The following is a 55,454-nucleotide window of genomic DNA, read 5'->3' as shown; positions in this document are numbered from 1 at the left end:
ACCTGCTCCTGCGCCCGCTGGAGCGCAGCCATCTGCATTTCGTCCACAGCCTCAACAACGACGCCAAAATCATGCGTTACTGGTTCGAGGAGCCGTACGAGACCTTCACCGAGCTGTCGCAGCTATATGACCGCCACGTGCACGACCAGCGCGAGCGCCGCTTTATCTGCGAGAACCTGGAAGGCGAGGCCGTCGGCTTGGTCGAGCTGATGGAGTTGAACCATATCCACCGGCGCGGCGAGTTCCAGATCATCGTGGCACCCGCCAGCCAGGGCCGCGGCTATGCCAGCACGGCCACGCGGCTTGCCATGGACTACGCCTTCATGGTGCTGAACCTCCACAAGCTGTTCCTGATCGTGGACGTGCAGAACGAAAAGGCGATCCACATCTACGAGAAATGCGGCTTCCAGCGTGAGGGCGAGCTGCGGGAAGAATTCTTCAGCTATGGCGCGTATCACAACGCACTGCGCATGTGCGCCTTCCAGCGCGACTACCTCGCGTCGCGACCACGGCAGCGCTGAACAACCGCTGCCGCCTCCACATCAGCCAGCCAACTCGCCCACCGCCCTCCACGCCTGATCAATGGCGGACGTCAACGACGGGCTGCCCGCGCTATCGCTATTGGCGATCACCACATTGCCAGCGCGGGCGCGCGAGCGATCCAGCACGGCCTGCGCCGCCGCTTCTTCCTCGAACAAGCTGTTGGGCATATAGCTGTAACCGTGTGCCCAACGGTTGACGGTGATGCCCCGGATGACGTCCTTGCCGGCAAAGCCGCCTGGCGCCAGCATGCGATCGAGCTGGCTGCGCACGCCCTTCTCCAGTTCGCTGAACGGCGTACCCAGCAAGAAGGCGCGCCCCGCGCGAAAGCGCTCGCGCGCCTGCATGCCGCTGTCCGGCACGGTGGGCACATAGAGCATATGCAGCACCACCGGATCTGCCGGACGCGCGCCGGCTGGCTTCTCCAGCCACAGGTCGGTGTAGGCCATGGCCGGCGCGTGGATGCGGCTGGTCTTGAGCGCCTCGAAGGCACGCCAGTTGTCCAGCGCCACCTTGGTGTAGACCACGGGCGCCTTCACGTCGGCGCGCAAAGCTTGCTTTTGCGCGTCCGGCAGGCCGGGCATGATGAACGGGATCATCATGTTGTAGCCTGCCAGCACTACATGCGCGGCTTCGACCCGGTGCAGGTTCCCATTCCAGCCGTAGGTCACGCGCGTGATGCGCTGGTCGGGCTCGATGGCGATGGCTGTGCTGTTCAGCCGCACCCTCACCCTTGCATCTTCGGCATCGAGCCGGCTGTAGTCGAAGCTGGCCGCGCCGATGGCATCGGGGCTGGCGATGCTTGCCACGCCCGGGACCAGGTTCTGCACCAGCAGCCGCGCCAGCGTGGCGTTGCCGTCGGCAAACCAGAGCTTTGACGCGGGCGACTTGCCAAGGCGCGGATTCAGGCTGGGCGGTGGCATGTTCTTGCCCGCCGGCAGGCCAATGGCCAGCGCGTCGAACACGGATACGCCGTCGGCGTCGAGCGCATAGGCATCGTTGCTGCGGCCGCGGAAAAAGCGCTGTCCATCCAGCCCCAGGCCGGCCTTCTCGCGCAGGAACGCCGCGTAGCTGGTGCGCTTCAGGTAGGCCAGCCGCTCGCTTTCGCTCATGCCGGCCAGGTAATCCGTGCCGCCGTCGGCCAGCCGCGCCAGCGCAGCGCGGTCTTGCTGGGGCAACGGCGCCTTGTCGAGGAAGGCTTTGAAGGCGGCGGCATCCACAGGCTGCGTGCCTATCCCCTGTGCGGCTATCCCCTGCGCAGCTATCCCATTACGGCCATCGATCAGCCCCGCAAACGGATCGCCGGCAAGCAACTGGTCCCGGCCGAAATGCTCCTGGTCGAAGAACACCGAGCGGCCCATGCCCAGTTCGCGGTAAGGGTCGCGTTCGGCGGCTTGATGGCGCTTTGCGTCTACACCGAGGCCGGCCAGCAGCGTGGCCACCGCGCGGCTGTCCAGCGCGGTCGATGGCATCTCGGCGCTGCCGCCGTACGTCACCAGTTTCTGCCCGCGCACGGTGAACTCGTTGCGCTTGGCGTGCCCGCCGAAATCGTCGTGGTTGTCCAGGATCAGGATGCGCTTGCCGGCGCCAAAGCGGCGCTGGTAGAACCACGCTGCTGCCAGCCCGCTGAGTCCGCCACCCACCACCACCAGGTCGTAGACTTCGCGCGCCATGACGGCGGGATACTTGGCGCCCTCACGCGCCAGGCTGTGCGCGAGCGTATAGGTGCCCGCATGGTTGCCGCGCAGCCCGGTCAGCGCGGGCGGGTAGCCGGCACCGCGTTCGGCGGCCTGCAAAAGCTGGGACGGCGCCAGCCCCGCGGCAATGGTGAGCGCGGCGCCGTTAAGGAAATCTCTGCGCGTGATGGTCATGGCAATAGGATTCGCTTGAAGTAGGTGGCGCGCGGGCTCAACGGGATTCGGCGGTGTCGCGCTGGCGCCCGAGCGCGGCGCGGCGGGCGGCGACAGCCGCTTCCTTGACCGGGCTGGCCTGGTTGCCCCAGCCTGTGCGGATAAAGGTCAGCACATTCGCCAGTTCCTGGTTGTCCAGCGTCCAGCCATAGCCGGGCATGTGGTAATCGGTGGCCGCGGTGCCCACGTGCGCTGTCACGGCGCCATCGAGCAGCAGGTTGGCCAGCGAGGACGGATCGGGATCCACCACGGTGGGATTGCCCGCCAGCGGTGGGAAAACGCGGGCAAAGCCCTTGCCGTTGGCACCGTGGCAAGGCATGCAGAACTCGGCGTACTGGCGCGCGCCGGTAGCATCGAAACGGCCCTGCGCAAGCGTGTCGGTGGTATTGGCGTCATAGGCATACGGCGTTTCATCGCTGCGCGCGCCGGGCACGGACTTGAGGTACACCGCAACGGCGTCCAGGTCCGGGCGCGTCATGAACTGCGTGGACGACGCAATCACCTCGGACATCGGCCCGAAGGAAGTCGCATGCGCATTGCGGCCGGTATGCAGGTATTCGGCAATGTCCTCGCGCGACCAGCTGCCCAGCCCGGTGCGCGGATCGCCGCGCAGGTTGGTGGAGGCCCAGCCTTCCACACTGGCGCCGGCCAGGAAGTGCCGGCTGCGCTCGTCCAGTCCCTTCTCGGCCATCAGCATGCCGCGCGGCGTGTGGCATGCGCCGCAGTGGGCCACCGCCTGGACCAGATAAGCCCCGCGATTCCACGCGACGCTCTGACCCGCATTGGCAGGAACCGGGCCAGACTCCAGGAACAGCCAGTTCCAGACGCGCAGCAGCCAGCGCATGCCAAACGGCCAGCGCATCTCGGGCTCGGCGGTTTGTTGCCGCACGGCTTTCACTTCGGTGCGCAGATAAGCGTATAGCGCCTGCACATCCGGCTCGGCGAGCTTGGCGTAGGACGGGTAAGGCATGGCTGGATACAGCCGCTTGCCATGCCTGGCCACGCCCTCGCGCAGCGCGCGGTCGAATTCCTCGAACGAGTAAGCGCCAATGCCACTGTCCACGTCCGGCGTGATGTTGGTCGAGTAGACGGTGCCAACGCCGGTCTTCAACGGCAAGCCGCCGGCAAACGGCGCGCCACCGGCGCTGGTGTGGCAGGCCGCGCAATTGGCAACCTTGGCCAGGTAGCGGCCGCGCTCGATCTGCGCGGCACCGGGGGCGTCAGCTGCCGCCGCGAAGCATGGCGCCAGCAATAGGACAGCAAAGGCAACGGTAGCGGAAAACCGCCTTGTGGCAAGGCTCATGGGGCTGATTATCGTTTTAAGCGCCGCGATGGCATTCAGTACGGCGAGCGTGCACAGCCCGCACGCGGCGGGCTGTACTTCGTGGTTGCGGGCCTGGATGGCCCCTTGGGCATGGGAGGAATTGGCGGGCTCGCGGCTCAGGCGTGGGTCACCGCCCAGTGCGCCAGCGACACGAGCAGCAGCACCAGCCCCGCCGCCAGCGCCACCCCCGTCAGGATCAACGGCACTGGCCGCACGGCCTGCAGGTCGCGCATATGTTCCTGGCCCTTGCGCAGGCCAAAGAATCCCCACAACACCGTCAGCACCAATCTCAAGGGGTTCATTTCGCTCTTCCTTACATGCTTGCCAACCGCCGCGTGACCTTGCGGCGCTTTGGCTTTTGGTAGTTACGGGGGATTATGGCGTCGGCTGGCAAGGAATAACAGAATCAGATCTGCGATAATTTTGCGTATCAGTTTGAGCGCCTGAGACTGCGCTCATCGCTACGCCACGGCAACGCCCCCTGCCCCCATGAAGCGCTATGAAGAACTGGCGGAAACGCTGGCCAAGGACATCCGCAACGGTAACCTGCCGCCCGGCACCAAGATGCCGTCGATCCGCAAGACCGTGACCCAGTTCGGCGTGAGCCCCGCCACCGCGTTCCAGGCTTACTACCGGCTGGAGGAGCGTGGCTTGGTGCGGGCACGCGAGCGCTCCGGCTACTACGTGACCGGCCAGGTCGGCCGGCCGCTGCCGCAACCGGCTGTGCGGCCCTCGCACCAGGTCTCGACCGACGTTGATATTTCCAAGCTGGTTTTCTCTGTGCTGGACGCGGCGCGCGATCCCCAGCTCATCCAGCTTGGTTCGGCCTTCCCTTCGCCCGAGCTGTACCCCTGGGAGCGGCTGGGCAAATCGCTGGCCCGGGCTGGGCGCGAGCTCGATCCCTGGTATTCCGTCAACGACATGCCCGCCGGGCACCTCGCCCTGCGCCAGCAGATCGGCCTGCGCTACCTCGGCGCGGGCGCGCCGCAGCCCACCGACGAGATCATCGTCACCAACGGTGCGCTGGAAGCGCTGAATCTGTGCCTGATGGCGGTGACCCAGCCCGGCGACGTGGTGGCGATCGAGTCCCCCGGCTTCTATGCCGCGCTGCAGGCGCTGGAGCGGCTGCGCCTGCGGGCAGTGGAGATCCCGGTGGATCCGCGCGAAGGCATCGACCTGGACGCACTGGATGCCGCGCTCCAGCGCCATCCGATCAAGGCCTGCTGGTTCATGACGCAGTTCCAGAATCCAATGGGCGCGAGCATGTCCGAAGCCAGGAAGCAGGCGCTGGTAGCCTTGCTGGCGCGCCACCACGTACCGCTGATCGAGGATGACGTCTATGGCGAGCTGTATTTCGGCAATCGCTGCCCTCTGCCCGCCAAGGCCTTCGACCAGGAAGGGCTGGTCATGCACTGCAGCTCGTTTTCCAAGACGCTGGCGCCCGGATTCCGGGTGGGCTGGGTGGCCCCCGGGCGGTATGGCGAGGCAATCAAGCGGCTGCGGCTGATGACCACGCTGTCGGCGGGCGTGCCCACGCAGGTGGCGCTGGCCGAGTACCTGCAGAACGGCGGCTACGACAAGCACCTGCGGCGCCTGCGCCATCTGCTGGAGATGCAGCAGGGCCAGCTGATCGCGGCCATCGGCCGGCACTTCCCGGAGAACGTGCGGGTCTCGCAGCCCGCCGGCGGGTACTTCCTGTGGGTGGAGTTTGCGGCCGGATTCGATGCGCTGGCGCTGCATCGCGCGGCGCTGGAACATGGCATCGGCATTGCGCCTGGCCCGATCTTTTCAGCGCGCCAAGGCTATCGCAACTGCATCCGGCTGAACTATGGCCACCTGTGGAGCGATGCCGTGGAAGCCGCCGTGGCCAAGCTGGGCGAGCTGGCGAAGGCGCAATTGCAATAGGGCGCGTCAGGCTACCGTCCCGCCCCGGGCATGCCTGCCCAGATACCATTCGCCCAGCTCGAAGCCGGCCTGCACCAGCAGCGCAAGCACCGCGGCCGGGATGGCGCCAGCCATCAGCAGCACATGGTCGTTCAGCGCCAGCCCGGTGGCGATGCGCTCGCCATAGCCGCCGGCACCGACAAAGGCGGCAATGGTGGCGGTGCCCACGCTGATGATGGCGGCGGTCTTGATGCCGGCCAGCAGCACCGGCATCGACAGCGGCAGCTCCACATAGCGCAGCACCTGGCCGGGCGTGAAGCCCAGGGCGCGCGCTGCCTCGCGCATGCCGGCTGGCACCTGCTGCAAGCCGGTCAGCGTGTTGCGCACGATGGGCAGCAGTGCATAGAGGAACAGCGCCACCATCGCCGGCCAGACGCCGATGCGCCCCAGCAGCGGGATCAGCATCGCCAGCAGGGCCAGCGACGGCACGGTCTGCAGCACGCTCACCGTGGCCATCAGCACTTGCCCCAGCCGCTGCCGGCGCGCGGCGACGATGCCAAGCGGCACGCCCAGCAAGCTGGCCGCGCCAACCGCGCCCAGCACCAGGGCCAGGTGGCGGCAGGTCAGCCGCAAGGTATCGCGCCCGAACAAGGTGCCAGCAAGGCCCGCCCGCGCGCTTGCCGTTGCATCCGCCACGCTGGCGTTGCCATGCGCCAGGAAGGCCCGCGCCACGGCGGCAAAGGATTGCCCATCCAGTTCCGCTGCGGCATTCATGGCGATCATGTCCGCCGCGCTCACCTTGCCGGCCAGCCCCGTCAATGCCCGCCACGCGGCCGGGAAGCGCTGTGGCAGGTCCAGGCGGTACAGCACCACGGCGTCATAGCGGGGAAAGTAGTGGCGGTCGTCCGTCAGCACGCGCAGGCCGTATTTGCGGATCTTCGCATCGGTGGAGTAGATATCGATGGCGTCGACCTGCCCGTTGGCCAGGGCTTCGTAGGCCACGCCGTGGTCCAGCCCCAGGGGCCGCTGGGGCAAGCCGTAGCGCTGCGCCAGCCCGGGCCAGCCGTCCGCCCGGCCCAGGAATTCATGCGACAGCCCGAGGCGCAGTTGCGGTTGCGCGGCCAGGTCGCCGAGCGCCGCCAGCCCGAGTTGCCGGGCCTTGTGCTCCTCCATGGCAAGCGCATAGGTGTTCTCGAAGCCAAGCGGAATCCCTGCCGCCAGGCCCAGCGGCGCCAGCGCCTGGTTGATCTGCGCCAGGCTGGCGCCGGCGGGCAACTTGAGGATTTCACTGGAAACGGTGCCGGTGTAATCGGGATAGAGGTCGATGCTGCCGGCCTTGAGTGCCTCGAACACGATCGCCGTATTACCAAGGCCGGGCGTGTGCTGCGCACTGGCTTGGGCCGCGGCGGTCTGGGTGAGCACCTCCCCGAGGATGTAGGACTCGGTAAAGCGCTTGGAGCCGACCCGCAGGGTATCGGCGCAGGCCGTGCCGGCTGTGGCCAGCAGCGACAAACCGGCCAACGCCCAGCACAGGAGCAAGGCCAGCCAAGGCTCGGTACGGCGGGGGATTCCGGGTTGCAAGGTCAAATGAAGCGTTCTCCTGAGCATGGTGCGTGGCACGCGGACTGCTGGGCCGGTTCATCACATGATACGTGCATGGCCGCGACGGCGACGCCGGCGCGCACCCACTTTGTGCCGCATGAGCACATACGAAAATAGTATTTGCAATCCGAATGCTAGCGGGGCGAGAATCCACAAAACACATACATAGCATCAGCAACTCGGGCCCCCATGGAAATCCGGCAACTGGAAGCCTTCGCGGCAGTCATGACCAGCGGCAGCGTGACCGCCGCCGGGCGCCTGCTGGGGCGCTCCCAGCCGGCCATCACGCGCCTGATCCAGGAGCTGGAAAGCGAGATCGGCTTTGCCCTGTTCGCCCGCAGCGGGCCGCGCGTCAGCCCGACCGAGCGCGGCTTCCTGCTGTACGAGGACGTGGAGCACGCGCTGGTTGGCCTGCAGCAGATCCGCGCCCGCGCCGCCGAAATCGCCCGCGAGGAAAACCGCTCGCTGCAGATCGCGGCCACGCCGGCCCTGGCGGCTGGGTTATTGCCCCTGGCCCTGGCCGGCCACCAGCCGGACCATGCGACGGCCGGGGCGGCCCACGCCAGCCACATCCATATCAATAGCGCCTCCCCCGAAAAAGTCGTGCATTCGGTGCTGACCAGCGCGGCCGAGATCGGCCTGACCAGCCTGCCGCTGGAGCATCGCGGCGTCACCGTGCACTGGATCGGACAAGCTGCCTGCGTGGCTGCGGTGCGTGCCGACGATCCCCTGGCGGCGCTGGCTACGATTCCGCTGTCCGCCTGCAGCGGCCGGCGCATCGTCACCATGCAGAATCCCTACCGGCTGCGCCGCCGCCTGGACGAGGCGTTTGCCCGCGCCGGGGTGGAGCCGGCCGCGCTGATCGACACCAACTCCTCGCTCAATGCGCTCACCGCCGTGCGCGCCGGGCTGGGCATTGCCGTGCTGGAGCCAGTGACCGCGCGCGGCGTGCCGCTGGCCGATATCGTGGTGCGCCCCATCGATGCCGACATTCCCTTTTACTTTGGCGTGATCACCCCGCAGGCCAGGCCGGCCAGCGCGGCGGTGCTGGCGCTGATCGACACGCTGGCCGACGCGGCCCGCGCACTGCTGCCAGATTTCGCCCAACGCGGCCCGGAACAGCACGGCGCGCTGCTGCAAGCGCTGTATGGCGACGCCACCGCCACCGAGCCGGCCGCCGGCACGCCCTACGACACGGAACACACCGACCTATGAACTCGCCCGCTGACACCTTCCCGGCCGCCGCCGCCAACGCCGCCGGCCTTGCCGCCCTGGAAGCGCGCCTGCGCCAGGACCTGTCCTGGCTGGAACTCCCGGCCAAAAGCTGGACCGTGGCGCGCACGCATGACGGCGAGCCAGTGCTGGACGTTGCCGTGATCGGCGGCGGCATGGCCGGCATGGCCGCGGCGGCTACGCTCAAGCACCTGGGCATCAACGCGCGCATCTTCGATCGTTCGCCGGAAGGCTTCGAAGGCCCTTGGGCCACCACCGCGCGCATGGAAACGCTGCGCTCGCCCAAGCAACTCACCGGCCCCGCGCTCGGCCTGCCCGCCCTGACGTTCCGCGCCTGGTTCGAGGCGCAGTTCGGCACCAACGCCTGGGAAGCGCTGGACAAGATCCCGCGCCTGCAATGGATGGATTACCTGTGCTGGTACCGCCGGGTGCTGGACCTGGATGTGCGCAACGAACATGTGGTCGAGCGTGTGGTGCCCCGCCCCGATGGCCTGGTGGCACTGGAAATCCGCTCGCCCGCCGGCGCGCTCAGCGTGCTGGCACGCCGCGTGGTGCTGGCCACCGGCCGCGACGGCCTGGGCGGCGCGCATGTGCCGCCCTTCGCGCAAGACCTGCCGCGCTCGCGCTGGGCGCACTCGAGCGATGTGTTCGACTACAACACCTTGCGTGGCAAGCGCGTGGGCGTGATCGGCGCCGGCGCGTCGGCCATGGACAGTGCCGCCACCGCGCTGGAAGCGGGCGCGGCCAGCGTGGACCTGCTGATCCGGCGCGCCGACATCCCGCGCGTCAACAAGGGCAAGGGCGCGGGCAACCCCGGCCTCACGCACGGCCACCCGAGCCTGCCGGACGACTGGAAATGGCGCATCCGCCACTACATCAACGCGCAGCAGGTGCCACCGCCGCGCGGCAGCACGCTGCGCGTCTCCCGGCACGAGAACGCGCGCTTCAACCTCGCCTGCCCCATCGAGCGCATCGAACAGGCCGGCGACGCGCTGCTGGTGCATACGCCCAAGGGCGCGTTCGAGCTGGATTTCCTGATCTTCTCCACGGGCTTTCGCATCGCGCTGGAAACGCGCGAGGAGTTCGGTGCCTTCGCCCGCCATATCCGCTATTGGCGTGACCGCTACACGCCGGCCGCGGGCCAGGAAGACCAGGAGCTGACGGACTCGCCGGACCTTGGCCCGGCCTTCGAATTCCTGGAGAAGACGACGCACGCATGCCCCGGCCTGTCGCGCATCCACTGCTTCTGCTATCCGGCGGCGCTGACGCACGGCACGGTATCGGGCGACATCCCCGCCATCAGCGACGGCGCCAGGCGCCTCGGCCAAGGCATCGCCGCGCTGCTCTACCAGGAAGACGTGGCGCTGCACTACGCCAATATGGAAGCGTTCGACGAGCCCGAGGTGTTCGGCGATGAGTGGGTCCCCGCCGGGCCACCCCCGGCGCTGCCCAGCGACGCGGCGAACGCATCATGAGCCGCTGGCCGATCCGATGGCTGGCCAGGCGGCTGGCGCAATCGCTGCTGGTAGTGCTGGCGATGACGGTGATCGTGTTCGCCGGCCTGCACGCGATCGGCAACCCGGTCGATATCCTGATCGGCCAGGACGTGGACCAGGTCGAGCGCGCGCGCATCATTGCCAGGCTAGGGCTGGACCAGCCACTCTGGCGCCAGTATCTCGCCTTCCTGCAAGGTGCCCTGCACGGCAACCTGGGCAACAGCTTTGTCTATAACGTGCCCGCCATCGAGCTGATCCTGCAGCGGCTGCCCGCCACGCTGGAGCTTGCCGTGGCGGCGCTGCTGCTGGCGGTGCTGGTGGGCGTGCCCTGCGGCCTCTTTGCCGGGCTGTATCCGGAGCATCCGGTGTCGCGCTTGCTGATGACCGGCAGCATCGTCGGCTTCTCGCTGCCGACCTTCTGGGTCGGGCTGATGCTGATCATGGCCTTCAGCGTGCGGCTGGGCTGGCTGCCCTCGGGCGGGCGCGGCGCCACCGCCGAGTGGCTGGGCGTGCCGTGGTCGTGGCTGACCACCGACGGCCTGCGCCACCTGATCCTGCCGGCCATCAACCTGTCGCTGTTCAAGGTGTCGCTGGTGCTGCGGCTGACCCGCGCCGGCGTGCGCGAGGTGCTGCCGCAGGACTGGGTCAAGTTCGCGCGCGCCAAGGGCTTGTCGCCGATCCGCGTGGTGCTGGGCCATGTGCTGCGCAACACGATGATTCCGCTGGTCACCGTGCTGGGGCTGGAGTTCGGCTCGACCATCGCATTTGCCGTGGTGACCGAGAGCATCTTCGCCTGGCCCGGCGCCGGCAAACTGATCCTCGACAGCATCAACGCGCTCGACCGCCCGGTGATCGTTTCCTACCTGATCGTGGTGGTGTGCCTGTTTGTCACGCTGAACCTGATCGTGGACATTCTCTACAAGCTGCTCGACCCGCGCGTGCGGCTGGAGGCCGCCACATGAGCGCCATCGACAACCCCGCCACAGCCGCTCCGGCGGCGCCCCAGGCGCTGCGCCGCGAATCGCCGTGGCGCCGCATGGCGGCGGATTTCTTCGCCTCGCGCACCGCCGTGTTTGGCCTGGTGCTGTTGGGGACCCTGGTGCTGGCCGCGGTCTTCGCCCCGCTGGTCACCCCGCAGAATCCGTATGACCTGCTCCAGCTCGACGTCATGGACGCGCGCCTCGCGCCCGGCACGCCGAGCGGCACCGGCACCTACAGCTACTGGCTCGGCACCGACGGCCAGGGGCGCGACATCTTCTCGGGCATCCTCTACGGCCTGCGCATCAGCCTGAGCGTGGGCGTGGGGTCAGCGCTGATCGCCGGCGTCATTGGCACCCTGCTCGGCCTGCTGGCCGCCTATGCCGGCGGCCGCGTGGACAGCATGATCATGCGCACCGTGGACCTGCTGCTGTCGTTCCCGTCGATCCTGGTCGCGATGATGATCCTGGCCTTCCTCGGCAAGGGCGTGACCAATGTGGTGCTCACGCTCGTGATCCTGGAGTGGGCCTACTACGCCCGCGCCGCGCGCGGCCAGGCGCTGGTGGAAAGCCGGCGCGAGTACGTGGAGGCGGCGCGCGGCCAGGGCATTTCCAACTGGCGCATCGTGGTGGGCCATATCTTGCCGAACTGCCTGCCGCCGCTGATCGTGATTGCCTCGCTGCAGGTGGCACGTGCCATCACGCTGGAGGCCACGCTGTCGTTCCTTGGCCTGGGCGTGCCGGTGACCGAGCCCTCGCTGGGCCTGCTGATTGCCAACGGCTACCAGTTCATGCTGTCCGACGAGTACTGGATCAGCTTCTTCCCCGGCATCGCGCTGCTGGTCACGGTGGTGGCCATCAACCTGGTGGGCGACCGCCTGCGCGACGTGCTCAACCCGAGGTTGCAGAAATGACGGCGCCGGACATCAACAACGCCGTGCCGACGCTGGAGGTCCGCCACCTGCGCACGTACTTCGAAACCCGCGCCGGCGTGCTGCCGGCAGTCGACGACGTCTCCTTCACGGTGCCGCGCGGGCGCATTCTCGGGCTGGTGGGCGAATCCGGCTCCGGCAAATCGGTCACGGGGTTTTCCATCATGGGCCTGGTGGATCCGCCGGGACGCGTTATCGGCGGCGAGATCCTGTTCCAGGGACGCGAGCTGACCGGCATGCGGCCTGCGGAACTGCGCCAGTTGCAGGGCAACCGCATCGCGATGATCTTCCAGGATCCGATGATGACACTCAACCCGGTGATGCGGGTGGACGCCCAGATGATCGAGGCGGTGCGCGCGCATAGCCCGGCGAGCCACAAGCAGGCGCGCGAACTGGCGCGCGACACGCTGGGCATGATGGGCATCCCCAGCCCGGAGGAGCGCCTGCGCGCCTATCCGCACCAGCTCTCCGGCGGCATGCGCCAGCGCGTGGCGATTGCCATCGCCATGCTGCACCGGCCCGACCTGATCATTGCCGACGAGCCCACCACCGCGCTGGACGTCACCATCCAGGCGCAGATCCTGTCCGAGGTGCAGAAGCTGGCGCGCCAGCATGGCACCGCGCTGATCTGGATCACGCACGACCTGTCCGTGGTGGCCGGGCTGGCCGATGAGGTCGCCGTGATGTACGCCGGGCGCATCGTCGAGCAAGGGCCGGTCGATGCCGTGCTGGACCATCCACTGCACCCCTACACCGCCGGCCTGATCGGCAGCTTGCCCAGCCTGAACAAGCGCGGCCAGCGGCTGCGCCAGATTCCCGGCATGACGCCCAACCTGCTGACGATGCCGCCCGGCTGCGCCTTCGCGGCGCGCTGCCCGCGCGTCTCCGAGGCGTGCGCGCAGGCGCCCGCCATCACCTCGCCGCGGGCCCTGCGCCAGGTGCGCTGCTTCCATCCGGGCCAACCGGCCATTGCCGCGGAGTTCGCATGAAGCCGACTGAACACGCTGCCGGCGAGCAGCCGCAATCGCCCGCCCTGATCGATGCCCGCGATCTCGCCAAGCGCTTTGGCGAGCAGCATCCCGGCCGCATTGGCCGCGCGCTGCAGCGCATGGGCTGGTCGGTGCCCGCGCCGGTCACGCACGCCGTGGACGGTGTGGACCTGCAGATCCGCCGTGGCGAAGTGGTCGGCCTGGTCGGCGAATCCGGCTGCGGCAAGTCCACGCTTGGCCGCATGGTGGCCGGCCTGCTGCAACCCTCGGCGGGGGAAATCCGGGTGGACGGCCAGAGCATCGAGGGCCTGGACGCCAGCGCCCGCCGCGCACTGCGGCTTAAGATCCAGATGGTGTTCCAGGATCCGTACGCCAGCCTCAACCCGCGCCTGCGCGTGGACCGCATCGTCGGAGAAGGCGCGCGCCTGCACGGCCTGGTGGATGCGGCCGGCTTCGACGACTATGTCAGTGCCCAACTGGAGCGCGCCGGGCTGGACCCGGCCCTGCGCCAGCGCTACCCGCATCAGTTCAGCGGCGGGCAGCGCCAGCGCATCGGCATTGCACGCGCGCTGGCGGTGCAGCCGGAACTGCTGGTGTGCGACGAAGCGGTGGCCGCGCTGGACGTGTCGATCCAGGCGCAGGTGCTCAACCTGTTCATGGACCTGCGCGAACAGCTTGGCCTGACCTATCTCTTTATCAGCCATGACCTTGGCGTGGTCGAGCATGTATCGGACCGCGTGGTCATCATGTACCTGGGCCGCGTGGTGGAAAGCGCGCCGACGGAAGAAATCTTCCGGCAGCCCAACCACCCGTACACACAGGCGCTGCTGGCGGAAATCCCGCGCCTGGACTCGCGCCACAAGACCTTCACCGCCATCAAAGGCGAGATCCCCAGCCCGCTGGCGCCGCCACCGGGCTGCCACTTCCATCCGCGCTGCCCGCATGCCATGGCGCGCTGCCGGACCGAGGTGCCGCGCCTGCGCGGCATCGCCGTGAACCATCTCAGCGCCTGCCACCTGAACGAGGCTGGCTAACGGTTGGCCATCCGTTGGCTAACTGTTGGCCAATGTGCGCCACACCTATCAACCCTTCTCACGCCCCGAGGAAACCTGCTCATGAAACGCCTGCTGTCCCTCTCGATCAGCGCCGCCGTTGCCGCCATGCTCTGCGCCGGCGCGGCCTCCGCGCAGTCCCTGTCGATCGCTTTTGCCGATCCGCTTTCGTCGCTGGACCCGCAGCTCAACAACCATGCCGGCGACCGCTCCGTCGACCTGCATTTCTGGGACCTGCTGATCGAGAACAAGGACAACAAGCTGCAGCCGGGGCTGGCCCTGTCGTGGAAAGCGCTGGACGACAAGACCTGGGAGTTCAAGCTGCGCCGCGATGTGAAGTGGCAGGACGGCAAGCCCTTCGGCGCGGAGGACGTGATCTTCTCCTACCAGCGCGCGCGCAATGTGCCGGGCAGCGTGGCGTCGTACGCGGGCTACCTGCGCACCATCGAGTCGATGAATGCCAAGGATCCGTACACCCTGGTCATCAAGACCAATATCCCGAACCCGGATCTGCCCCTGAACCTGGCCTCGATCCACATCGTCAGCAAGCACGTCGGCGAAAAGTCCAGCACCGAGGACTACAACAGCGGCCGCGCCGTGGTCGGCACCGGCCCGTACAAGTTCATCTCCTATACGCCGGGCGATCGCGTGATGATGGCGCGCAATGATGGCTACTGGGGCGGCAAGCCGGCCTGGCAGCAGGTCAGCTACCGCTACATCAACAACGGGCCGGCGCGCACCGCCGCGCTGTTGTCCGGCGACGTCGATGTGATCGACAAAGTCTCGGTGTCGGACCTGGCCAAGCTCAAGCAATCGCCCAACATCAGCGTGTTTCCCTATGCCGGCCTGCGCGTGATGCTGCTGCAGCCGAGCTTCAAGCCCGGCCCCAATCCGTACATCACTGACAACGCCGGCAAGCCGCTGGACAAGAACCCGCTGCTGGATGTACGTGTGCGCCGCGCCCTATCGCTCGCCATCAACCGGCAGGCGGTGGTGGGCCGCATCCTGCAGAACACCGCCAGCGTGGCCAACCAGTGGATGCCGAAAAACACCTTCGGCTACAACCCGGAGGTCAAGGACATCCCCTTTGATCCGGAGCAGGCCAAGAAGCTGCTGGCCGAGGCCGGGTTCAAGGATGGTTTCAAGCTGACCATCCACGCGCCCAACGACCGCTACCCGCAAGGCCCGGAGACCGCGCAGGCGGTTGCCCAGTTCTGGACTCGCATCGGCGTCAAGACCCAGGTGGAAGTGGTGCCCTGGTCGGTCTACTCCGGCCGCGCCAACAAGAACGAGTACGCGCTCAGCATGCTGGCCTGGGGCAACGGCACCGGCGAGGCCAGCTATGCGCTGGTCAACGTGCTGGCCACCGTGGATGCCAAGAAGGGCCTGGGCGCCTCCAACTGGGGCCACTACAGCAACCCGGCCGTGGACAAGGCCCTGGATGAATCCACCGCCGAGTTCGATGTGCCCAAGCGCGAGGCCATCCTGCGCCGCTCGGTCAAGTTGGTGTCGGACGATGTGGGCGTGCTGCCGCTCTACCACTACCAGAACATCTGGGCCGCCAGGAAGGGCCTGAAGGTGGCGCCGATGACCAGCGACCGCACCGCGGCGATGATGGTCACGCGCGACGGCAAGTAAGGCGGGCGAACATGGCACAGCTTCATATCACCCCAGCCGACGACCTGATCGACGTCGCGCGGCGGATTTCCGTGTCGGGACTACGTCCCGGTGAAACCATTGCCATCGCCACGCGCACGCTGCGCGGCCGGGAGCTTGCCTGGGCCAGCGAAGCCACGTTCGCGGCGGACGCCGCCGGCACCGTGGACCTGGAGCGCGACGCGCCGCTGTCGGGCAGCTACACGGGCGTGAGCCCCATGGGCTTGCTGTGGTCCCAGCGCCCGGTCGATAGCGACAGCCGCGAGCAGTTCCATGCTGACGCCACCCGGCCGCTCGTGACCGAGATCACGGTTCGGGCCGATGGCGCGCAAGCACACGGCGAACTGGTGCAGCGCCTGGCGGCTGCCGGCGTGACCCGCCGGGAAGTGCGCGAGGACGGGCTGGTCGGCACGCTTTACCTGCCCGCGGGCCCCGGCCCGCATCCGGCGGTGATGGTGCTCAACGGCTCTGGCGGCGGCATCAACGAACCGCGCGCCGCGCTCTACGCCTCGCGCGGGTATGCCGCGCTGGCATTGGCATACTTCAAGGCGCCGGGGCTATCGGACTACATCTCCAACACGCCGCTGGAATACTTCGAGCGCGGCCTGCACTGGATCCGCGAGCACGTCCGGCCTGCGCGCGACTTCATCGCGCTGTCGGGCCAGTCGCGCGGCGGTGAGCTTGTGCTGCTGCTGGGCGCAACCTTCCCCGAGCTGGTCTCGGCTGTGATCGGCTACGTGCCCGGCGCGGTGGTGCACAGCGCGCAGAACGCCGCCGATCCCGCCATCGGCCGCGAAGGCCCCGCCTGGCTGCACCACGGCAAGCCGCTGCCGCATGTGTGGGAGAACAACCGCACGGCAAGCTGGGCGCCCTTTGACGAAGGCCCGGCGCCTCATCGGCATGAACGCGCCATCCTGACCGCGCTGCAAGACCCCGAAGCGGTGGCGCGCGCCCGCATCCGCGTGGAGGCGATCCGCGGGCCGGTGATGCTGCTGTCGGGCACCGACGATGGCTCCTGGCCTTCCAGCCTGTATGCGCGCATGGTGGCGGACAAGCTGGCCGAGGTGGGGCATGCGCACGACGTCAAGCACCTTGATTTCGAGCAAGCCGGCCACGCCATCCTCTTCCCGTATGTGCCGACCACGCAGATGGTCTATGCACATCCGATATCCAGACGCATCAGCACCACGGGCGGCACAGCGGCGGCCAATGCCGTGGCGGACGAGCAATCGTGGATCGGCGTGCGCGATTTCCTGGCGCGCGCCGTGGCGCGCCACGCTGGCCAAGCCTGATTTGCCGAACAACAAAATCACTGAGTCAAGACCGAGAACCCCATCATGACCCAAGCCAATCCAGCCACCGCCGACGTGGTGGACAACGTTGCCGGCCTCGCCGCCGGCTCGGCCACCCACGCATTGCGCCATCAGCGTGAGAAGGTCGCAGCCGCCACGCAAGGCAGCTATGACGCACTGTTCGATCCCGCCCTTCCCGGCCTGCCGCTGTCCGAGCGTCTGCTGGTGGCGCTGTACGCCGCGCGCCTTACGCCCGCGCCGGAACTGGTTGCGCATTACAGCGCGCGCCTGGCGCAAGCCGGCGCCGATGCCGACCTGGTCACCGTGGCCGGGCAAGGCAATCCGGATTCGCTGGCCGATCCGCGCCTGCGTGCCATCCTCGCCTTCACCCGCACGCTGATCGAGAACCCGGTAGCGGGCGACGAAGCTGCCCTCAAGGCCCTGCCCGCCGCCGGCCTGGCCACGCCCGAGGTGGTGACGCTGGCGCAGCTGATCGCCTTCCTGTCCTACCAGGTGCGCCTGGTAGCCGGCCTGAAGGCCCTGAACACCCTGCAATCCCAGGAGGCTGCAGCATGAGCGCACCCATCAAGGCAAACGGCTTCACCAACGAGGTGCTCGACTGGAAAGCCTGGCTGGACGTGGTCCAGGTGGACCAGGCCACGCCAGAGCAGATCGCGGTGCTGGAAGAAAGCCATCCCAAGGCCAAGGTATCCGACTACTACCTGTTCCTGGTGCATCAGCCCGAAATCCTGCGCCAGCGCTCCACCGCCTTCAACGCCATCATGTACGCCCCCGGCGGCATGGCGCGCGCCGAGCGCGAGCTGGCCAGCACGGTGGTGTCGCGCATCAACGGCTGCGTGTACTGCGCGTCGGTGCATGCCCAGCGCTTCGAACAACTGGCCAAGCGCAACGATGTGATTACGCAGGTGTTCGAGGACCCGCATACGGCGGGCACCACCGCGCGCGAGCAGGCGATCTCGAAATTCTCGATCGCGCTGACCGAGCAGCCGGATGCGGTGAATGCCGACACCTTGCGCGCGCTGCGCGAGGTGGGCGTGAGCGATGCCGAGATCCTCGACCTGATTCACTCGATCGCCATCTTTGCGTGGGCGAACCGGTTGATGCTGAACCTTGGGGAGCCGGTGTTTCCGGTTGAAGGGGGCTGAGGTAGTGTTAAGCGCTGCCGGCTTCGGCTCGCTTGACGTTAGCCTTCAATCTGGCTTGGCGCACTGCAATGCACCGCCAGCCAGACCGTAGGCTGTTGCGCATCCGTCCACGCCACGCGATGCCGGCAATGCGCCGGCAGATGCAGGTAGTCGCCGGGCGCGAGCGTGCGCGGCTCGGCCTCGCCATCCAGGTGCAGGCCTGCGCTGCCGCTCACAAGCAGCACCCACTCGTCCTGCGCGCTGTCGTACCAGAAGCCCTTTGGGCTGGCCTGGCCGTTCGAGACGATGCGCTCGATCTTCAGGCCGGGCCGCTCCAGCAGGGCTTCGAAGCGCTCGGCAGTCCGGTCGACCGGCACCTGCGCCAGCAGGTTGCCCTGTGGCACGGGCGGCGGGTTGCCCTTGGCATCCATCATCGTCTCCGGTTGGGCGGCACGTCTGCCGCCAACGTCAATCGCCCGGGCCCGGGGCAAGCACGTCGCGCGCGCCGTTGCGGCCCATCGGCGAGACCAGTCCCGCCACTTCCATCTGCTCGATCAGGCGCGCCGCACGGTTGTAGCCAATGCGCAACTGGCGCTGCACGGCGGAAATCGAGGCCCGCCGGCTGGTGAGCACGAAGGAGGCCGCTTCGTCGTATAGCGGGTCGGCTTCCACATCGCCACCACCTTCACCGAACAGGTCCGACGCCGCGGCCTCGGCAGGATCGCCCGCGAGGATAGCCTCGTCGTAGTCGGGCTCGCCGAACTGCTTCCAGTGCTCCACCACGCGGTGGACTTCGTCATCGGCCACAAAGGCGCCGTGCACGCGTTGCGGATAGCCGGTGCCCGGTGGCAGGAACAGCATGTCGCCCTGTCCCAGCAGGCTCTCGGCGCCCATCTGGTCAAGGATGGTGCGCGAGTCGATCTTGGACGAGACCTGGAAAGCCACCCGGGTCGGGATGTTGGCCTTGATCAGGCCGGTGATCACATCCACCGACGGGCGCTGCGTGGCCAGGATCAGGTGGATGCCGGCGGCGCGGGCCTTCTGCGCCAGCCGCGCGATCAGTTCTTCGATCTTCTTGCCGGCCACCATCATCAGGTCGGCCAGCTCATCGATCACCACCACGATGAACGGCAGCGTGCGCAGCGGCTCGGGCGCATCGGGCGTCAGCGAGAACGGATTGGGCACGTGCTCGCCCGCGGCCTCGGCGGCGCGGATCTTCTGGTTGAAGCCGGCCAGGTTGCGCACGCCCAGCGCCGACATCAGGCGGTAGCGCTTTTCCATTTCGCCCACGCACCAGTTGAGCGCGTGCGCGGCCTGCTTCATGTCGGTCACCACCGGCGACAGCAGGTGCGGGATGCCTTCGTAGACCGACAGCTCCAGCATCTTGGGGTCGATCATGATCAGGCGCACATCGTCCGGCGTGGCCTTGTACAGCAAGGACAGGATCATGGCGTTGACCGCCACGGACTTGCCCGAGCCGGTGGTGCCGGCCACCAGCAGGTGCGGCGCGCGCGCGAGATCGGTAACCACCGGGTTGCCGGTGATGTCCTTGCCCATGGCCAGCACCAGATGCGAGTTATGCGCGAGGAACGATGAGGCCGCCACGATCTCGGACAGGCGGATCATCTGGCGCCGCGCGTTCGGCAGCTCCAGCCCCATGCAGGTCTTGCCGGGAATGGTCTCGACCACGCGGATCGAGGTCACGCCCAGCGCCCGCGCCAGGTCCTTCATCAGGCCGACCACCTGCGCACCGCGCACGCCCATGGCGGGATCCACCTCGAAGCGCGTGATGACCGGGCCGGCCGAGGCGCCAACCACCGACACCGGCACCTTGAACTCCGCCAGGCGCTGCGCGATCAGGTTGCCGGTTTCCTGCAACTGCTCTTCGGTCACCTGCTGGATGTCCGCCGTGGCGGTTTCCAGCAGGCCCAGGTCCGGCAAACGGTAGTCCGAAATACGGGACGGCGGCGGCGTGACGGCAATGACTTGCGACGCCGGCACGGCGCTGGCTGCGGGTGCCGCGGATACGGTGGGTGCGGCGGGTGCGGCGGCGGCTACCGGCGCATCGAGCGCTACCACCTTGCCGACCACGGCCGGAAGCACGATGCGCGGCTTGGGCGCCGGCGGCGTGGCCGGCAGCGCTTCGGGCAGCGGAGCCGGTGCTTCTTCTATCTCAGGCGCGCGGCTGGCAGCGCTAGCCTCGCTGCGGTGCTCGACCAGCAGGTTGGCATCGAGAACGCCTTCGGCGATCTCTTCCTTGGCGTCTTCAGGTTCGGCTTCAGGTTCGGGGCCGCCTGCGGGCCTCAGGTCAGCTTCGGCATCCTGAACGAACAGGATATTTGCGGCTTGTGCTTCTACTTCTGGCTCCGCTTCCGGCTCTGCCTGGGCCCGCGCAGCCGGCTCGGCGGCGCCTTCCGGCTCCTGAAGCATCGCCCGTTCGTCCACCTCAGGCGCCAGGACAACCTCTGGCAAGGCAACCGCCTCGGGCTCGGCCAGGACAGCCACTTCGGTATCCATGGCGGACGGTTCGGCAACGACTTCGTCGCTGGCTTCGGCTGCTGCTTCGGCCGCTGCTTCGGCTGTTGCTTCGGCCGGGCTTTCGATCGAGGCTTCAGCCACGACCGGCGCTGCTACCTCGCTTACGGCACCGGTGACAAGATCGGAGCCTGCCTCGGCGACAACAGCGGCGACCGCAGGAGCGGCTTCCGGCTCCGGCTGCGCGTCGGCCGCCGGAGCCGCAGGCCGCGTCGACTTCCAGGCGCTGGCCAGTGCGCTCAGCTCCGCCATCAGCGCCTCGGCTTCCAGGCGGAGCGCATCCAGCGTCACGGAGGGTGTCGCGCCTTCGCCGGCGGATTCCGCACGCGGCTGCGCAATCTGCGGGGCGTCAACGGATGCAGCGGCGGGAATGGCCATGTCCTCGGTGGACAGCACCGCCATAGGCCGCGGCTCGGCGGGCGCCACAGCGGGGACGGCCTCGGCCTCCAGCACTTCCGTTTCCTGCGCCTGGCCGGACAGCGCTTCAGGCTCTGCCGGCCCCGCTGGCACGGTGGCAACCTGTTCGCTTCGGTGCTTGCGCGCATCGTCGTCCTGCCCGACCGGCACGACAACCGGCCGCACCGCGGCAGCTGTCGTCCCACTCTTTGCAGCAGCGGGCTGGGCGGGTTGCGCATCGGGTCGCACATTGGCTTGCGGCAGTGTCGTGATGGCCGAGCGTGCGCTCATCTGCGGCTGGCGCACTGGGCTGCTGGGCACGGTCGCGCGTGCAGCCGCAGCCGGGGCAGGGCTGGCTGCGCGGGCCTGCACTGCCGCCGCGGCACTAGCAGCAGCCGCCGCCGCCGCGACAGATGCCGCGCGCGCGGTTGCCGGGCTAGTGGCTTGCGGCTGGCTGGGGGTGCGCAGCGGCGCCGGCCTGGCGGGCGCCTTGGCTACAGGCGGTGGCGATGCGGGTGCAGGGGCCTCCGGCTTGGCGGCGCCCGGCGGCCCGGCCTGCTGCAGCCAGATCTCGCCCGGCTGCGGCGGCGAGTTGCGGGTGCGCGCCGGCGGCTGCCAGACTGGCTGGCGCCGCGCCGATACGGCTTCGATGCCCTTGTGGCGCGGCACATAGTCGGTCGAGCCCGGCACCGCGGTGTGCGTGGCGCCGAGGTGAGTGGTCTCCCAACTGTCCGGCTCGCGCGCGGCGCGGGCGGGCGGGCGCTGGGGCGCCAGTTCGGCCTCGTCCGGCTCCGGCAAGCTGGGCTTGCGCAGGAACAGGCTGCGCCAGGTTTCGCCGAACACCATCGGCGCGGCCAGGGCCAGCACGCCCAGCATCAGCAGCAGGCTGACGCTCCAGCCGAGCATGCCGGAAACCAGGGTGCCCAGCGCGCGCCCGGCGCTGCCACCCGACGTGCTGCCTGCCATGCCGCCCTCGCCCGCCGCGCCTGTCAGCGCTTCGAGCGAAGCGCTTGCGCACAGCACGATCAACGTGCCAAGCCATACGCGCAGCGTGCCGCGCCCACTGAAAAACCGGCGCTCGCCGGCGAGCAGGCGCGCCACCTGGCGCCACACCAGCGGCACAAGCCACAAGGTCGAAAATCCGAACCAGCCAAAACCCATTATCGAAACGCCATCATCAAATACCTCGGGCGACGATTGTAGCGGGTCTGGGCGCGGCGTTTCCGCCCAAGATGGCACTCGCAACGGAATATCGCCTGCTTTCCGGCGTCTGGCCCCCTCCCCCGCCGCGCGAACCCTGTACGCCGACGTCGGCATCCACCGGCGCAAAGGCGCGCCCACCGTGCGGCATGTGCGCTACTATGGACGAAGCCTGCCTCGAATCCACTGCCCGTTCTCACCGGCCGATTTCCATCGACCTAATCCCGAGCCAACCATGCAGACGCGCTACGCCGGACTGTCCGCCCTGGTGGTCGATGACCACCCGTTCCAGTTGCTGGCGGCGGAACAGCTGCTGACCCAGCTGGGTGTCAGCGACGTGCATTGCGCCGCGGACGGCCGCATTGCACTGGACCTGCTTGCCGCGCGCAAGGTCGACCTCGTGCTCTGCGATATCGAGATGCCAGGACTCAACGGGCCCGGCATGATGGACGAGCTGACCCGGCGCAAGGACCACGCCTTCGCCGGCGCCCAGCCCCTGTGGGTATGGGTGTCCGCGCTGCAGGACGACATCATTGATTCCCATGTGAGCTTGGCCGATTCGGTTGGGCTCGCCCACGTGCGCGCGGTGCGCAAACCGATCTCGGCGGTGGTGCTGGAAGAAATCCTGCAGGATGCGCTGGAGCGCGACCTCACCGCCGAAGCCCCGGCGGCGACCCCAAGCCAGCCGGATGACCGCGAGCTGCTGGCCGCGGTGCGCACGCCCGGCGCCATCTTCATCATGCTGCAACCGCAGTTCAGGATCAGCACCGGCGCGCTGGCCGGCGCGGAAGCGCTTTGCCGCTGGCGCCATCCGGCCATGGGCCTGATCCGGCCCGACCTCTTCATCCCAAGGCTCGAGGCGCTGGGCGAGGCCGATGCCATCTTCCAGCTGGCGGGACAGCAATGCCTGTCGGTGCAGCGCCAGTTGCTGGCGCGCGGCGTGCGCATCCCGCTGAGCATCAATGCATCCGCGCAGACGCTGTGCCGGCCCGGCGTGCTCGACGCCTTCGACGCCATGGTGGAAGCCAGCGGCATGCCGCGCCAGTTGCTGAACATCGAATTGACCGAGGGCTACCCGGTCTGCGACACCCGTGCCCTGTCGATCGCGCTGAACCGCCTGCGCTTGCTAGGCTACGGCGTGGCCATCGACGATTTCGGGATCGGCATTGCCACCCTCAAGCTGCTGGCGGACCTGCCCTTCACCCAGATCAAGCTCGACCGCTCGTTCGTGGTGGCGGTGCCCGGCAACAGCCAGCGCGCGGCGATCTGCCGCAACGTCATCAACCTCGCGCGCGACCTCAAGCTGGAATGCGTGGCCGAGGGCATCGAGACCCCCGCGCAGCGCGACGCGCTGCAAGCCCTGGGCTGCGACCTTGGCCAGGGCTACCTGTGGTCCCCCGCGCTGCCGCCCGACATGTTCGTGGCCGAAACGCTGGGCCGCTGGACACCCTGAGGACGCCCTCAGGACGCCCCCGAGCGGCAGCTACGCTAGTTCCACTTGCCGTTGACGCCGCCCACGCTCAGGCGCCCCGCGCCCAGCAGCGCGACCGCGATGGCGCTACCCAGGAACATCGCCTGCAATTCCAGCGCCCAGCCACCGGTGTCGGCCAGCATGCCTAGCTGCTTTATATGGACGAGGCTCACTGCCACCAGCATGTTGACGACGACGATCAGCGCGGCGACCCGGGCCCACAATCCAAGGATCAGCAGCACCGGCGCCACCACTTCCCCGATATAGACACCGTAGGCCAGCACCACGGGCAGGCCGGCCTGCGTCACCACCTGCGTCACGAACCCCGGCCCGGCAATAAGCTTGGAGATCCCGTGCAGCAGGACCAGCACGCCGAGCACAATGCGCAGTACCGCCTTGCCCAGGTCCTGCGATGGCTGAGAACCACTCATGGTCGTCACTCCTTGTCCGGATCAGAAAATGAAAGCACGAATGCGCCGCCCGCAGCCGAAGCGCCTTTGGCTCCACGCGCGGCACGCATATTCACCTTAGTGCGCCGCGCGGTGAAGGTAAAGGCACAAGTTGCGCGGACGCGTCTCAGATCTGGCCGACGGGCCGGTGCATGCCAGGCTGGCGCGGCGGCTGCATGCCCGCCTTGCAGGCCGTCTCGGGCAGGATGTCGGCAAGGAAATCCAGGAAGCGCCGCAGCGCCGGCGGCATGCCCTTGCGCGAGGGGAAGACCGCGTGCAACGTCCCGACCGGCATGATCCACTGCGGCAGCAGCACCTCCAGTTCCCCGCTCTCGATGGCATCGCGGCAGAACATGCGCGGCAGCATCGCCACGCCGATGCCCGCGATGGCGGCCGCGCGCAGCAGGGCGAATTCGTCGGTGACAAGGCGCGGATCGTACGGCACGTGGATCGACTGCCCGGTATTGCAGGTCAGCGTCCAGACATGCTTGCCGTCGTGCGGCTTCTGGTTGACGCCCGGCATGCCGTCCAGCGCCTCGGGCGTGCGCGGGCGGCCAATGCTGTCCAGCAGCGCCGGGCTGGCTACCAGCATGAGCGGGCTCTCGCCATAGGTGCGCACCACCAGCGACGAGTCGTCCATCACCTCGCGCACCCGCAGCGCCAGGTCGAAGCCTTCGGCAATCACGTCCACGCGGCGATTGGTGGCTTCCAGTTCGATGCGCACGCCGGGATTGGCCTGCATGAAATGCCCGATGGCGGGCGCCAGCAGGCTCTGGGCAATTGCCACGGGGCAGCTCACGCGCAAGGTGCCGCCGGGCTGGTCGCGAGCCTGCTCGATCACTTCGCGCGCCGCTTCGGCCTCGGCCAGCATGGCGCGGCAGCGCTCGTAGTAGGCCTCGCCGATGGGCGTCACGCGCACCTGCCGGGTGGTCCGGCGCAACAATTGCACCCCCAGGTCGCGCTCCAGCTGGGCAATGCGCCGGCTGAGCCGGGACTTCGGCACGCCGCTGGCACGGCTCGCGGCCGAAAAACTGCCGTGCTGGACTACCTGGGCAAACAGGGAAAGATCATTCAGGTCTTGCATGGATCATCCTTGGCGGTAGGAGCGTGCCAGGGTAGCAGCCCGCCTGCGTTCTGCGCCTGGAACAATAAGTTCTATTTTGCCCCACTACCGGCATCAATAGCAGACCGCTATCTTTCATTCATCCAACCCGAACCCCAGTGGAGATGAACATGAAGATCTTGCAAATCGACTCGAGCGTACTTGGCGGCCATTCCGCTTCCCGCAGCCTGACCGCCAAGGTGGTCGCCGACCTGCGCGCCAAGCACCCCGAAGCCACCCTGACCGTGCGCGACCTGGACCAGGACGCGCCGGCGCACCTGTCCGGCGCGCTGCTGCCCGTGCTGGGCGGCCCGAAGGACGGCCTCAACGCCGTGCAGGAAAGCGAGCTGCAACGCACCGAAGCCTTCCTCAAGGAATTCCTCGAAGCCGACGTGCTGGTCGTCGGTGTGCCGCAATATAACTTCGGCATCCCCAGCCAGCTCAAGTCCTGGATCGACCGCATCGCCCAGGCTGGCCGCACCTTCAAGTACACCGAGACCGGCCCGGTCGGCCTGGCCGGCGGCAAGCGCGTGATCGTGGTGTCGTCGCGCGGCGGCGTGCGCCAGGACGCCAACGCCCTGGACCTGCATGAGCAGACCGTGGACGTGGTGTTCCGCTTCCTGGGCCTCACCGACATCACGTACGTGCGCGCCCACGGCCTGGCAATGGGCCCCGAAGCCCGCGAAGCCAGCCTGGTCGCCGCCAACGGCGCCGTGGCAGCCCTGGCAGCCTGATCCCGGCACGGCCGCCTCGCGCCGCCCAGTCCAGCGTCGAGCGCAAAACGCCCGCCCGCAGTCATGCCGGCGGGCGTTTTGCATTCCTGCGTTTCAGCCCGCGCACCTTGCAGCGCCGCGCCCAGCCACGGATTTTCGCAGGCGCGAGCCGGCTATGCCCATTGCGCGATCGGGTCTATGATGGTTCCGAACGCCTGAGCGGTTTCGGTGCATGTCCATCCAGGGGGAAGCCCGCGCGGCCTTGTTGTGCAGGCCTGGGTCGGAACCTGTCCGCAATCCACACGCCACGGCCAGCCGCCGCCCAAAGCGGCATCCGCGGCAGATGCATAGTCCGATCCGGGAGCCCGCATGTCCTCTGCCCTGCTGCCTGCCAGCGCCGTGCATCCTCCGCACGAGCCAGCCCTGCTGTCCCAGTACCGCCACGTGCGCGCGGCTACCGAAGCCATGGTCGCCGACCTGACCGACGCCGACGCCACGGTACAGTCCATGGACGACGCCAGCCCCGCCAAATGGCACCTGGCGCATACCACCTGGTTCTTCGAGGAATTCGTGCTGACGGCGCGTATCCCGGACTACGAGCCGGTCGATCCGCAGTATCGCTACCTGTTCAACTCCTATTACGAATCCGTCGGCGCCCGCCACCCGAGGCCACGCCGCGGCCTGCTGTCGCGGCCGTCGCTCGACGAGATCCTGGCTTACCGCGAGGCGGTCGACGAAACCATGCTCGGGCTGCTGACCAGCGCGCAAACCGATGCCGAGGCGGCGCTGATCGAGCTTGGCCTGAACCACGAGCAACAGCACCAGGAACTGCTGCTGACCGACATCCTGCATCTGTTCGCGCAAAACCCACTGAAGCCGGCCTTCGCGCCGGAGCTGCTGGCGCCCGTGATCGCCGATCCGCGCCCGGCGGCGGAATGGATCCGCTTTGCCGGTGGCGTGGTCGCCATCGGCCATGACCGCGACGGCTTTGCCTTCGATTGCGAAGGCCCGCGGCACAACGTGCTCCTGCAGCCTTACCAGTTGTGCTCGCACCCGGTCAGCAACCACCAGTGGTTTGAATTTATCGAGGATGGCGCCTACCGGACTGCCGGACTGTGGCTGTCGGATGGATGGCGCTGGGTGTGCGAACACGGCATCGAGGCACCGCTGTACTGGGAGGAGCGCGAAGGCACCTGGTGGCAAATGAGCCTGCGCGGCATGCAGCCGGTGGATCCGGATAGCCCGGTCACGCATATCAGCTTCTACGAGGCAGATGCCTTTGCCCGCTGGGCCGAGCGCCGCCTGCCGACCGAGGCGGAATGGGAGCACGCCGTGCGCAACCTGCCGGCTACCGGGAATTTTGTCGAGGGACGCGTGCTGCGGCCGCTGCCCGATCGCCAGAATACCTCCGGCGTGCTGCGGCAGATGTTCGGCGACGTGTGGGAATGGACTGCCAGCCCCTTCCAGCCCTACCCGGGCTTCCGGCCTAGCGCCGGCGCGGTGGGGGAATACAACGGCAAATTCATGTGCAGCCAGATGGTGCTGCGCGGCGGTTCCTGCGTCACGCCGGAGTCGCATATCCGCGCCAGCTACCGCAACTTTTTCTACCCGCACCAGCGCTGGCAGTTCACCGGCGTGCGCCTGGCCGACGACGCCTGAACACCTGAACGCTCGATCGCCTGAGCAGGAACCAGGCAAAAACGCGCCGGGTTTTGGCCCGGCGCGTTTTCACTAAGGCAGTTCCAGCCCTTTTGCGGAGGCTGCGCGCTTAACGGCGTCTGCGGATACAGCTTCTGCCAGCGCGACTTCAGCCCCTGCGCGATCTCCTTCTGGTGATAGCGCTCGGCAAAATCGATCACGGTCATGCCCTGCTGGTTCTTCAGGCGCATGTCGGCACCTTCGTCCAGCAGCAACTTGACCGTCTCGATATGCCCGCCGCGCGCCGCCATCATCAGCGGCGTGCTGCCATTGGGGCTCTCCGCGTCGATATAGGCGGCGTGGTCGACCAGGAACTTGACGATCTCGTTGTTGCCGTTGGTCGCGGCGTAATGCAGCGGCGTCCAGCCGGTCTTGTTGATCTCGACCTCCATCTGGTCGACCATCAGCTTGACCAGGTCCAGTTCGTTCTGCAGGCTGGCCATCATCAGCGGTGTCTCACCGGCCGCATTGGTCTTGTCGAAATCGATGTCCTTGGCGCGGATCAGCGCCTCCGCCACCTTCAGCGACTTCTCGCGCAATGCCACCACCAGCATGGGATTGCCCTTGGCATCCACCAGGTTGGGGTCGACTCCGCGCGCCAGCATCTTCTGGGCGGCCTTGACGTCATCGAACTCCACCGCATGGCGCATATCGTCCACAGGCGCGGCCCAGGCCACGGCGCCCACCAGCATGGCCGCAACGGCGGCGAGGCGTCGGACAGTATTCATGTTAAGCATGAGATTTCCTATCTATATGCTTGAAAAGACGGAAGAAATTATCCGACGTATGTTCCGCGAGCGCCTCAACCGGCATGCCACGCAGGTTGGCGATGAACTCACCCACATGGCGCACCCATGCGGGCTGGTTGGTCTTGCCGCGGTACGGCACGGGTGCCAGGTACGGCGAATCGGTCTCGATCAGCATGCGGTCCAGCGGGATCTTGCGCGCCGTTTCCTGCAACTCCACCGCATTCTTGAAGGTGACGATGCCGGAGAACGAGATGTGGAAGCCCTCGTCCAGCGATTGCCGGGCGACCTCCCAGTTCTCGGTGAAGCAATGCATCACCCCGCCGGCTTCGCCCGCGCTTTCCTCGCGCATCACGCGCAAGGTGTCTTCGGCGGACGAACGGGTATGGATGATCAGGGGCTTGCCGGTTTGCCGCGCGGCGCGGATATGGGTGCGGAAACGCTCCCGCTGCCATTCCATGTCCGCGATGCTGCGGCCTTCCAGCCGGTAGTAATCGAGCCCGGTCTCGCCGGTACCGACCACCCGCGGATGCGCCGACAGCGTCAGCAGGCGCTCCAGCGTGGGCTCCTCGCCCTCCTCATAGTCGGGATGCACCCCGACGGTGGCGTACAGGTGCGGATGCTGCTCGGCGAGCGCCAGCACGCGCGGAAAATCTTCCAGCGTGACCGAAATGCACAGGGCATGCGATACCTGGTTGGCGCGCATGTTCTCCAGCAATTCGGGCAGGCGCGCGGCCAGGTCGGGGAAATCTAGATGACAGTGGGAATCGACAAACATTGGGGCGGTTTCCGGATAGAGACGCCGCCGCGGGCGGCGCCACCCGCCATTGTATCCGGTCGTGCCAGCGAGCCAGCGTGCCCGGTGCCTGGCGGCGCTTGGCTGGCGAGCTCCTACTCGGCCGGCTTGGTCAGATGCCGGCCGAGGATGATCAGGTCGCGCTCGACCCCATCGAGCACAGCCACGCGCGGCAGGTTGCCCCAGCGCTCGAAGCCCAGCGAGGCGAACAGGGCCAGGCTGGGCGCGTTATGGCCAAAGATGAAGCCCAGCAGCGTATTGACCCCGATCAGCGGCGCATGCGCGATAGCCTGCTGCAGCAGGTAGCGCCCCAGGCCCTGCCCGCGGCGGGTGGCATCCAGGTAGATCGAGACTTCGGCGGTGGCGCCGTAGGCCGGGCGTCCATAAAAGTCGGAAAAACTGAGCCACCCGGCCATGCGCCCTTCACCGTCCTCGGCCACCCACAGCGGACGCCGCTCCGGCTGATGCTCATCGAACCAGGCCTGGCGCGATTCCACCGCCACGGGCTCGGTGTCCGCAGTGACCATGCGTGAAGCGACGGTGCTGTTGTAGATGGCGACGATGCTGGCCAGGTCGCGCTGCAGCGCGGGCCGCACGGTAAAGGCGGAATCACTCATTGTTGAATTTCTTCTCGGACGGGCCAGAAAATTTGGCAAAAATCAACCATATCAAATACTTAAACCACAAATCTGAAGTCAGTTATAACGTCTGACTGGGCCGACCGGACTCAATGGTCTTGCCCAGGATCTCTTCCACCGCGCGGCGCAGGTTGCGGCCGTTGTCGTCATCCGGCAGGTGAATCCCGATGCCAGGCGTCTTGTTGGGCGTGCCGACCGGGGTAATCCATGCCACGTGGCCGGCAATCTGGTACTTCTGCGGCCGGTCCACCAGCGAAAGCACCAGGAAGACCTGCTCGCCCAGCCGGAAGGGCCGGTTGCTCGGGACAAAGATGCCGCCGCGGTGCAGGAACGGCATGTAGGCCGCATAGAGGCCCGCCTGGTCCTTGATCGACAGCGAAAGCACGTTGGGCCGGGAAGCGGCACCCGGGACCGTCGGCGCCCCGATACCGCCGGCGGCGGCCAAGCCTGCGGCTCCGGGAACGCTGGCGCCCCGTGCCCCTGTCACCTCTGTATTCATGACTGACCCCTTGTTACTGACTGTTGGCCTTCAGGCCATATTGGATTTGTTCAACGTCTTGGGCTTACTGAAACAACTGCCGGTATTCCAGAAACACGGCCTCCATCACCAGCCGAGCCGCCAGCGGATGGTTCTCGCTGCGGCGATGGCCCACCAGCCGCGTGGAGAACGCCTGCAACCGGTGCGCATCGGTTGCCTGTGCGCAACGCGCCAGGGCTGCCTGCTCGCGCGGAAAATAACGCGGCCCTGGCGTTGCGGCCAAGCGGGCCGACAGCAGATCGTACGTCCAGCGCTGCAGGATGCCAAGCACCGACGGCACCGGCAGCTTCTGCACCTGCTCGGCCGCCGCCAGCGCATCGAAGCCAGCGCCTGCGCCAAGCTGGCTCACCAGCCAGCGCTGCATCGGCTGCTCCTCAGCCTCGGCGGCATGCAGCGCGGTCAGCGGGGAGCCACCGGCCAGCGCCAGCTGCGCCTCGGCGTCTCCCACGCCCTGGCTGCTCAGCCAGCTCATGGCCGCATCGGCCGTGGGCCGTTGCACGGAAAACTGGCGGCAGCGCGACAGGATGGTGGGCAGCACACGATCCAGCCGGTCGGTCACCAGCAGGAACACGGTGGACGGCGGCGGCTCCTCCAGCGTCTTGAGCAAGGCGTTGGCGCCCTCATGCTGCAAGGCGTCGAGCGGATACACCACCACCAGGCGCAAGCCGGCGCGGTGCGTGCCGATGCCGACCGTTTCGATCAGGGCTCGCACCTGCTCCATGCGGATGACCTTGCTGGGCGCCTTCTTCTTGCCGCTTTCATCCGTCTGCGCGTCGTCCGTCGCCTCCATGGCCTCCGGGCGCACCACGCTGAAGTCCGGGTGGTTGCCCTGGCTGAACCAGTGGCAGGCCGAGCATGTGCCGCAAGGCTGCCCGTCGGGGCGCGGCGTCTCGCACAGCAGTCCCTGGGCAAAATGCAGCGCCAGGTCGCGCTTGCCGATGCCTTGCTGGCCGTGAATGAGCAAGGCATGCGGGAGCCGCTCGCGCAGCGCGTTCAGCCGTTGCCAGTCTTCTTTCTGCCAGGGATAAAGCATGCGGATCAGTGAGTTAGGGTTGAAACTTCGTGTAACTATGCACGTGGGGCGAGCAATAGGCGATGGCAGGCTCGGCCAACCCCATCACTATCAATATTCCCGAATCACGCTGCCAATTCAAAGCGTTGCGAGGATTTTCTCAAGCTCTACCTGAATCTCGGGAATGCTCCGGGTCGCGTCGATGACCCGGAAACGCTGCGCGGATTCCGCCGCGCGGCGCAGGTATTCCTGCCGCGTGCGCTCGAAGAAGGCACGCGACTCGGCCTCGAACTTGTCGGGCTCGCGTGCGCCGGCCAGGCGCGCGCTGGCGGTTTCCAGCGGCACATCGAACAACAGCGTCAGATCGGGCTGCAGGCCATCCTGCACCCAGGTCTCCAGCACTTCGAGCCGTGCGCGCGGCAGGCCCCGGCCACCGCCCTGGTAGGCAAAGGTGGCATCGGTGAAGCGGTCGGAAACCACCCAGTCACCGCGCGTCAGCGCGGGTTCGATGACTTCGGCAATATGTTCGCGGCGGGCGGCGAACATCAGCAAGGCCTCGGTTTCGAGATGCATCTTGCGGTGCAGCAGCAACTGCCGCAGATCCTCGCCAAGCGGAGTGCCGCCGGGCTCACGGGTGGTAACGACCGATGCATTACCTGCCAGGCGGGCGCGCAGGCGGTCCGCCACCCACTCCACGTGGGTGCTCTTGCCGGCACCGTCGATGCCTTCGAATGTGATGAATTTTCCGCGCATGGGGAGACTTATTTGCCGCGCTGGTATTTATCTACCGCGCGGTTGTGTTCGGGAAGCGAGTTGGAGAAATGGCTGCTGCCGTCGCCGCGCGCCACGAAATACAGTGCGTCGGACGGGGCCGGCGCGGTGGCGGCGGCCAGCGAGGCCAGCCCGGGCAACGCGATCGGGGTGGGCGGCAGGCCGTTGCGCGTGTAGGTATTGTAAGGGGTGTCGGACTGCAGGTCGCGCTTGCGGATATTGCCCTCGAACGCCTCGCCCATGCCGTAGATCACCGTGGGATCGGTCTGCAGCATCATGCCCTTCTTGAGGCGGTTGACGAACACGGCCGCAATCAGCGCTCGCTCGGCCTGCTGGCCGGTTTCCTTCTCCACGATCGAGGCCATGATCAGCGCATCATAGGGCGACTTGTACGGCAGGTCAGGCGCCCTGGCGTTCCAGGCGTCGGTCAGGCGCCGCTGCATGGCGCGATAGGCATGCTTGTACAGTTCGAGATCGCTGCTGCCGCGGGCAAACAGGTAGGTGTCGGGGAAAAACAGGCCCTCTGGCGCCGGCTCCGGCGCGCCGATGGCCTTCATCAGCTCCGCGTCCGACAAGCCGCGGCTATCGTGCTTGAGCGCCGGATGCGCATCCACGGCGGCGCGCATCTTGCGGAATTCCCAGCCTTCGATGACGGTCAGCACATAGTGGTTGACCTCGCCCCGGGCGATCTTGCCGATCACCGACAGCGGCGTGGCGCTGCTGTCGAACTCGTAGCCCCCGGCCTTGAGGTCGGCGCCATGGCCGGTCAGCCGCACCAGCAGCGCGAACAGGCGGGGGTCCATCTGCACCCCGCCACGCTGGATCTGGCGGCCAACACTGGCCACGCTGGAATTGGGCTTGATCACCACCTCAATGGGCGAGGCTGTCAGCGCGAGCGGGCGATTGGCCCACCAGGCAAAGGCGCCGGCGGCGGCAATCGTGAAAATCACGGCGACCAGCAGCAGCCGCAGGAAAAGACGTTTCATGTAAAAGAGAAAGTAGCGGCGCACAATGCACCGCGGCAAAGCCGGGCTCACCCAGTGTCGACCATGGGCATCCCGGCTGAAATGGCGACAGCCTCATATAATACCGGGAGCCTTGCACCTTTAGCCGCTTGTAGCTCCTTGCACCTTCCATCCGGCGCTCCCGTGCGCCCCTTGCTTGCGATACCTGCCATGAATGCCCCTGCCCCAGACCGTGCCACCCAGTTCGAAGCCGTGCGCCAAAGCGGAGTCGTCTGCCGACCTGCGCACCTGGGCCTGATCCGGGTTGCCGGCGAAGACGCCGGCAGTTTCCTGCATACCCAGCTGACCAATGCCGTGGATGACCTGGACGCCGGCACCGCCCGCCTGGCCGGCTACTGCTCGCCCAAGGGACGGCTGCTGGCCAGCTTCCTGATGTGGCGTGACGAGGAAGGCATCGTCCTCCAGTTGTCCGCCGACCTGCAGCCCGCTATCCAAAAGCGCCTGTCGATGTTCGTGCTGCGCGCCAAGGCCAAGCTGTCCGATCTCACGCCGGCCCGCGCCGTGCTGGGCGTCGCAGGTGCCAATGGCGCCACCGCCCTGCAGGCGGCCGGTCTGCCCGCCCCGGCCGAGCCCTGGGCCAGCGCCGCGGCCGCCAGCGCCACCGTGATCCGGTTGCCCGACGGCGCCGGCCTGCCACGCTGGCAGGTCGTGCTGCCGGCCGAGCAGGCCGACGAAGTCCAGGCTGCGCTGTCGGCGCAGCTGGTGCCGGTGGATGCCGTGGTGTGGGACTGGCTGGAGGTGCAGGCCGGCGTGCCGCGCATCGCCGCAGCCACGCAGGAGCAATTCGTGCCTCAGATGATCAACCTGGAACTGGTCGGCGGCGTGAGCTTTCGCAAAGGCTGCTATCCGGGCCAGGAAATCGTTGCGCGCAGTCAGTACCGCGGCACGCTCAAACGACGCATGTGGCTGATCCACGGCGAAGGCGAGGTGCCGGGCGCGGCCACGGAGATCTTCCGCCCCGAGGATCCTGAGCAGCCCTGCGGCATGGTGGTCAATGCGGCCGCCGCGCCACAAGGCGGCTGGGATGGCCTGGCCGAACTGAAGATCGATGCGGTGGGTGGCGCCCTGCACCTGGGCAGCGCTGCCGGCAGCCCGGTGCGCGTGGGCGAGCTGCCCTATGCGGTCCCCTTCGGCGACGCCGCCTGAACCCCTGGCAACACTGGGAATAGCCATGAGCGACCACCTGTACGTCTATTTCAGGGTACCGGAAGCCCGTGCCGATGAGGCCATCGCGCACTGGCACCGCTGGATGGAGACCGTTGCCGAAGCGAGCGGAATTGGTGGTACGCTCTTACGCAGGCCCGAGGCGCGCGACGGCATGCAGACCTGGATGGAAGCCTACGCCGATGTGCCGCCAGCCTTCGACCAGCTGCTCGACGGGCTGTGGCGGCAAAGCGGGCTGCAGCAGTGGATCAGCGGCGAGCGGCAGGTGGAGCGCTTTGTCGATATCGACCAGCTCTGAGCGTTGCCGTGGAACGGCCCCGCCGCGCTGGTCCCTGAATGACGAAGCCGATGATTGAATCGCAGTCAATGCAGTGAATGTGGCAACCGCAGTGAATGCAGCAAAGGAAGCGCTATGTGCTTGATTCTGGTGGCCTGGCAATCGCACCCGGACTATGCCCTGGTGGTGGCCGGCAACCGCGACGAGTTCTATGCCCGCCCGGCGGCGCCCGTGCATTGGTGGGAAGACGCCCCCCAGGTGCTGGCCGGACGCGACATGGCGGAAGTGATCGGCGAGCCAGGCACCTGGATGGGCCTGGCCGGCGACGGCCGCTTTGCCGCCCTGACCAACTACCGCGCCCCGTCCGAAAAACGCACCGATGCGCGCTCGCGCGGTGAGCTGGTTGCCGGATTCCTACGTGGCGACAGCGATCCGCAATCCTATCTGTCCGGGCTGGTGCCCCGCACCGGCGCCTACAACGGCTTCAATTTGCTGGCGTGCAACCTGCGCGAGCTATGGTGGTACAGCAACCGCGGCGCCTCGCCCTATCCGCAGCGCCTCAAGCCCGGCATCTATGGCCTGTCCAACGCCTTGCTGGATACGCCGTGGCCCAAGGTGCGCAGCCGCGTCGGCGCGCTCGCCGAAACACTCGCCGCCGACACCGGCCTGGCCGGCGCCAGCATCGAACCCTATCTCGACCTGCTGGCCAACGATCGCCAGGCCTTGGATTTCGAGCTTCCGCGCACGGGGGTGACCCCGGAGTGGGAAAAACTGCTGTCCTCCGCCTTCATCCGCTCGCCCAGCTATGGCACCCGCGCCAGCACCGTGCTGCGCGTGCGCCATGACGGCCGCTTCGAGCTTAGCGAACGCAGCTTCGACGCCAACGGCCGCACCGGCGAGGTGTCCTACCGCGGGCACCTGCGCGTTGCCCGCGACGCCGGCTCGGTGCAAGCGCCGCGCTAAGGCTAAGGCGGGCGCGCTCAGTACTGCTGGGCCGCCAAGCCGGTTGGGCGCAATGCCACGTTCAGCGCCCGGATCGCGGCGGGGTCATTGCGCACTGCCAGCAGCCATGCATCCTCGAAATGCCCGATCTCCAGCAATTGCATGCCGTGCGGCGCCAGTTCGCGGTTGACGTGCGCCAGGTAGAGCGCGGCGGGCTCCATATCGAAATCAAAGTCGTCGCCACCTAGCGGAATGCCGTCTTCGTCGTAGAGGTCGTCGACATCGATGGCCGAGACCCCCGCCGCGCGCAGCGTGGCGAGGCGCGCCACGGCCTGCACGCCCAGCGTGCTGAAATCCTGCCAGTCCACCTTGACCAGGCAATGCTCCGCCAGCCAGGGCTGCAACCATACCGAGAGCAGGCCTTCGCCGGCGGGCGGCTCGCCCGGCGGCGCACGGTCGAGGTCTAGGGCGGGCGTGGCATCGGCCAGGGCCTGGAGCAGGCGGGAACGGATTTCAGACATAGACAAGATCAACGCGAAAGCGACGGCAAAAACAAAGACCGCGATGGTACAGCGTAGGCGGCTGGCTGCAAGCCCCGCAAGTGATCGCTCCATTCAGGCCACAGCCGCCAGCCTGGCCGGCAATGCAGCCCGAACCGCCTCGCTCACGATGCCTGCCAGCCGGGTGGCGGGTGCCTCCAGTTCGGCATCCTTGCGGTAAAGCGCCAGTGCCAGCGAGGGCAATGCAGGCAGCCCGCCCTCGCCCGGCTCCCAGGCCCGCACGGACGGCGGCAAGCCCATGCCGGTGCGGATGGTCAGCCCCAGCCCAGCCCCCGCCCCTGCCCACAACCCGCCCAGGCTCGCGCTGCTGAAAGCCACCCGCCAGGCAATGCCGGCGCGGTCCAGGGCGGCCGTGCCCGCCGAGCGGAAACGGCATGGCGGCTCGAATGCCACCAAGGGCAGCGGTCCGTCGCCCTGCCACGGCGCACGCGCGGCGGCGGGCCCGATCCAGCGCATCGGCAACATCGCCACCTGCTCCACATGCGGCATGCGCACGCCATCGTCCCACGCCAGCGCCAGGTCCAGGCGGCCGGCGGCCACGCTGTCCAGCAGCTCGGTGTTGCGCGCCACGCGTGCCTCGATCTTCACCTTGGGGTGCGCGCGGGCGAACCGGCCGAGCACCTCGGGCAGCAGCACCTCGCCAAAGTCCTGCTGCAGGCCGAACCGCACCCAGCCCTCCAGTGCCACGCCGTGCACGGCGGCCGCGGCCTCGTCGTTGAGTTCCAGCAGCCTGCGGGCATAGGCCAGCATGGTCTCGCCCGCCTCCGTCAGCGCCAGTCCCCGCCCGGCCTTGCGAAAGATCGCCGTGCCCGACTGCTCCTCCAGCTTCTTGAGCTGGGCGCTAACCGCCGAGGTAGAGCGGCCCAGCCGGTCGGCGGCCCGGGCATAGCTGCCGAGCTCCATGCCCACGACGAAGCTGCGCAGTACATCAAGGTCGAAGTTCACCGCTGCCATGTCAAACCATCCTGTTATTTGGGATGTTTAATCAATAATTATCTGATATTCAGGATCATTCTGCGGCGGCAGAATCAGGGCGTCAAGGCTTGCCTATGCCGTTTTCCCAAGGATGATCCCGTGTCCCGCGCTCCCGCCCCGCTCCCGTTTGCCGCTGTGCCTGCCCCTGCCGGCGCAGCCCTCGCCCCACGCCATGGCCCGGGCCATCGCTGGAAAGTGCTGGCCCTCGGCTTCGCGGCCAATGCCAGTTTTGCCGCAGCGTTCTCGGGCATTCCCACCACCGCGGTGCTGATGCGCGCCGGCTACCGGATCAGCGATGGCGAGCTGGGTTTTTGCCTGGGCATGATGGGACTTGGCATTGCGGCGAGCGAAGTGCCGTGGGGCTTGCTGACCGACCGCTGGGGCGACCGCCGCGTGCTGCTGACCGGCTTGATGGCCACCGCGCTGTGGCTGGCACTGATGGCGGTGTTCGTGGCGCCGCTGCCCGGCCATATCCCGGGCAATGCCATGCTGGCGCTAGGCCTGTTGGGTCTGGGCCTGCTGGGTGGCAGCGTCAACGGCTCCAGCGGCCGCGCCGTGATGGCATGGTTCCGCGAAGGCGAACGGGGCCTTGCCATGAGCATCCGCCAGACCGCGGTGCCCGCCGGCGGCGGGATTGGCGCGCTGATGCTGCCGCTGCTGGCGCAGTCCTTTGGCTTTGCCGCCGTCTACGGCGCGCTGGCGGTGTTCTGCGGCGTCACCGCGGCCTTTGCCTGGCACTGGATGCACGAGCCGCCGGCCGAGCCGGCGCGCGCTACGTTGCCCGCAGGCAGCGTGGCCGGCAAGGCAGGGCCCGGCCCGCTGAGAAGCGCGCAGGTCTGGCGGCTGGTGAGCGGCATGGGCCTGATGTGCGTGCCACAAGTGGCTGTGCTGACGTTCGCAACGATCTTCCTGCACGATTTCAGCCACATCGGCATTGCCGCGGCGGGCATGGCCGTGGCGGCGGTTCAGGCAGGCGCTGCCGTCATGCGGGTGTGGAGCGGCCGCTGGACCGACCGCCATGGCAACCGCCGCGCCTATATGCGCGCCTGCAGCTTGCTGACCTTGCTTGTGTTCGCCACGCTGGCGGGACTGACCTGGCTGTGTGCCGCCACACCGGGCTGGCACGCCTTGCTGACGCCGGTGCTGATGGCATGCCTGGTGCTGGGCGGCATCTGCACTTCGGCCTGGCATGGTGTGGCCTTCACCGAGCTGGCGACGATCGCGGGCGCCAGCCGCGCAGGCACCGCGCTCGGGCTGGGCAATACCTTTGCATTTTCGGGCTTTTTCCTGGTGCCGCTGGCGATCCCGGCGATAGCCGCCGGCTATGGCTGGGCGGCCGTGTGGCTGGCGGCCAGCGCGAGCGCCCTATTGGCGCGGCCCTTGTTTGCTCGGCAGGCCCGCGCCTGACGACAAGCCGCCCGTCGCGTTCAGCGCAGCAATTTGCGCATTTCCACGTGAGCAATGCCGGCCTCTTCAAATTCCTCGCCGACCTGCTCGAAGCCCACACGCGCGTAAAACGGTGCCGCATAGCGCTGCGCATTGAGCACCAGCTCAGGGTAGCCAAGCTCCGCGGCCTTGGCCATCAGCGCATCCAGCACCCTGGCGCCGACGCCGCTGCCGCGCGCGGGCTTGAGCACCGCCATGCGGCCGATGTGGCCATCCGGCAGCAGGCGGCCTGTGGCCAGCGCACTGCCGTCCTCGGCCAGCGCCAGGGCGTGCCAGCTCGGCTCATCCCATTCGTCCCATTCCAGCTCCACCGGCACGCCCTGCTCTTCGACGAAGACGGCATAGCGGATGGCGCGCGCGGTATCGCGGGCTTCGGACCAGGGGGCGAGGCGGATGGTGATCGTCATAGTTGTTCGGTGCACAAAGCGCAAAGCGGTGAAAAAACTGCCAGAGGGGCGGACGCCATGATACTCCGGCCACGGCGGGGGCAAGCGACGCCGACCATTGCTGCAATGCCGCATGGAGAAAGGGATAGGGGTAATTCCCGATCCGCACTCTTCACCGAAAATTTGTATGATGACCATATTACCCAATCACCTGAGGCCTCCCGTGTTCCAGAAAGTCCCGGCCCGAGCCCTGACAGACACCGTTGCTGAACAACTGCTGGAGAAGATCGAAAGCGGTGCCTTCGGCCGTGGCGACAAGCTGCCCACGGAGGCGGTACTGTCCGAGGAATTCGGCGTCAGCCGCACCGTGATCCGCGAAGCCATCGCCCGGCTGCGCCACGAAGGCGTGGTGGAATCGCGCCAGGGCAGCGGCGTGTTCGTCACCGAGCAGGCCGGCATCCGGCCGCTACGGATCGACTACACCGATGTGGCCACGCTCGAATCGGTATTGCAGATCGTGGAACTGCGCCGGGCCATCGAGGCTGAGGTGGCCGCACAGGCGGCGCGCGACCGCACCGATGCCAGCATGACGGCCATCGACGCCGCACTGGCGCGCATCGATGCCGAGGAGGCCGCCGGCGGCGACGGCGTGGCGGCCGACGTGGCCTTTCACCGGACCATCGCCGAAGCCACCGGCAACCCGTTCTTTCTCAAGACGCTGGCGTTCCTGAGCCAGTACCTGGAAACCGCCACCCGCGTGACCCGTACCAACGAGGCACGCCGGGCGGATTTCTCGCGCCAGGTGCGCGAGGAACACCAGGCCATCGTGGCCGCCATCCGCGCCGGCGACGCGCTGGCCGCGCGCAACGCGGCCGAGACCCATATGTACAACGCGGCGCGGCGCCTGTCCCATGGCGGACAGCCCGAGACCGCTACCGACCTTGCCGACGCGCCCGCGCGCGGCCTTTCCCACTGATCGACTGATCCGCTGATCCGCTGATCACCGCCCCCTGGCAGGAGTCTTCATGAGCAAATCAATTGGCGTCATCGGCCTCGGCGCGATGGGCAACGGCGTTGCGCACAGCCTGCTGCGCGCCGGCTTCAAGGTACATGCCTGCGACCTGCGGCCCGACGTGCTGCAGCGCTTTGCCGATGCGGGGGGCATCCCCTGCGCCAGCCCGGCCGAGCTCGGCGGCAAATGCGATGTGGTGGTCACGCTGGTGGTCAACGCCGCGCAGACCGAGGCTGTGCTGTTTGGCGAACAAGGCGCGGCAAGCAGCCTGCGCCCCGGCACGCTGGTGATCGCCAGCGCGACCGTGCCGCCGGGCTTCGCCGAGGCACTGGGCAAGCGGCTGGGCGAGCGCGGCATCCTGCTGCTGGACGCACCGGTCTCCGGTGGCGCCGCCCGCGCCGCCAGCGGCGAAATGACCATGATGACTTCAGGCCCGGCCGAGGCCTATGCACTGGCCGAGGACGTGCTGGCTGCCATGGCCGGCAAGGTCTACCGGCTGGGCGACGCGCATGGCGCCGGCTCCAAGGTGAAGATCATCAACCAGTTGCTGGCGGGCGTGCATATCGCCGCGGCGGCAGAAGCCATGGCGCTGGGCCTGCGTGAAGGCGTGGATGCCGATGCCCTGTATGAGGTCATCACCCACAGCGCGGGCAATTCGTGGATGTTCGAGAACCGCGTGCCGCATATCCTGTCGGGCGACTACACGCCGCTGTCCGCGGTCGATATCTTCGTCAAGGACCTCGGCCTGGTGCTCGATACCGCGCGCACCAGCAAGTTCCCGCTGCCGCTGTCGGCCGCGGCGCACCAGATGTTCATGATGGCGTCCAGCGCGGGACACGGCGGCGAGGACGATTCCGCCGTGATCAAGATATTTCCCGGCATCGAGTTGCCGGCGAAGAAGGCTGAGTGAGGCAAGCCAGCATGACTGCACAGAACCCTTCCTCGCGCGCCGTGCTTGGCTGCATCGCCGACGACTTCACCGGTGCCACCGACCTGGCCAACACGCTGGTGCGCAACGGCATGCGCACCGTGCAGACCATCGGCGTGCCGGCGGGCGGCGCGGCGCTGCCCGGCGTGGAGCAGGCCGATGCGCTGGTGGTCGCGCTCAAGTCGCGCACCATCCCGGCGGCCGATGCCATCGAGCAATCGCTGGCCGCGCTGCGCTGGTTGCAAGCCCAGGGCTGCCGCCAGTTCTTTTTCAAGTACTGCTCCACCTTTGACTCCACCGACGCCGGCAATATCGGCCCGGTGACCGAGGCCCTGCTGGCGGCGCTTGGCAGCGACTTCACCATCGCCTGCCCGGCATTCCCGGAGAACGGCCGCACCATCTTCCGCGGCCACCTGTTCGTGGGCGATGTCCTGCTCAATGAGTCGGGCATGGAGAACCACCCGCTCACGCCGATGCATGACGCCAACCTGGTCCGCGTGCTGCAGCGCCAGAGCCAGGCCAAGGTGGGCCTGCTGCGCTACGACGCCGTGGCGCGCGGCAGCGACGCGGCCCGCCAGGCCATGGCCACCTTGCGCGGCGATGGCGTGAAACTGGCGATTGCCGACGCCGTAGGCGATGCCGACCTGCATACGCTAGGCGAGGCGTGCGCTGACCTGCCGTTGCTCACCGGCGGCTCGGGCCTGGCGCTCGGCCTGCCCGCCAACTTCCGCCGCGCCGGCTCGCTGCCGCAACGCGCGGATGCCGACAAAGTGGCGCCGGTGGCCGGGCCGGCCGTGGTGCTGGCCGGCAGCGCGTCCAAGGCGACCAATGCGCAGGTGGCGCAATGGCTTGTGGCCAAGCGCCCCGCCCTGCGCATCGACCCGCTCGCGCTGGCGCAAGGCGCACCCGTGGTTGAGGAGGCGCTGGCCCTGGCGGGCGCCCATGCGGAGCCGGTACTGTTCTACGCCACCACCACGCCGCAGGAGGTCAAATCGGTGCAGGCCGCCCTCGGCGTGGAGCGCGCCGGCCATCTGGTCGAGCAGGCACTGGCGGACATCGCCGCCGCGCTGAAAGCACGCGGCACGCGCCGCTTCGTGGTAGCCGGCGGCGAAACCTCGGGCGCGGTGGTGCAGGCACTGGGCGTGCAAGCCCTGCGCATCGGCACACAGATCGCGCCGGGCGTGCCCGCCACCGTCACGCTGGAAGCGCAGCCGCTGGCGCTGGCGCTCAAATCCGGCAATTTCGGCGGTGTGGACTTCTTTGACGAAGCGCTGCGCCAGCTTGGAGGGCAAGCATGAGCACCGAAGCCAGCCTGCGTGAAGAAATCTGCCGCATCGGCGCCAGCCTCTACCAGCGTGGCTACACCGTCGGCAGCGCCGGCAATATCAGCGCGCGCATGGAAGACGGCTGGCTGATCACGCCGACCGATGCCTGCCTGGGCATGCTGGACCCGGCCGCCATCGCGAAGGTGGACAGCGGCGGCAACTGGGTGGCCGGCGACAAGCCGTCCAAGACGCTGACCCTGCACCGCGCCATCTACGACAACAACCCCCAGGCCCATGGCGTGGTGCATACGCACTCCACCCACCTGGTGGCGCTGAGCCTGGCGGGCGCCTGGCAACCGGACGATGTGCTGCCGCCGATCACGCCTTACTACGTGATGAAGGTCGGGCATATCCCGCTGATTCCCTACCATCGCCCGGGCGACCCGGCGGTGGCGGCGCGCGTTGCCCAGCTTGCCGCCGAAGTGCGCGGCGTGCTGCTCGCGCGCCTCGGCCCGGTGGTGTGGGAGGCCACCGTCTCGCGCGCCGCCTTCGCGCTCGAGGAACTTGAAGAAACCGCCAAGCTCTGGCTGATGCTCAAGGACAAGCCTGACCCGCTCGACGAGCAAGCGCTGGCCGAACTGCGCGATACGTTCAAGGCGCGCTGGTAGGGACCACGCGCGCAGGTACGACAAAGCCCTAACAACAAAAACACAAGCAAAGCAGAACCGCCCGCCGCCCGCCCTCGCTAACGCCTGGGCCGCGGCAAGGGCAGCGTTCGCCCCCGGTTTGCCGCTAACAACGGAAATCAATCCGGAACCAAGCTGGAACCAAGCCGGGACCAAACCGATATACGGAGACAACCATGCATGCATCCACCCAGGCCGCGCTAACCGGCGCCGGCCAAGACATCGACCGCGACATCGAGAAACGCGCTTACAGCAAGGTGTTCTGGCGCATCATGCCGTTCCTGATGCTGTGCTACGTCATCGCTTACCTGGACCGCGTCAACGTGGGCTTCGCCAAGCTGCAGATGGCGCAGGACCTGGCGTTTTCCGAAACCGTGTTCGGCCTTGGCGCCGGGCTGTTCTTCATCGGCTACTTCCTGTTCGAAGTCCCCAGCAACCTGCTGATGCACAAGCTCGGCGCGCGCGTCTGGATCGCACGGATCATGATCACGTGGGGCATCATCTCGGCGCTGTTCGTCTTCGTGAAGACGCCCACCACCTTCTACATCATGCGCTTCCTGCTCGGCCTGGCCGAGGCGGGTTTCTATCCCGGTGTGATCCTCTACCTGACCTACTGGTATCCGGCCAACCGGCGCGCCAAGATGATCGCGCTGTTCATGTCGGGCATCCCGGTGGCTGGCATGCTCGGCAACCCGCTGTCGGGCTGGATCATGGATGCCTTCCATGACTACGGCGGCATGCGCGGCTGGCAGTGGATGTTCCTGATCGAGGCCCTGCCCGCGCTGCTGATCGGCATCGTCACCGTGTTCGTGCTCAAGAACGGCATCGACCAGGCGCCGTGGCTGGACGCCAACGAGAAGCGCGTGCTCAAGCGCAATATCGAGGAAGACGCGCGCCAGGCTGGCGCCTCGGGCACCGGCCACTCGCTCGGCGCCGTGTTCAAGGACAGCCGCGTCTGGTGGATGTGCATGATCTACTTCTGCTTTGTCACCGGGCAATATGCGCTGACGTTCTGGATGCCCACACTGGTCAAGACCAGCGGCGTTACCGGCAACCTCAATATCGGCCTGCTCAGCGCGATTCCGTTTATCTGCGCCATCGTGGTGATGAACTTCCTCGGCCACAGCGCCGACGCCCGGCGCGAACGCCGCTGGCACCTGATCGTGCCGGCGCTGATGGGCGCGGTGGGCTTTGCCATTGCCGCTTCGTATACCCACAATACCGTGGTGGCCATTGCCGCGCTGTCGCTCGCCGCCGCCGGCGTGCTGACCTGCGCCCCGCTGTTCTGGTCGCTGCCCACCGCCTTCCTGTCCGGGCTGGCCGCTGCCTCGGGCATTGCGGTGGTGAATTCGGTGGGCAACCTGGCGGGCTTTGTGGCACCGTATATGGTGGGCTACCTGACCGATCTCACCCACAGCACGCAGTCGAGCATGTATGTGCTGTCGGGCATGCTGGTGCTCGGCGCCGGGCTGGTCTGGCTCACGCCGGCCAAGCTGGTCAACCGCTAGGCCAAGAACTCAAGAACACAAGAACCCAAGAACAACGCACTTCTCCTGGAGCACCGCATGCCGCGTTTTGCCGCCAACCTGTCGATGATGTACACCGAGCACGCCTTCCTGGATCGCTTCGCCGCCGCAGCGGCAGACGGTTTCAAGGCCGTGGAGTATCTCTTCCCGTACGAGCACAGTGCCGCGGAAATCCGCGCGCGGCTCGACGCCAACGGCCTGGCGCAAGCGCTGTTCAACGCGCCGCCGGGCGACTGGACTGCCGGCGAGCGCGGCATGGCCGCCCTGCCCGGGCGCCAAGCCGAATTCCGCGACGCCTTCGGCCGCGCACTGGAATACGCTGCCGTGATCGGCAATGACAAGATCCACGTGATGGCCGGCCTGGTGCCGGCCGGCGCGGACCACGGGCGCCATCGCGCCTGCTACCTGGAAAACCTGGCGCATGCCGCGCAGGCTGCGGCTGCACAAGGCATCACGGTCCTGATCGAGCCGATCAACGGACGCGACATGCCCGGCTACTTCCTCAACCGCCAGGACGACGGCCAAGCCATCTGCAAGGAAGTGGGCGCGGCCAACCTGAAGGTGCAGTTCGACTGCTACCACTGCCAGATCGTGGAAGGCGACCTTGCCGTCAAGCTCAAGCGCGACTTTGCCGGCATCGGCCACATCCAGATTGCCGGCGTGCCCGAGCGCCACGAGCCGGACCTGGGCGAGCTGAACTACCCGTACCTGTTCGACGTGATCGATGGCCTTGGCTATGACGGCTGGATCGGCTGCGAGTATCGTCCGCGCGCCGGTACCTCGGCGGGTTTGGGCTGGCTCAAGCCTTACTTGAAGGCCTGAGCGGCCGCTGTCTCCATGCCGCCCACGGCGGCACAACAGGAAAACGAACATGCAAGTACTGATCACCGGCGGGGCAGGCTTTCTTGGCCTGCAACTGGCCCGCCAGCTGTTAAAACGCGGCACCCTGGACATCGACGGCAAGCCCGTCGCCATCGCGGGCCTGACGCTGCTCGACGTGGTAGCACCGCCTGCGCTGAACGACACGCGCGTGCGCGTGGTCACAGGCGACTTGTCGGATCCCGCCGTGCTTGCGCAGGCGATCGACGAACACACCGGCGCGGTGTTTCACCTGGCGGCGGTGGTCAGCGGCCAGGCCGAGGCGGATTTTGACCTGGGCATGCGCGTGAACCTGGATGCCGCGCGCGCGTTGCTGGAAACCTGCCGGGCGCTTCACGTGAAACATGGCAGCCGGCCACGCGTGGTGTTCACCAGTTCGGTGGCGGTGTACGGCGGCACCCTGCCCGCTGTGGTGCAGGACGATACCGCGCTCAATCCGCAATCCTCCTACGGCGCGCAGAAGGCCATCGGCGAGCTGCTGCTGTCGGACTACAGCCGCCGCGGCTTTATCGACGGCCGCGTGCTGCGCCTGCCGACCATCAGCGTGCGGCCAGGCAAGCCCAATGCCGCGGCATCGTCGTTCGCCAGCGGCATCATCCGCGAGCCACTGGCAGGCGTTGCCGCCAATTGCCCGGTCTCGCCGGAAACGCTGCTGTGGCTACTGTCCCCGCGCGGGGCGATTGCCGCGCTGGCGCGGGGCATGGAGATCGATGGTGCCGAGCTTGGCGAACGCCGGACGGTGAACCTGCCCGGCTTGTCGGTCACGCCCAAGGAGATGGTGGCGGCGTTGCGGCGCGTGGCCGGCGACACCGTGGCGAATCGCGTGAGCTGGGAGCGCGAGGCGCGCATCGAGAATATCGTCGGCACCTGGCCTGCCGCATGGAATACGGAGCGCGCGCTGGCGCTGGGGTTCCAGGGCGACCAGGATTTCGATGCGGTGATCCGGGCTTATATCGAGGACGCGGGCATAGCGGCGCGTTGAACCCGCAGACGCGTCTTGGCGGCGCTGGCTTGCACGCAGGCCAACGCCGCCGCACCTGAAACCACGAAAGCCGGACAGATCAAGCGTCCGGCTTCACCATTTCATACGCCGTGATCGTTTCCCGCACCGGCCCCGGAATCGGCGCCGACTTCTGCGTAGCGGGATCCGCGCAGACATAGACGATCTCGCCCGTGACGAGGTGCTCGTCGCCGCGGTACATCTCCACGCGGAACAACATGCTGGAGCGGCCCAGGCGCGCAATCCGCCCCCGGATCTCCAGCATGTCGTCAAAGCGCGCGGACGCGTGATACTCCAGCGTGGACTTCACCACGAAGATATCCACGCCGTGCGCGTGCAGCACATCCTCCGGATACCGGATCCCCACCGCCCGCCAGTACTCCGTCACGCAGATATCGCAGTAGGTCAGGTAATGCGCGTTGAACACGATCGATTGCGGATCCACTTCGGCCCAACGCACGCGCAGCGGCATGCTGTGACGGAAATCTTCCTTCGCCATGTCAGCGTCCCTCCTTGATTGCCGGCCAGATATCGGCCTGATATGAAAACGGCGCCGGCCCCGGACAGGGCGGCGCCGGCATAAAGCGGCTAAGTCAGGCTTATTGCGGCTTGTTCAGCCCCAGCTTGTCAATGATGGCCTTCTCTTTCTTGACCGTATCGGCGGCGAAGTGCGCGTATTGCTCGCTGCTCATGTAGAACGGCTCCATGTCGAACTTGGCCAGCGCATCGCGGTAGTTCTGCATTTCCATGGCCTTCTTGAAGCCGTCGTGAAGCTTCTTGACGATCTTCGGATCGGTGCCCTTGGGTGCCACCACGCCGAACGGCGAGGTCTGCACGATGCCCAGGCCCAGCTCCTTCAACGTCGGCACATTGGGGAAGCGCGCCGAGCGCTTCTCGCCCCAGGTCGACAGCAGGCGCAGCTTGCCGGACTCCACGTACGGTGCCCAGGCCGGGGTGTCCGCCACCGACATCACGTGCCCGCCCAGCAGGGCCTGCATCGATTCCGAGTTGCCCTTGTACGGAATATGCGAGAACTGCACGTTCTGCTTCATGGCCAGCTCTTCCATGGTCAGGTGCAGCGTGGTCATCGAGCCCGGCGAGCCGTAGGTCAGGCGGCCCGGGTTGGCCTTGGCGTAGGCGATGTAGTCCTGCATGGTCTTGATCGGCGAATCCACCGGCACAACCAGGCCAAACGAGTAGCCGGCCAGGTTGATCACGTACGACAAGTCCTTGACCGGATCCCAGTTGATCTTGGTGGTGTACGGCAGGCGGTAGACCGGCATGGCCACCTGCGCCAGCGTGTAGCCGTCCGGCTGGGTCGATTGCATCAGCTGGGCGGGCAATACCCCGCCCGCGCCAGGCTTGTTCTCGATGATCACCGGCTGGCCGAGGATCTTGGAAGCGTTTTCCGCCAGCACGCGGAACGGCAGGTCGGTGGAACCGCCCGCGGTATAGCCGATGATCAGGCGAATCGGCCGTTGCGGGAAATTGTCCGCCTGCGCCAGGGCCGGCGCGCTGGCCAGCCCCAGGGTAGCCGCGGTGGCGGCGAGCGCGCCCGCATGGGCGAGGAAATGGCGGCGTTGCATGAGTCTGTGTCTCCTTTTGCTACTGCTACAAGTAATGCACTACACGTAAAGCCAATGAAACCGGGGGTTCTGCGACCGCTTCGATCTGGCTGCCGGCCCGTGCCGGCAAGTCCCGCTCAGCCGTCGAAGGCAGCGCGCAAGGCGGCGACCGCGTCGCCATGCGCGCCGGCCACCGCCGGGACAAAGCGCCCCAGCTTGAAAAAATCGTGGATCATGCCTTGGTAGTCGGCCAATTGCGCCGGCACGCCCGCGGCGCGCAGCTTGGCCGCGTAGGCCACGCCTTCGTCGTGCAGCGGGTCGTAGCCCGCCACGGCGATCCAGGCCGGGCAGCAACCGCGCACGTCGGCACCCGTGCCACCACCGTCCAGCGGGGCAAAACGCCAGTCGTCGCGGCTGGTTTCGCTGTCCAGGTATTGCGAGAAAAACCACTGGATCATCGGCGCGGTCAGCAGATAGCCCTCGGCCAGCGCGCGATGCGAAGGCGTGTCCTGGCGGGCGCAGGTGCCGGGATAGATCAGCATCTGCAGGACAGGCTCCAGGCCCAGATCCCGCGCGTGCACGGCGCAGGCGCTGGCCAGGGTGCCGCCCGCGCTGTCGCCGCCCAGGGCGATACGGCCGGCATCGGCGCCCAGGCGCGCGGCCTCGGCGAACACCCACGCCATGACATCGAACGCATCGTTCGCCGCATGAGGAAACTTCCACTGCGGGCCAAGCCGGTAGTCCACCGACAGCACCATGCAATCCGCCTGCATGCACAGCAGCCGGCTCAAGGGATCGTGCGAGTTGACGCTGCCCACCGTGAAGCCGCCGCCATGGAAGTACACCAGCAAGGGCAACGGCTCGGCCCAGCTGGCCTCGCGCGGCGCATACAGCCGCACCGGGATGTCGTAGCCATCGCGCGCGGCTACCGTCAGGTTTTCCACGCTGTGCACGGCCAGCGGCGCGATATCCATGATGGGCGCGCTCTTTTCGTAGGCGGTCTTGGCGTCGGCCGGGTCCAGTTCGTGGATGGACGGACGCTTCACGCGCCCGATCAGCTCCAGCAACGCCGCCACCTGCGGGTCCAGCGGCACCGGCGGCATGCCGGGCAAGGCAGACGCAGGCTGGGCGGACGCAGCGGTGGAATCAGGCGGGACAGCGGACATGGACACTCAGAATCAGTAGCAACGAACCTTCGGCAGCAGCCGAATCTCCAGTGGCGTCAGCGCCGCTGGCGTTCGAATTGTGAACGATCGTTCGATTTTAGTATGATTCCAGATGTTTCTGCAGCAAAGCATATGAAATTTCCCTGGGGCTGGTCAGGGCGGCAGGTTTTGCGCGATCATCGACCATCGTCAGAAAAGCCAGAAGTCAGAAGCCAGAAGAAATAGAAAACCCTCATCGACGGAGACAGCATAGATGGCCTTCATTTATTACCTGACCCACATCCACCTGGATTTCGGCACCATCAGCCAGCTCAAGGCAGAGTGCGAGCGCATCGGCATCCGGCGCCCGCTGGTCGTCACCGACAAAGGCGTGGTTGCCGCCGGTGTGGCCCAGCAGGCCGTCGTGGCCCTGGGCGGCCTGCCGCACGAGATCTTCGACGAAACCCCCTCCAACCCGACCGAAGCCATGGTCAAGAAGGCCGCGGCGCAGTATCGGGATAGCGGCTGCGATGGGCTGATCGCGGTCGGCGGCGGCTCCTCCATCGACCTGGCCAAGGGCATCGCCATCCTCGCCACCCATCCCGGCGAGCTGACCACCTACGCCACCATCGAAGGCGGCAGCGCCAGGATCACCGAGCGCGCCGCGCCGCTGATCGCCGTGCCGACCACCTCGGGCACCGGCAGCGAGGTGGCGCGCGGTGCCATCATCATCCTGGAAGACGGCCGCAAGCTCGGCTTCCACTCGTGGCACCTGTTGCCGAAATCCGCCATCTGTGACCCGGGCCTCACGCTCGGCCTGCCGGCCGGCCTGACCGCCGCCACCGGCATGGATGCCATCGCGCATTGTGTGGAAACCTTCCTGGCGCCAGCCTTCAACCCGCCCGCCGACGGCATCGCCCTGGACGGCCTGGAGCGCGGCTGGAAGCATATCGAACGCGCCACCCGCGACGGCCAGGACCGCGACGCGCGCCTGAACATGATGAGCGCCTCCATGCAGGGCGCCATGGCCTTCCAGAAGGGACTGGGCTGCGTGCACTCGCTATCGCACCCGCTCGGCGGCCTCAAGGTGGACGGCAAGACCGGCCTGCACCACGGCACCCTGAATGCGGTGGTGATGCCAGCGGTGCTGCACTTCAACGCCGACGCGCCCAGCGTGGTGCGCGACAACCGCTACGCCCGCCTGCGCCATGCCATGGGCCTGCCCCAGGACGCCGACCTGGCCCAGGCCGTGCACGACATGACCGCGCGCCTCGGGCTGCCCACTGGTCTGCGCCAGATGGGGGTCACCGAAGACATGTTCGACAAGGTGATCGCCGGCGCACTGGTCGACCATTGCCACAAGACCAACCCGAAAGAGGCCAGCGCCGCGGATTATCGGCGTATGCTGGCGGAATCCATGTAAGTGCCGCGGCGGGCCGGCAGCACAGGTGCGCGGAACAGCCGGGGCGATCCAGCTTTACCACCCAGCACGGAGAAGAGGTCATGACAGGGGAACACCTGCAGGTCTTGCACGGAGACATCACCCGCATGGAAGTCGACGCCATCGTCAATGCCGCCAATAGCGGCTTGCTCGGTGGCGGCGGTGTCGACGGCGCCATCCACGGCGCTGGCGGTCCCGCCATCATGGCCGCCTGTCGCGGCATTCGCGAAACCAAGGGCGGCTGCCCCACCGGCCAGGCGGTGATCACCACCGGTGGCCTGCTGCCCGCGCCTTACGTCATCCACGCGGTCGGCCCGGTCTGGCAAGGGGGCGACCACGGCGAAGACGCCCTCCTTGCCAGCGCCTACCAGGCCAGCATCACGCTAGCCGCGCAGCACAAGCTGCGCACCATCGCCTTTCCCAATATCAGCACCGGCATCTACGGTTTCCCGCGCGAGCGCGCCGTGGACATTGCCATCGAGGCGGTACGCAAGGCCCTGGTGGCCGCACCCACCATCGAGCAGGTCAGTTTTGTCTGCTTTGATGACGAGAATTACCGGTTGTATCGGCACAGGTTGAGCTAAATGGCTGACGGGAAATCGGCATTCTCCTGCGATTTCCCGTTTTGCTGTCTTCCTCGCTGTCCCTGCCCTCGCTCCGGGAGTTCTTCTCACTCCTGGGCTAATTCGCCACCACCACCCCCTCCAACGCCAGCCCCACCGCGGCCTGCGCATGCAAAGCCGTGGTATCGAACACCGGCAGCGCCACATCATCCTGCCCGATCAGCAGCGCGATCTCGGTGCAGCCCAGAATCACCCCGCCCACGCCCTGCGCCTGCAAGCCGCCGATAATCCGCCGGTACACATCGCGCGAGGCGTCGCGCACGATGCCGTGGCATAGCTCGTCGTAGATGATCCCGTGGACCAGCGCGCGGTCGGCGGCGTCGGGGACCACGACTTCGATGCCGTGCTTGTCCTGCATGCGGCCGCGATAGAAGTCCTGCTCCATGGTGAAGGCCGTGCCAAGCAAGCCCACGCGCCGGATGCCGGCCGCGCGCAATGCTTGCGCGGTGGGATCGACGATATGGAGAAAGGGGATGTCGAGCGCGGCTTCCAGGACAGGGGCCACGCGGTGCATGGTGTTGGTGCAGAGCAGCACGAAATCCGCGCCGGCGGCCTGTACCTGCAGGGCGGCTTGCCGCATGGCTTCGCCGAGTTCGTCCCAGCGTTGCGCGTGCTGCAGTGCCTTGATCTGCTCGAAGCTGACCGTGACCATGACGCTGCGCGCGTTATGGTGGCCGCCGAGACGTTGTTTCATGTCCTGGTTGATCAGGCGGTAATACTCGGCCGAGGATTCCCAGCTCATGCCGCCGATCAGTCCGATCGTCTTCATCTTGACCTTCCTTGCGCACCGGCGCCGTCGAATCAGGTCAATGTAGCAGCAGGCGCCACCCCGCCCCATGCACAGTGCGGCGGTTTCCGACCGGGCCGGCGCAGGCGCGCATGCCTGACGCGGCCTGGCATGCACAACAAATCAGGGCAAAGCGCTCCGGATCAACAGGTTGATGCGCTCCGGCTGCTCGTGGATGACCCAGTGGGTGCCATCCGGAATGCGCTCCAGCCGCATGTCCGGGATGAACTTGTCCAGGCCATCCAGCAGGCTCTTGGGCAGCGCGGTGTCGCGCTCGCCCCAGACCACCAGCGTCGGCACGCGCACGGTGAAGGCGGCGGGATCGAGCCTGGAGATATCGGGAGGTGTCTCGCCAGGGCCCGGCGGATGCATGGGCGACGCGCGGTAATAGTTCACACCGCCGGTCAGCGAGTGAGAGCCGCCGGCGCCGGGCTGCGACCAGGCCGCGTGGTATTTCTCGCGGGTCTCGCCGGTAAACCAGGGCGCGGGCTGCTTGCCCTGCCCATTCAGGAAGCCCTCGAGCTTGGCGAAGCCGTCCGCCGCCAGCGCTTGTTCCGATCCCGGCTCGCGCAGCCAGTTCATATAGGCCGAGGCGGCTTGCTGCTGGGGATCGCTGGTCAGCGCCTTGGCAAACACATAGGGATGCGGCGAATTGATGATGACCAGCCGCTCCACCATCTGCGGAAACTGGATGGCCAGGTTCCAGCAGATTGCCCCGCCCCAGTCGTGCGCCACCACCACGCAATGCGAGTAGCCCAGCGCGTTGATGAACTGGACCAGGTCCTCGACGATGTGGCGGGGACGGTAGGTCTCGACTTCCGCGGGCTTGCTTGAGAGGTTGAAGCCGCGCAGGTCCGGCGCCACCGCGAAGTGGGTCTTGCCGAACTCGGCCAGCTGGGCTTCCCACTCGTACCAGAACTCGGGAAAGCCATGCACGAACAGCACCAGCGGCTTGCCGCGCTCGCCGGCGCTGGCGTAGTGCAGGCGCGTGCCATTGGGCAAGGTGGCGTACTGCAGATGGCGAATGACTGCAGGTTTGGTCATGTATTCCTCCCTTGCCGCAATGGCTGTCTCTGGTGGACTTGCTGCTGGCCGCACCTGGCGGCTCCCCCTCGGTTATCCGCGCAAGGCGGCGATGAGCCCGGCGCGCACTTCCGGCTTGTCGGCGAACGGGTCGCTTGGGTTGCGTTGGCTAATGATATCTTCGAAGCGCTGCCGCACGGGATCCAGTTGCTGCGGATGCGAGTAAATATAGAAGCCGTTGTCGCGGATGGCATCGAAGGTGAGTTGCGCCACTTCAGCGGCCGTGACCTTGCCCGAACTGACCGCTTTGTCCGACATGGCTTGCGACACCAGTTGCGAGCGCGTAGGCGGAGCGTCATTGGCCAGCCCGGCCGGCCGGTTGCGGCCCGATTGCGTGATGCCGGTCGGCACGAAATACGGGCACAGCACCGAGCAGCGCACCTGCTCGCTGACCAGGCTGAGATCCTGGTACAGCGATTCGGACAGGGAAACCACGGCATGCTTGGAGACGTTGTAGACGCCCATCGCGGGCGGGCTGAGCAAGCCGGCCATGGAGGCCGTATTGACGATATGGCCTTCGAACGACGGGTCCTTGGCCGCGGCCGCGAGCATCAGCGGGGTAAAGATGCGCACACCGTGGATCACGCCAAAGAGGTTGACGCCCAGCACCCACTCCCAGTCGCGCTCGGTGTTTTCCCACATCAGGCCGCCCGCGCCCACGCCGGCGTTGTTGAACAGCAGGTTGACCTGGCCAAAGGTGGCGATGGCGGCATCGGCCAGCGCCTGCACCTGCTCGGCCTTGGACACATCCACGCGCACGCCGATCACCTGCACGCCTTGCGCCTTGAATTCCGCCACGGCGCCATCCAGTGCGTCCTCCTGCACGTCGGCCAGCACCAGCTTCATGCCGAGTCCCGCACCCAGCTTGGCGAATTCCTTGCCGAAGCCCGATGCACCACCGGTGATCACTGCCACCTTGCCCTGGAATTGCTTCATGTTGTCTGCCTCTCGTTTGCTGTCGTTGTTATGGGGTTGCCTTGCCGCGCGGGTCTTAGCCCGCGTGCTGCACTTGATAGCCTTGGCGCGGGAAATGCACGTTGACCGCGCCCGCACGCGGGTCCTGGCGGCGCAATGTGGCACGGTGGGCGTCCAGCGCCACCAGCACGCCGGCCACGGGATCGCGCGCGTAATCCGTTGGCGTCACGGTGACCGCGTCGCCCGCTTCGAAGCCGCTGCCGGCAGCCACCCCGCCAGGCAACGCGGCCGGATCGGCGTGCCGTGCCACTTCTAGCGCCGACTCCGCGCTGACCACCCGCACCGTGCCATGGCCAAAGGCCTTCATGCGCGCATACCAGGCTTGCACCGCCGGATACGCATCCAGCAGCTTGGCCAGCTCGCTGGCGCGCTGGATGAACCAGATATTGTGGTACAGCGAAAAATCCGCCACCGACAGCTCGGCCCCGGCCACATGCGCCACGCCCGCCTTGAATTGCTGCTCGAGCCGCCCGAAGGTTTCATGCAGCATGGCGATGGCCTCGGGCAATGGCATGCGCAGCGCATTGGTCTCGCCACGCATGGCCTTGCGATCGGCCGAGAAAGCCTGCATTTGCGCCGGCGTGAGATGGCCCAGCATGCTTTGCGCGCCAGCCGGCTGGAACAGGTAGGTGACGGCGGCGGTAAACAGCGCGGTATCGATCCAGCCAGCGACCAGGCGCGTGGTGGCCGCTTGCGCGGCGGGATAGAGCGGGCGCGCGGGCGCCGCGCTGTCGATCACCTCGCAGATCAACGCGGTGTCGCAATAGATGTCGGCCCCGACCTGCAGGATCGGGGTGCGGCGGTAGCCGCCGGTCAGCGCCACCACGTCCGGCTTTGGCATGATGGGCGGGATTTCCACCGCTTGCCACGCCAGGCCCTTCGCGCCCATCAGCAGGCGGATCTTCTCGGAGAACGGCGACGTTGCATACTGGTGAAGGATAAGGTCTGCCATGGTGTCGGAATCGCTTGTGTTGCCAGTCTGAAGCCAATCTATCGCCAATCTATAGCCAGATTAAACTCAGCCTGAAATTTCTCTTATGCCTGCTGCCGGTGCGTCGGGCGGATGCCGCCACGGGTATCAGCAAGGCGCGTGCCTGCTATTGCTCGATTTCCTCTGTCGCGCTGTCAACCGCACTACCGCCCCGTTTGCTTCAGCGCCTTGAGCGCCATGTTCTCGACCAGGCGCGGCGCCAGCAGCTTAAGCCACAGCCCGAGCCGGCCCTTGCCGGTCATCACCAGTTCGCGCTTGCGCGCGGCCATGGCCGCCAGCATCTGGCGCGCGCATTCCTGCGCGCTCATGGCCCCCTCCTCGCGCAGCCGGCTCTCGCCCAGTGGGCGGCCGTCTGGGCCGAAGCCATTGATGCGCGTATCGGTCGCCACCACGCCGGGGAACACCACGCACACATCCACGCCAGACCCGCGCAGCTCGGCCCGCAGCGCCTCGCAGAATCCCGCCAGTGCGAACTTGCTGGCCGAGTAGGCGGTACGGCCCGGCACGCCGATCTTGCCGGCCAGGCTGGACACCGCCACCATCAGGCCGCCGCGCTCGCGCAGGTGCGGCAGCGCCTCGCGCGTGCACCACATGGCGCCGAAGTAGTTCACGCGCATGACCTGCTCGTAGTAGCTGTAGTCCGATACCTGTTCGAAGTAGCCGTGGGCGGACACGC

At 67.3% G+C, this 55,454-nt stretch carries 52 protein-coding genes and 1 pseudogene (2 of these 53 running past the window's edge); 27 read left to right on the top strand and 26 right to left on the bottom strand.

Annotated features, from left to right (window positions below; translation table 11 throughout):
• Positions 1–521, top strand: partial view of a spermidine N1-acetyltransferase gene (gene speG, locus AC07XB_RS22130; protein ID WP_150990208.1) — the 3' portion only. Its footprint begins 22 nt before the window's first position; the window shows 521 of its 543 coding nt (coding positions 23–543); its start codon lies off the left edge, out of view; its stop codon occupies positions 519–521.
• 21 nt (positions 522–542) lie between these two features.
• On the opposite strand, the gene AC07XB_RS22125 is transcribed toward speG, so the two are convergent.
• The 3 genes from AC07XB_RS22125 to AC07XB_RS22115 all read right to left on the bottom strand — a co-directional run bounded on the left by AC07XB_RS22125 (position 543) and on the right by AC07XB_RS22115 (position 4,076).
• Complete coding sequence (locus tag AC07XB_RS22125) at positions 543–2,411, bottom strand: flavin monoamine oxidase family protein (protein ID WP_492829958.1); 1,869 nt, start codon at positions 2,409–2,411, stop codon at positions 543–545.
• Between the two features lie 37 nt (positions 2,412–2,448).
• Positions 2,449–3,753: a cytochrome c gene (locus AC07XB_RS22120; protein ID WP_492374834.1), complete on the bottom strand. Its 1,305-nt coding sequence runs from the start codon at positions 3,751–3,753 to the stop codon at positions 2,449–2,451.
• A 137-nt stretch (positions 3,754–3,890) separates the two neighbouring features.
• Positions 3,891–4,076: a DUF2970 domain-containing protein gene (locus AC07XB_RS22115; RefSeq protein ID WP_150990214.1), complete on the bottom strand. Its 186-nt coding sequence runs from the start codon at positions 4,074–4,076 to the stop codon at positions 3,891–3,893.
• 187 nt (positions 4,077–4,263) lie between these two features.
• On the opposite strand from AC07XB_RS22115, the gene AC07XB_RS22110 reads away from it, so the two are divergent.
• Positions 4,264–5,679: an aminotransferase-like domain-containing protein gene (locus tag AC07XB_RS22110; protein ID WP_492374835.1), complete on the top strand. Its 1,416-nt coding sequence runs from the start codon at positions 4,264–4,266 to the stop codon at positions 5,677–5,679.
• A gap of 6 nt (positions 5,680–5,685) precedes the next feature.
• Here the strand turns inward: AC07XB_RS22110 and AC07XB_RS22105 are convergent, their stop codons facing one another.
• A complete protein-coding gene (locus AC07XB_RS22105) occupies positions 5,686–7,266 on the bottom strand; it encodes a glycine betaine ABC transporter substrate-binding protein (protein WP_492829963.1) in 1,581 nt (526 codons plus the stop codon).
• Positions 7,267–7,449: 183 nt separating this feature from the next.
• Between AC07XB_RS22105 and AC07XB_RS22100 the strand changes: the two genes are divergently transcribed.
• The 9 genes and pseudogenes from AC07XB_RS22100 (at position 7,450) to AC07XB_RS22060 (ending at position 18,053) form a co-directional block, all read left to right on the top strand.
• Positions 7,450–8,475, top strand: coding sequence for a LysR family transcriptional regulator (locus AC07XB_RS22100; RefSeq protein ID WP_492829956.1), 1,026 nt, complete (start codon positions 7,450–7,452; stop codon positions 8,473–8,475).
• Positions 8,472–9,968 carry an NAD(P)-binding domain-containing protein gene (locus tag AC07XB_RS22095; protein ID WP_492829954.1) on the top strand — a complete coding sequence of 499 codons (1,497 nt, stop codon included), beginning with the start codon at positions 8,472–8,474 and terminating at the stop codon, positions 9,966–9,968. Before AC07XB_RS22100 ends, AC07XB_RS22095 begins: the two co-directional genes overlap by 4 nt.
• Positions 9,965–10,951, top strand: a complete 987-nt coding sequence (locus AC07XB_RS22090) for an ABC transporter permease (protein WP_492812569.1) — start codon at positions 9,965–9,967, stop codon at positions 10,949–10,951. Before AC07XB_RS22095 ends, AC07XB_RS22090 begins: the two co-directional genes overlap by 4 nt.
• Positions 10,948–11,880 carry an ABC transporter permease gene (locus tag AC07XB_RS22085; protein WP_492812570.1) on the top strand — a complete coding sequence of 311 codons (933 nt, stop codon included), beginning with the start codon at positions 10,948–10,950 and terminating at the stop codon, positions 11,878–11,880. Before AC07XB_RS22090 ends, AC07XB_RS22085 begins: the two co-directional genes overlap by 4 nt.
• Positions 11,877–12,887 (top strand): ABC transporter ATP-binding protein, encoded by a 1,011-nt coding sequence (locus tag AC07XB_RS22080; protein ID WP_492829952.1) that lies wholly within the window; start codon positions 11,877–11,879, stop codon positions 12,885–12,887. Before AC07XB_RS22085 ends, AC07XB_RS22080 begins: the two co-directional genes overlap by 4 nt.
• Complete coding sequence (locus AC07XB_RS22075; protein ID WP_492829950.1) at positions 12,884–13,921, top strand: ABC transporter ATP-binding protein; 1,038 nt, start codon at positions 12,884–12,886, stop codon at positions 13,919–13,921. The genes AC07XB_RS22080 and AC07XB_RS22075 overlap by 4 nt, the downstream gene beginning before the upstream one ends.
• 81 nt (positions 13,922–14,002) lie before the next feature.
• The gene (locus tag AC07XB_RS22070) at positions 14,003–15,577 is read left to right on the top strand and encodes an ABC transporter substrate-binding protein (RefSeq protein WP_492829948.1); all 1,575 of its coding nucleotides are present in this window, start codon (positions 14,003–14,005) and stop codon (positions 15,575–15,577) included.
• Between the two features lie 11 nt (positions 15,578–15,588).
• Positions 15,589–16,887, top strand: a complete 1,299-nt coding sequence (locus tag AC07XB_RS22065; RefSeq protein WP_492829946.1) for an acyl-CoA thioester hydrolase/BAAT C-terminal domain-containing protein — start codon at positions 15,589–15,591, stop codon at positions 16,885–16,887.
• Positions 16,888–16,932: 45 nt separating this feature from the next.
• Positions 16,933–18,053: pseudogene (locus tag AC07XB_RS22060) on the top strand (CMD domain protein).
• Between the two features lie 38 nt (positions 18,054–18,091).
• On the opposite strand, the gene AC07XB_RS22055 reads toward AC07XB_RS22060, so the two are convergent.
• Both AC07XB_RS22055 and AC07XB_RS22050 read right to left on the bottom strand, forming a co-directional pair.
• Positions 18,092–18,466, bottom strand: coding sequence for a cupin domain-containing protein (locus tag AC07XB_RS22055; RefSeq protein WP_492374843.1), 375 nt, complete (start codon positions 18,464–18,466; stop codon positions 18,092–18,094).
• Between the two features lie 34 nt (positions 18,467–18,500).
• Positions 18,501–22,124 carry an FtsK/SpoIIIE family DNA translocase gene (locus AC07XB_RS22050; RefSeq protein ID WP_492829944.1) on the bottom strand — a complete coding sequence of 1,208 codons (3,624 nt, stop codon included), beginning with the start codon at positions 22,122–22,124 and terminating at the stop codon, positions 18,501–18,503.
• Positions 22,125–22,398: 274 nt separating this feature from the next.
• Between AC07XB_RS22050 and AC07XB_RS22045 the strand changes: the two genes are divergently transcribed.
• Entirely contained in the window at positions 22,399–23,616 is a 1,218-nt protein-coding gene (locus AC07XB_RS22045) for an EAL domain-containing response regulator (RefSeq protein WP_492374845.1), read from the top strand.
• Positions 23,617–23,651: 35 nt separating this feature from the next.
• On the opposite strand, the gene AC07XB_RS22040 is transcribed toward AC07XB_RS22045, so the two are convergent.
• Together AC07XB_RS22040 and AC07XB_RS22035 are read right to left on the bottom strand one after the other, a co-directional pair.
• Positions 23,652–24,065, bottom strand: coding sequence for a DoxX family protein (locus AC07XB_RS22040; RefSeq protein ID WP_492829942.1), 414 nt, complete (start codon positions 24,063–24,065; stop codon positions 23,652–23,654).
• 145 nt (positions 24,066–24,210) lie between these two features.
• Positions 24,211–25,167 (bottom strand): LysR family transcriptional regulator, encoded by a 957-nt coding sequence (locus tag AC07XB_RS22035; RefSeq protein WP_174426354.1) that lies wholly within the window; start codon positions 25,165–25,167, stop codon positions 24,211–24,213.
• A gap of 149 nt (positions 25,168–25,316) precedes the next feature.
• On the opposite strand from AC07XB_RS22035, the gene AC07XB_RS22030 reads away from it, so the two are divergent.
• On the top strand, positions 25,317–25,919 hold the full coding sequence (locus tag AC07XB_RS22030) for an FMN-dependent NADH-azoreductase (RefSeq protein ID WP_416048637.1): 603 nt from the start codon (positions 25,317–25,319) through the stop codon (positions 25,917–25,919).
• Positions 25,920–26,267: 348 nt separating this feature from the next.
• Positions 26,268–27,557 (top strand): ergothioneine biosynthesis protein EgtB, encoded by a 1,290-nt coding sequence (gene egtB / locus AC07XB_RS22025; RefSeq protein WP_492374847.1) that lies wholly within the window; start codon positions 26,268–26,270, stop codon positions 27,555–27,557.
• On the opposite strand, the gene AC07XB_RS22020 is transcribed toward egtB, so the two are convergent.
• The 7 genes from AC07XB_RS22020 to mltG form a co-directional block, all read right to left on the bottom strand.
• Entirely contained in the window at positions 27,503–28,324 is an 822-nt protein-coding gene (locus AC07XB_RS22020) for an ankyrin repeat domain-containing protein (protein WP_492829940.1), read from the bottom strand. The genes egtB and AC07XB_RS22020 overlap by 55 nt on opposite strands.
• Position 28,325: 1 nt before the next feature.
• A complete protein-coding gene (locus AC07XB_RS22015; protein ID WP_183036399.1) occupies positions 28,326–29,120 on the bottom strand; it encodes a TatD family hydrolase in 795 nt (264 codons plus the stop codon).
• Between the two features lie 113 nt (positions 29,121–29,233).
• Complete coding sequence (locus AC07XB_RS22010) at positions 29,234–29,755, bottom strand: GNAT family N-acetyltransferase (protein WP_492812588.1); 522 nt, start codon at positions 29,753–29,755, stop codon at positions 29,234–29,236.
• Positions 29,756–29,837: 82 nt separating this feature from the next.
• On the bottom strand, positions 29,838–30,275 hold the full coding sequence (locus AC07XB_RS22005) for a PilZ domain-containing protein (protein ID WP_236701899.1): 438 nt from the start codon (positions 30,273–30,275) through the stop codon (positions 29,838–29,840).
• Positions 30,276–30,339: 64 nt separating this feature from the next.
• The gene (locus tag AC07XB_RS22000) at positions 30,340–31,347 is read right to left on the bottom strand and encodes a DNA polymerase III subunit delta' (protein ID WP_492374851.1); all 1,008 of its coding nucleotides are present in this window, start codon (positions 31,345–31,347) and stop codon (positions 30,340–30,342) included.
• Positions 31,348–31,464: 117 nt separating this feature from the next.
• Positions 31,465–32,079: a dTMP kinase gene (tmk, locus tag AC07XB_RS21995; RefSeq protein WP_174426361.1), complete on the bottom strand. Its 615-nt coding sequence runs from the start codon at positions 32,077–32,079 to the stop codon at positions 31,465–31,467.
• A gap of 8 nt (positions 32,080–32,087) precedes the next feature.
• Positions 32,088–33,083, bottom strand: coding sequence for an endolytic transglycosylase MltG (gene mltG / locus AC07XB_RS21990; protein WP_492812594.1), 996 nt, complete (start codon positions 33,081–33,083; stop codon positions 32,088–32,090).
• 189 nt (positions 33,084–33,272) lie between these two features.
• Here mltG and ygfZ point away from each other — a divergent pair, with 189 nt between their 5' ends.
• From ygfZ to AC07XB_RS21975, 3 genes are all read left to right on the top strand, one after another.
• A complete protein-coding gene (ygfZ, locus tag AC07XB_RS21985; RefSeq protein WP_492829937.1) occupies positions 33,273–34,268 on the top strand; it encodes a CAF17-like 4Fe-4S cluster assembly/insertion protein YgfZ in 996 nt (331 codons plus the stop codon).
• A 25-nt stretch (positions 34,269–34,293) separates the two neighbouring features.
• The gene (locus tag AC07XB_RS21980) at positions 34,294–34,584 is read left to right on the top strand and encodes a DUF4936 family protein (protein WP_150990383.1); all 291 of its coding nucleotides are present in this window, start codon (positions 34,294–34,296) and stop codon (positions 34,582–34,584) included.
• Positions 34,585–34,698: 114 nt separating this feature from the next.
• On the top strand, positions 34,699–35,526 hold the full coding sequence (locus AC07XB_RS21975) for an NRDE family protein (protein WP_477133963.1): 828 nt from the start codon (positions 34,699–34,701) through the stop codon (positions 35,524–35,526).
• A gap of 17 nt (positions 35,527–35,543) precedes the next feature.
• On the opposite strand, the gene AC07XB_RS21970 is transcribed toward AC07XB_RS21975, so the two are convergent.
• On the bottom strand, positions 35,544–36,026 hold the full coding sequence (locus AC07XB_RS21970; RefSeq protein ID WP_492374855.1) for a hypothetical protein: 483 nt from the start codon (positions 36,024–36,026) through the stop codon (positions 35,544–35,546).
• Between the two features lie 93 nt (positions 36,027–36,119).
• Positions 36,120–37,019 (bottom strand): LysR substrate-binding domain-containing protein, encoded by a 900-nt coding sequence (locus AC07XB_RS21965; protein ID WP_492812599.1) that lies wholly within the window; start codon positions 37,017–37,019, stop codon positions 36,120–36,122.
• Positions 37,020–37,175: 156 nt separating this feature from the next.
• Between AC07XB_RS21965 and AC07XB_RS21960 the strand changes: the two genes are divergently transcribed.
• Positions 37,176–38,447: an MFS transporter gene (locus AC07XB_RS21960; RefSeq protein WP_492829961.1), complete on the top strand. Its 1,272-nt coding sequence runs from the start codon at positions 37,176–37,178 to the stop codon at positions 38,445–38,447.
• A gap of 20 nt (positions 38,448–38,467) precedes the next feature.
• Here AC07XB_RS21960 and AC07XB_RS21955 read toward each other — a convergent pair whose 3' ends face one another.
• The gene (locus AC07XB_RS21955) at positions 38,468–38,893 is read right to left on the bottom strand and encodes a GNAT family N-acetyltransferase (protein ID WP_492376300.1); all 426 of its coding nucleotides are present in this window, start codon (positions 38,891–38,893) and stop codon (positions 38,468–38,470) included.
• A 202-nt stretch (positions 38,894–39,095) separates the two neighbouring features.
• On the opposite strand from AC07XB_RS21955, the gene AC07XB_RS21950 reads away from it, so the two are divergent.
• The 7 genes from AC07XB_RS21950 (at position 39,096) to denD (ending at position 46,150) form a co-directional block, all read left to right on the top strand.
• Positions 39,096–39,848, top strand: a complete 753-nt coding sequence (locus AC07XB_RS21950) for a FadR/GntR family transcriptional regulator (RefSeq protein WP_492376301.1) — start codon at positions 39,096–39,098, stop codon at positions 39,846–39,848.
• 49 nt (positions 39,849–39,897) lie between these two features.
• Positions 39,898–40,794, top strand: a complete 897-nt coding sequence (gene ltnD / locus AC07XB_RS21945) for an L-threonate dehydrogenase (protein WP_416048650.1) — start codon at positions 39,898–39,900, stop codon at positions 40,792–40,794.
• An 11-nt stretch (positions 40,795–40,805) separates the two neighbouring features.
• Positions 40,806–42,110 carry a 3-oxo-tetronate kinase gene (gene otnK, locus AC07XB_RS21940; protein ID WP_492829935.1) on the top strand — a complete coding sequence of 435 codons (1,305 nt, stop codon included), beginning with the start codon at positions 40,806–40,808 and terminating at the stop codon, positions 42,108–42,110.
• Entirely contained in the window at positions 42,107–42,745 is a 639-nt protein-coding gene (otnC, locus tag AC07XB_RS21935) for a 3-oxo-tetronate 4-phosphate decarboxylase (protein WP_267603086.1), read from the top strand. The genes otnK and otnC overlap by 4 nt, the downstream gene beginning before the upstream one ends.
• Positions 42,746–42,939: 194 nt before the next feature.
• A complete protein-coding gene (locus AC07XB_RS21930) occupies positions 42,940–44,271 on the top strand; it encodes an MFS transporter (protein WP_492829932.1) in 1,332 nt (443 codons plus the stop codon).
• Between the two features lie 57 nt (positions 44,272–44,328).
• Entirely contained in the window at positions 44,329–45,111 is a 783-nt protein-coding gene (gene otnI / locus AC07XB_RS21925) for a 2-oxo-tetronate isomerase (protein ID WP_492829930.1), read from the top strand.
• A 49-nt stretch (positions 45,112–45,160) separates the two neighbouring features.
• Complete coding sequence (gene denD, locus AC07XB_RS21920; protein ID WP_492829928.1) at positions 45,161–46,150, top strand: D-erythronate dehydrogenase; 990 nt, start codon at positions 45,161–45,163, stop codon at positions 46,148–46,150.
• 79 nt (positions 46,151–46,229) lie between these two features.
• Here the strand turns inward: denD and AC07XB_RS21915 are convergent, their stop codons facing one another.
• The 3 genes from AC07XB_RS21915 to AC07XB_RS21905 form a co-directional block, all read right to left on the bottom strand.
• Positions 46,230–46,667, bottom strand: coding sequence for a YbgC/FadM family acyl-CoA thioesterase (locus AC07XB_RS21915; protein ID WP_492376306.1), 438 nt, complete (start codon positions 46,665–46,667; stop codon positions 46,230–46,232).
• A gap of 100 nt (positions 46,668–46,767) precedes the next feature.
• Positions 46,768–47,754, bottom strand: a complete 987-nt coding sequence (locus AC07XB_RS21910; protein WP_150990354.1) for a tripartite tricarboxylate transporter substrate binding protein — start codon at positions 47,752–47,754, stop codon at positions 46,768–46,770.
• Positions 47,755–47,870: 116 nt separating this feature from the next.
• Positions 47,871–48,899 (bottom strand): alpha/beta hydrolase, encoded by a 1,029-nt coding sequence (locus tag AC07XB_RS21905; RefSeq protein WP_492829926.1) that lies wholly within the window; start codon positions 48,897–48,899, stop codon positions 47,871–47,873.
• Positions 48,900–49,152: 253 nt separating this feature from the next.
• Here AC07XB_RS21905 and gbd point away from each other — a divergent pair, with 253 nt between their 5' ends.
• On the top strand, positions 49,153–50,301 hold the full coding sequence (gbd, locus tag AC07XB_RS21900; protein ID WP_492376307.1) for a 4-hydroxybutyrate dehydrogenase: 1,149 nt from the start codon (positions 49,153–49,155) through the stop codon (positions 50,299–50,301).
• A gap of 80 nt (positions 50,302–50,381) precedes the next feature.
• Positions 50,382–50,903: an O-acetyl-ADP-ribose deacetylase gene (locus AC07XB_RS21895; RefSeq protein ID WP_492829923.1), complete on the top strand. Its 522-nt coding sequence runs from the start codon at positions 50,382–50,384 to the stop codon at positions 50,901–50,903.
• A 97-nt stretch (positions 50,904–51,000) separates the two neighbouring features.
• On the opposite strand, the gene AC07XB_RS21890 is transcribed toward AC07XB_RS21895, so the two are convergent.
• The 5 genes from AC07XB_RS21890 to AC07XB_RS21870 all read right to left on the bottom strand — a co-directional run.
• The gene (locus AC07XB_RS21890) at positions 51,001–51,711 is read right to left on the bottom strand and encodes an aspartate/glutamate racemase family protein (RefSeq protein WP_492812613.1); all 711 of its coding nucleotides are present in this window, start codon (positions 51,709–51,711) and stop codon (positions 51,001–51,003) included.
• 141 nt (positions 51,712–51,852) lie between these two features.
• The gene (locus tag AC07XB_RS21885; protein WP_492829921.1) at positions 51,853–52,773 is read right to left on the bottom strand and encodes an alpha/beta fold hydrolase; all 921 of its coding nucleotides are present in this window, start codon (positions 52,771–52,773) and stop codon (positions 51,853–51,855) included.
• Between the two features lie 72 nt (positions 52,774–52,845).
• Positions 52,846–53,748 (bottom strand): SDR family oxidoreductase, encoded by a 903-nt coding sequence (locus AC07XB_RS21880; RefSeq protein WP_492812617.1) that lies wholly within the window; start codon positions 53,746–53,748, stop codon positions 52,846–52,848.
• 55 nt (positions 53,749–53,803) lie between these two features.
• Positions 53,804–54,739 (bottom strand): glutathione S-transferase family protein, encoded by a 936-nt coding sequence (locus AC07XB_RS21875; protein ID WP_492376310.1) that lies wholly within the window; start codon positions 54,737–54,739, stop codon positions 53,804–53,806.
• 182 nt (positions 54,740–54,921) lie between these two features.
• Positions 54,922–55,454, bottom strand: partial view of an SDR family oxidoreductase gene (locus AC07XB_RS21870; RefSeq protein ID WP_150990339.1) — the 3' portion only. Its footprint extends 289 nt past the window's final position; only the last 533 of its 822 coding nucleotides appear in the window; its start codon lies off the right edge, out of view; its stop codon occupies positions 54,922–54,924.

This window comes from Cupriavidus sp. GW821-FHT02F09, from assembly GCF_059421605.1.
This window is presented reverse-complemented; position numbering and strand designations above follow the sequence as displayed.

Excerpts from the sequence above, each read along its gene's own strand:
- AC07XB_RS21910 (WP_150990354.1), bottom strand. The coding sequence starts at position 47,754 with ATGCAACGCCGCCATTTCCTCGCCCATGCGGGCGCGCTCGCCGCCACC.
- AC07XB_RS22040 (WP_492829942.1), bottom strand. The coding sequence starts at position 24,065 with ATGAGTGGTTCTCAGCCATCGCAGGACCTGGGCAAGGCGGTACTGCGC.
- AC07XB_RS21905 (WP_492829926.1), bottom strand. The coding sequence starts at position 48,899 with ATGTCCGCTGTCCCGCCTGATTCCACCGCTGCGTCCGCCCAGCCTGCG.
- AC07XB_RS22055 (WP_492374843.1), bottom strand. The coding sequence starts at position 18,466 with ATGATGGATGCCAAGGGCAACCCGCCGCCCGTGCCACAGGGCAACCTG.
- ygfZ (WP_492829937.1), top strand. The coding sequence starts at position 33,273 with ATGAATGCCCCTGCCCCAGACCGTGCCACCCAGTTCGAAGCCGTGCGC.
- mltG (WP_492812594.1), bottom strand. The coding sequence starts at position 33,083 with ATGAAACGTCTTTTCCTGCGGCTGCTGCTGGTCGCCGTGATTTTCACG.
- AC07XB_RS22045 (WP_492374845.1), top strand. The coding sequence starts at position 22,399 with ATGCAGACGCGCTACGCCGGACTGTCCGCCCTGGTGGTCGATGACCAC.
- AC07XB_RS22085 (WP_492812570.1), top strand. The coding sequence starts at position 10,948 with ATGAGCGCCATCGACAACCCCGCCACAGCCGCTCCGGCGGCGCCCCAG.
- ltnD (WP_416048650.1), top strand. The coding sequence starts at position 39,898 with ATGAGCAAATCAATTGGCGTCATCGGCCTCGGCGCGATGGGCAACGGC.
- AC07XB_RS21975 (WP_477133963.1), top strand. The coding sequence starts at position 34,699 with ATGTGCTTGATTCTGGTGGCCTGGCAATCGCACCCGGACTATGCCCTG.
- AC07XB_RS22000 (WP_492374851.1), bottom strand. The coding sequence starts at position 31,347 with ATGCTTTATCCCTGGCAGAAAGAAGACTGGCAACGGCTGAACGCGCTG.
- AC07XB_RS22070 (WP_492829948.1), top strand. The coding sequence starts at position 14,003 with ATGAAACGCCTGCTGTCCCTCTCGATCAGCGCCGCCGTTGCCGCCATG.
- otnK (WP_492829935.1), top strand. The coding sequence starts at position 40,806 with ATGACTGCACAGAACCCTTCCTCGCGCGCCGTGCTTGGCTGCATCGCC.
- AC07XB_RS22080 (WP_492829952.1), top strand. The coding sequence starts at position 11,877 with ATGACGGCGCCGGACATCAACAACGCCGTGCCGACGCTGGAGGTCCGC.
- AC07XB_RS21965 (WP_492812599.1), bottom strand. The coding sequence starts at position 37,019 with ATGGCAGCGGTGAACTTCGACCTTGATGTACTGCGCAGCTTCGTCGTG.
- AC07XB_RS21930 (WP_492829932.1), top strand. The coding sequence starts at position 42,940 with ATGCATGCATCCACCCAGGCCGCGCTAACCGGCGCCGGCCAAGACATC.
- AC07XB_RS22095 (WP_492829954.1), top strand. The coding sequence starts at position 8,472 with ATGAACTCGCCCGCTGACACCTTCCCGGCCGCCGCCGCCAACGCCGCC.
- gbd (WP_492376307.1), top strand. The coding sequence starts at position 49,153 with ATGGCCTTCATTTATTACCTGACCCACATCCACCTGGATTTCGGCACC.
- AC07XB_RS22035 (WP_174426354.1), bottom strand. The coding sequence starts at position 25,167 with ATGCAAGACCTGAATGATCTTTCCCTGTTTGCCCAGGTAGTCCAGCAC.
- AC07XB_RS21915 (WP_492376306.1), bottom strand. The coding sequence starts at position 46,667 with ATGGCGAAGGAAGATTTCCGTCACAGCATGCCGCTGCGCGTGCGTTGG.
- AC07XB_RS22120 (WP_492374834.1), bottom strand. The coding sequence starts at position 3,753 with ATGAGCCTTGCCACAAGGCGGTTTTCCGCTACCGTTGCCTTTGCTGTC.
- AC07XB_RS22105 (WP_492829963.1), bottom strand. The coding sequence starts at position 7,266 with ATGCTCAGGAGAACGCTTCATTTGACCTTGCAACCCGGAATCCCCCGC.
- AC07XB_RS22115 (WP_150990214.1), bottom strand. The coding sequence starts at position 4,076 with ATGAACCCCTTGAGATTGGTGCTGACGGTGTTGTGGGGATTCTTTGGC.
- AC07XB_RS22090 (WP_492812569.1), top strand. The coding sequence starts at position 9,965 with ATGAGCCGCTGGCCGATCCGATGGCTGGCCAGGCGGCTGGCGCAATCG.
- denD (WP_492829928.1), top strand. The coding sequence starts at position 45,161 with ATGCAAGTACTGATCACCGGCGGGGCAGGCTTTCTTGGCCTGCAACTG.
- AC07XB_RS22005 (WP_236701899.1), bottom strand. The coding sequence starts at position 30,275 with ATGAATACAGAGGTGACAGGGGCACGGGGCGCCAGCGTTCCCGGAGCC.
- AC07XB_RS22065 (WP_492829946.1), top strand. The coding sequence starts at position 15,589 with ATGGCACAGCTTCATATCACCCCAGCCGACGACCTGATCGACGTCGCG.
- AC07XB_RS22100 (WP_492829956.1), top strand. The coding sequence starts at position 7,450 with ATGGAAATCCGGCAACTGGAAGCCTTCGCGGCAGTCATGACCAGCGGC.
- otnC (WP_267603086.1), top strand. The coding sequence starts at position 42,107 with ATGAGCACCGAAGCCAGCCTGCGTGAAGAAATCTGCCGCATCGGCGCC.
- AC07XB_RS22015 (WP_183036399.1), bottom strand. The coding sequence starts at position 29,120 with ATGTTTGTCGATTCCCACTGTCATCTAGATTTCCCCGACCTGGCCGCG.
- AC07XB_RS22125 (WP_492829958.1), bottom strand. The coding sequence starts at position 2,411 with ATGACCATCACGCGCAGAGATTTCCTTAACGGCGCCGCGCTCACCATT.
- AC07XB_RS21970 (WP_492374855.1), bottom strand. The coding sequence starts at position 36,026 with ATGTCTGAAATCCGTTCCCGCCTGCTCCAGGCCCTGGCCGATGCCACG.
- AC07XB_RS21895 (WP_492829923.1), top strand. The coding sequence starts at position 50,382 with ATGACAGGGGAACACCTGCAGGTCTTGCACGGAGACATCACCCGCATG.
- AC07XB_RS21875 (WP_492376310.1), bottom strand. The coding sequence starts at position 54,739 with ATGGCAGACCTTATCCTTCACCAGTATGCAACGTCGCCGTTCTCCGAG.
- tmk (WP_174426361.1), bottom strand. The coding sequence starts at position 32,079 with ATGCGCGGAAAATTCATCACATTCGAAGGCATCGACGGTGCCGGCAAG.
- AC07XB_RS21885 (WP_492829921.1), bottom strand. The coding sequence starts at position 52,773 with ATGACCAAACCTGCAGTCATTCGCCATCTGCAGTACGCCACCTTGCCC.
- AC07XB_RS22050 (WP_492829944.1), bottom strand. The coding sequence starts at position 22,124 with ATGGGTTTTGGCTGGTTCGGATTTTCGACCTTGTGGCTTGTGCCGCTG.
- AC07XB_RS22075 (WP_492829950.1), top strand. The coding sequence starts at position 12,884 with ATGAAGCCGACTGAACACGCTGCCGGCGAGCAGCCGCAATCGCCCGCC.
- AC07XB_RS21890 (WP_492812613.1), bottom strand. The coding sequence starts at position 51,711 with ATGAAGACGATCGGACTGATCGGCGGCATGAGCTGGGAATCCTCGGCC.
- otnI (WP_492829930.1), top strand. The coding sequence starts at position 44,329 with ATGCCGCGTTTTGCCGCCAACCTGTCGATGATGTACACCGAGCACGCC.
- egtB (WP_492374847.1), top strand. The coding sequence starts at position 26,268 with ATGTCCTCTGCCCTGCTGCCTGCCAGCGCCGTGCATCCTCCGCACGAG.
- AC07XB_RS21955 (WP_492376300.1), bottom strand. The coding sequence starts at position 38,893 with ATGACGATCACCATCCGCCTCGCCCCCTGGTCCGAAGCCCGCGATACC.
- AC07XB_RS22010 (WP_492812588.1), bottom strand. The coding sequence starts at position 29,755 with ATGAGTGATTCCGCCTTTACCGTGCGGCCCGCGCTGCAGCGCGACCTG.
- AC07XB_RS22020 (WP_492829940.1), bottom strand. The coding sequence starts at position 28,324 with ATGAATACTGTCCGACGCCTCGCCGCCGTTGCGGCCATGCTGGTGGGC.
- AC07XB_RS22030 (WP_416048637.1), top strand. The coding sequence starts at position 25,317 with ATGAAGATCTTGCAAATCGACTCGAGCGTACTTGGCGGCCATTCCGCT.
- AC07XB_RS21980 (WP_150990383.1), top strand. The coding sequence starts at position 34,294 with ATGAGCGACCACCTGTACGTCTATTTCAGGGTACCGGAAGCCCGTGCC.
- AC07XB_RS22110 (WP_492374835.1), top strand. The coding sequence starts at position 4,264 with ATGAAGCGCTATGAAGAACTGGCGGAAACGCTGGCCAAGGACATCCGC.
- AC07XB_RS21880 (WP_492812617.1), bottom strand. The coding sequence starts at position 53,748 with ATGAAGCAATTCCAGGGCAAGGTGGCAGTGATCACCGGTGGTGCATCG.